Consider the following 57,671-nt stretch of genomic DNA (forward strand, 5'->3'; position numbering starts at 1 on the left):
GGTAGCTCGCAACGACTGGCAGCGAGAACAAGATTGCGAAGTTTTAGAGCGTCTTGATCGTCAGGTTGAAGAGTGGAACGAAGAAAACGAATCTTTTGATCTGAACGATATTCCTCACGTTTTTGGTTTGGCTTCTAAAACCTCAACCTTAGATGGTATCAAAATTACTTACACCGAAGGCTTTAACTACGACGAATGCGACTCCGACTCTCTGTCTACAGGAACCGCGAGGGACAGGATGATGTTTGGTCTGTAGAAAGCGTTACGGTTGTTGATGAAGATGGTGACGAGCTGAATACACACGAATTGGCTGACTATCTGGATTCTGATTTCAGCAGCATTAATTACAGCGTACTTGAGATAGAGCAAATAATTGACGTAGACGAGGACTCTGACATGGAAACATTTACACTTGATATTGATAACGCGCCAAACGTTCGCTTTACTGGTGAACGGGTAGCAAATGCGGCTAGTTTTGATAATCAATCTATTGGCAGTAGTTATAACGGTCAAACTGGTCGTTGGACAGAGTTATCTCTTTACAAGACCAAAGGCGGAAAATTTATCTGTCATCAAGTTGGTCGCACTAGAAGGCAAGATGAGCGTGACCGTTTTAGCGGAAAGGTCAGTGAAACGCTGGAAGAGGTTAAAGAGTTTTTTGGCCACCGATGGCTATCCAAAGAGTTGTACGCTGAGGCTAGCATTGATGATGTAGTAGAAGTGGAGTGACCGCAAGGGGCTTCGGCTCCTTTCTTTTTGACTATGACAAATATTTTGAATTAGCCTGACTACAATGTTAGTCAGGTTCATGAATCTGAGTATGATTATCAGGTTTACGCTGAACTAAAATACCCGCCTTCATTTTGCATCCACTGCTACACATCTGATCTCGTTGGTTTTGGGAAAAGAACTGAAATTCTCATAGATATACCCATGCACGGCAAGCGTGTCGGCATCCACCTAAATCATAAACGTTTTAAGTGCCAAAGTTGTAATAAGACGTTCTATGAGCTTGTATCGCGCAAAGATGAAAAACGTAGGATGACTAAACAGCTTATTGAATACATCGAGCGAGAGAGCCAGAAACGTACATTTTTAAGTATTGCAGATGATATAGGTGTGGATGAAAAAACAATCCGTAACACATTTCAAGATTACTGCGAGCGTGAAGAAGAACGACTGAAATTCGAAATACCAAAATGGTTAGGAATTGATGAAATTTATATCATCAAGAAACCTCGATGCGTGTTAACCAATATTGAGCATCAAACAGTCATTGATATGCTTGACAACCGTAATAAATTAACTCTACTTCGCGACTTTACAAAACGCGAAGACAGAGAGCGTATTAAATTTGTCGCAATGAACATGTGGCATTCTTATAAGGACACGGAAGAAACCATGATACCGAATGCCACTATCGTCATAGATAAGTTCCACGTAGTCAAAATGGCTAACGAGTCGTTAGAACGTGCAAGAAAAGCAATACGTAGCCAACTTACGCCACAACAGCGCCGTGGACTACTAAAGGATAGGTTTGTACTGCTAAAGCGAAAGCACGAACTCTCAGATGCGGAATACTTACGTTATTCTGGCTGGATCCTACACGCCACCAGACATGTTTAGCACATGTCACCCGCAATTTATAACAAATATCGGAGTAAAGCGGTGGAGCTTTAACCTCTCATATTGGCAAATTTCTTGTTCTGCTCTGCCATGAGGTATTCCGAATTGAGCAAGGAAAATTACCGACATCGAGTGGCGGTGTCGAATATCTCGTCTTAAAAAAACCTTTTGGCTTGGCTACGAAAAGGCGAACAGGTCCCAACATTTCGGTATGCTGGAAGGTGTGCCTCTAGCTTGAAGCACGAACAGAGAATCTTAATTTTCCTTCATCATGAAGGCGTACTGTTAATCAATAATGAAGATGAGCGGTGTATTCGTGGCAGCGTATTCATACGGAAAATCTGCTTCGGTACCAGCTCCTCACCGAGGAGAACAGTTTCGTTTACGTGTTCTGTCCATGGTAGAAATCTGTAAGAAACGTGAGTTAGCTGCATTGGATGTCATTAGCGATGTAGTGTCATCAGTGATTCGCAAGCAATCCTATCCAGACGTGTTGAATTTCATAAACACCTAGTCAAGCTATTTCTTGTGAATACTTACATAAAGAAATGTCTTGCTCATAACATGAGTAAGGCTCTCCGAGATCTACCTCTTCAAGTTATTTTTGTATGTTCTTATATGATAACTAAAACTGTTTAAGGAAGCTATCAGTCAACGTGACTTATAAGACAGACAGCGTTCATTCAGGTACAATTATACCAACTTTGGGTTAAATGAGAGTATAAGATGAAGAAGTTTCTCATTGCACCATCGATCCTATCGGCGGATTTTGCACGTTTAGGTGAAGATGTCAAAAAAGTATTGGCAGCAGGTGCAGACATTATTCACTGTGACGTCATGGACAATCATTATGTACCTAACTTGACGTTTGGAACAGCTATCTGTAAAGCCCTTTGTGATTATGGTATCACAGCACCGATTGATGTGCATTTAATGATTAAACCAGTTGACCGAATTATTCCTGATTTTGCTAAGGCGGGTAGTAGCATAATCACTTTTCACGTGGAAGCGAGCGAACATGTTGATTATTCGTTGCAACTTATTAAAGATTGGGGATGTAAGGCTGGTCTCGTATTTAATCCAGCGACTCCACTTCACTATCTTGACCACGTCATGGATAAATTGGACGTAATCGTGTTGATGTCGGTGAACCCAGGTTTTGGTGGGCAACCCTTCATTCCAAAAACATTGACAAAGCTTCGTGCAGTGCGTCGTCGTATTGAAGAAAGTGGTCGCACTATCCGTCTTGAAATTGATGGCGGTGTAAATATTGACAACATACGTGTAATCGCAGAAGCTGGCGCGGACATGTTTGTCGCAGGTTCAGCGATTTTTAGCAAACCTGACTACAAAGCCGAGATTAATGCAATGCGTGAAGAATTAAGGAAAGTAGGAAAATAATTTGGATTATGTATTTATTTCAATCTAAATTGATACTCCCACTTAATGAAGATCCTGATTACCTTATCGTGCATTTCCACCGATTTTACCCTTACCTTCATTCCAGCCACTCATAGACCTTAGGCAGCATATCCTCCCAATGGCTAGTAACCAAAATAGTAATAGTAGATCTTCTTGAAAATTTTATCTGAAGTATATTCAATCAACCTTTCAAGCAACACTTCCAGTAGTACTGGTCAGCTTTTCCGTTTGTCCGGTACGATGGTTACGATAATCAAACGTCAATATGCCACTTTTTCTATAATCAACCTGCACTGCGCATAAGAAATGAACTAAATGCCTAAGTCAGGATATGATCCTTTGAAAAAACTATTGATAGCATAAAGACTTTGGCATGAATAACTTAGACCCTGTTTTCGTCGATATCGATGAAAATATTGGCTGAATTATTCATGATGAAGTCCCTTTAAGACTGATGGTTTGATCCAAACAATCAAATCTAGACCAGAGAGTCTAGTTCATTTCTTATGCGAAATTCAGGTTAAATTACCTAAAAGAATATTTTGATTAAGGTTAACAATACAAAATCTTAATCAAAAACATTCCTCTGATTTTCATCAAAAACTTTGTGTATCTTATCAAGACGGAACTTAAACCTACATTTTTACTCGCATTCAACATTATAGAGGATCAAGCTTGGCATAGTGTGTCACTAGCCATTTGATATCTTCACCCTTAAAGACTACCTGAACTCGGCTTTGTCGGCCACTGCCTTCAAAGTTAGAGATGATTCCCTCACCGAATTTCGGGTGTTGTACACGTTGACCCAATGCGAATCCGGTTTCGTTAAAATTGGACTGTTTTTGGGTTTGCGAGAAGCGACCATTCGTTACGACGGATCGCGTCACTTTCGTGCGCATGCGTACTTCCTCCAGACACTCTTCTGGCAATTCGCGAATAAAGCGTGAGGCTTTATGGAACGTATCTTTACCGTATACGCGTCGCATTTCCGCATAAGTAATGAACAGTTTCTTCATCGCTCGTGTCATACCTACATAACAAAGGCGACGTTCTTCTTCAAGGCGCCTTACTTCTTCAGAAGATATTTTATTGGGAAACATGCCTTCTTCTACACCCACCATAAATACTAATGGAAATTCGAGGCCTTTAGCACTATGCAGTGTCATCAACTGTACAGCGGAGTCAAACTCATTTGCTTGACTCTCCCCAGCTTCCAACGCAGCGTGGGATAAGAACGCAGACAATGGTGACATATCTTTTTGTAGCTCTTTTGGTACTTCAAAGTGACGGGTAGCCGTGACCAGTTCTTCCAAGTTTTCTATTCGAACCTGTGCTTTTTCGCCTTTTTCAGCTTCATACATGACACGAATTCCAGAGTGTTTGATCACGTAGTCCGTTTGCTGAAACAGCTCCATTTCACGGGTATTATCTTCCAGAGCATTCACTAGTACGATAAATCGGCGCAAAGCGTTTGAGGTACGACTTGCCAATACCTGCTCTTCCAGCAACTGATTACTCACTTCCCACATGGTGACACCTCGATCACGAGCGGCCAAGCGAAGTATTTCCAAGGTGTGCTCACCAATACCACGCGAAGGTCTATTTACCACCCGCTCAAAGGCTGCGTCGTCAAAGCGGTTTACCGACAAACGCAGGTAGGCTAGAGAATCTCTGATTTCCTGACGTTCGAAGAAACGCATCCCTCCGTATATACGATATGGAAGACCAACTTGAATAAGCCTTTCTTCTAGGACACGGGATTGAGCGTTATTACGATACAGAATTGCCGCATCAGTCAAAGAGCCACCTTTATCACGCCATGCTTCGATTTTTTCTACCACAAAACGAGCTTCATCCAATTCATTAAAGGCACTGTACATTGAAATTAGTTCGCCTTTCTTTCCGTCTGTCCATAGGCTCTTTCCCATACGTTCGGTGTTGTTAGCGATTAGGTGGTTAGACGCCTGAAGGATATTTCCTGTAGAACGGTAGTTTTGCTCCAGACGAATCATCTTTGCTGCGGTAAATTCATTCAAAAAACGTTTAATGTTTTCGATTTTCGCGCCACGCCAACCATAGATAGACTGGTCATCATCACACACGATCATCACGTTAGTTTGAGAGCCGGTTAACATACGGAGCCACGCATATTGAATATTGTTAGTATCTTGAAACTCATCCACCAGAATGTGCTGAAACCGTGATTGATAACGTTCGCGAATATCAATTTTATCGCGAAGCAATTCATGACACCGTAGCAATAGTTCAGAGAAGTCCACCAAACCTGAACGGTCACAAGCCTCTTGATAAGCCGAATACACCCTCAACCACGTTGTTTCAACTGGATCGTATTGGGCATCAATGTATTCTGGACGCAATCCATCATCTTTCTTGGAATTTATATACCACAGCCCTTGCCGCACTGTCCAATGTGTTTCATCAAGGTTTTGCGCTTTGATCACACGACGTAATAAGCGTTGCTGGTCATCCGAGTCAAGGATCTGAAAATCCTGAGGCAGGTTAGCATCAACATGATGCGCACGCAAAATACGATGACACAAACCGTGGAAAGTTCCACACCACAGACCAGATAAAGTATCATGCATTAAAAGTTCGATACGACACCGCATTTCCGCTGCCGATTTGTTAGTAAAGGTCACCGCCAACAACGAGAACGGGGAGGCATGTTTTACTTCCATCAACCAAGCGATCCGATGAACCAGTACTCGTGTTTTACCACTTCCTGCACCGGCCAGAACTAAATAATTACCGAGATCTGCCACTACGGCTTCACGTTGTTTATCGTTAAGATCTTTTATGAAATGGGATACATCCATCGTTCATTCACTGACCAATTATATACTGATTAGACATTATATACTCAAGCTAAGTAAAATTTATCTCTTCATAAACAAATTTCTGACAGAAAAAACCAGTATTACCGCCGATGTAGAAATAACCCACTAGCACCGATTGGAAAGCAGCCAACCTGAGATAAAATATTCGTTCATTCAACAGATAAACGACGGATTTGGATTAATCAATAGTGACTAGTTGAAATTCAATCCTTACACCATCAAGCATACAATTTTCATCATAGTACCAAAGAGCTTGGTATATCAAGAAATACGATGAAGGTATTATCTACGAACACAAGTGGCTTAATATAAAGTGAACCTGTTCGAACGGATCAAAGCTATAAGGTCATATTGGAACCCAGCAATAGTGCTGTCACGACAAATCAACCTTCTTGGTTGTAAATATGGCATTTTGATGTTAGGATCGCGTATTAAGCAATATTAAACAGACGTCTAAATCATGATTCTGTCCTTCATTTTCAAAACTGAACTAAGCCAGCAAATATAAAGTAATTTTACCCCCATCACTCACTATGACAAGCGTGTAAAAGCGTTCGTCACCAAACTTGGTGATATAGTAAAACACCTTCGTTAGCCTAAAAAGCACTCGGCGAGGAAAAGGCACGCTTATATAGATCTGAGATTAAATAGTCTTTATGTATCGCAGTTCATTATTTTTTAGAGGGTTAACGAGCAAGTGGTGCTGTTGCTTGTTTTAACCACTCCGCATCACTAGGTTGCAGTGATGGGCTGATATCTTGCCATACGCTTAAATGGTAATCGTTCCACCACGTGATTTCTCTATCTATTAATAATGCCGTGTCAACTAGACGTCGGTCAATTGGTACACGTGTCAATGATTCAAAGCCCATCATAGTCATGTCTCCGGACGTTGGAACCTCCACTACTAATTCTAGGTTTTCAATGCGAATACCAAAAGCGTTTGCACGGTAATATCCAGGCTCATTGGATAGCACCATACCAGGTAGCAAAGCCACTGTGTTAGGTGCTTTTGTGATGCGTTGTGGTCCTTCATGTACACTTAGGAAGTGACCCACTCCGTGGCCAGTGCCATGGTCGTAGTCAAAGCCGTATGCCCAAAGATGTTGGCGTGCTAGTGAGTCCAGTTGACTGCCACAAGTCCCTCGTGGGAAACGTGCTGTGGACAGTGCAATGTGGCCTTTAAGTACCAGTGTGAAGGCAGTTTTCACTTCATTTGAACATTCACCAATTGCAATGGTTCTAGTGATATCCGTAGTACCATCACGGTACTGGCCACCAGAATCCACAAGATATACATTATTAAGTTCAAGTTTACTAGGATCTGGTTGATGTAGGTGGTTATAGTGACAGATTGCAGCATTCCCGCTGGCCGCAGAAATGGTATCAAAGCTTAGATCTGTGAAGGTTTCATCGAGTGTTCGGAAGAGATATAGCATATCTGAAAGCTCAGCTTCATTTGGCAGATTTCCATCTGTAACTTGTGTGTCCAACCATGCTAAAAAACGGCTGACAGCAATACCATCACGAATGTGACAGGCTTTAAACCCCGCTATTTCTGTAGCATTTTTAGTGGCTTTTGGCAACATGCAAGGGTCAGGGGCATGCACAATATTGGCACCAATTTGATGAAGAACTTGACTTACCCACGCATTGCTGGTCAGCGGGTCAACCAAGACGGTTTTACTAGACAGCGCCGCTAGAGACGATTCCAGTACCTCTGGTAAAAGAACGGTTACACCTGTACCCACATGTTCATCAAAGTTTTTTGGTATCCGCGCAGGGTCTAGGAATAAATTAACGTTACCTTCAGTATCAATCAAGGCATGGGAAAGCAATACAGGCAAGTGAGATACGTCACCACCACGAATGTTTAGTAACCAGCAAATGCTGTCCAGTTGGCTTAGATATGATACATCTGCATTTATAATGGATTTACCTATATTGACGCGTTTGTTTTTGCTGCTTTGACCAGCTACGTCTATGCCTATTAATATAGCATCAGTCACCAAAGGGGCTGGACGATTATTCCAAAGCATATCAATTGGATTATCATTGATGTAACGTAATAACAATTTGTCAGCAACGGCTTTCTCAGCGTCTGCCAACCAGTTGATGCTATGCAGTTTTGGGTCAATGGCGACCTTACTACTATCTGGTAAAGTGTCAAGCAACCACTGTAGTATAGGATCTTCAATCAGATGGCGATATTCAAACATCTCAGCAGGCACTTGTTTACGTACCTGTACTGTGTAACGGCCATCAACAAAAATAACAGCATTTTCACGGGTGATTACAGCAATTCCGTCTGAACCCGTGAATCCTGTCACCCAGTGAAGTCGTTTGTTGTGAGTAGGAGTGTATTCCCCAAGGAATTCATCGGCGTGTGGGATGATCAGTGCGTCCATTGCCATATTATTCATCCAATTTCTCAATGCGTGGATGCGATCGGCATAATTATCGTGCATTTTCTATCCTATTTTCAATAGTTTGGCATGATCGTAATATTTAAGAAATAGATGATACCTGAACTTACCTATTATCCTCATTGAGGATAATTTATATTGTATGGTAACGTCGAAAATTATCAGTGTACTTAATCAATAATGACTATAGTCACGTAGCTAACTTTGATGAAAGTACAAGGTATACTCTATTAAGGGGTAATTGTTTTTATAATAGCAAGCGCATAATGTCGAGTTATTTGGTGACATGAGGATAAAAAAATGGAGGTTGCAGTAAATACCCAATCAGTAAGGTATACAAACTGGCAATACTGTTAAATTAAGTATATGGTTAAATAACCTGAAGATGTTAGATTCCAGAGATCTCGAGGTTGTTCAGTGTGAGGCAAATTATCATAGGAATAATCAATCTATTTCACGAGATTTGACGACGAAAGGGGCGAAAGAATACCCTCAAGTAGGCGAGTTTACTCAATGCCATACGCGGTGTTATCAATTTCTGATAGAACTCATTACAGCTCTTTGACCACCTCATTATGAGGACTGGATAAGACCTGCATCTTTAAGTTATTTTGGTCTATATTGTGATATGCTAAAAGCAGGTTGAGTCAGATGAAATTTGCAACTAAATAACCAGTTATTAAGGCTAGGATCACGCCATCTGAAATACACAGGTATTATATCTTAAGCCGCCATCAAATACTCTAAAAAACATCGTTAGGAGAGCGATAGCCAAGACACGCTCTACCACGTGTATTGTGGATGTATTTTATCTTGGTAATTTGCTCATTACTAACCTAGTTAAAGTAAATTTTTTGGTTAAAAATTGCCTTATTAGACCGTTAGTATGCTCATTCATCCCTCGATCACTGGATCTATGAAGGTTTAGCAAAATAGAAATCAGCGTCTGTGATTTCAGCAACCTATTCATGACCTGCGAACTCTATACCACTGTCTGACATAATGGTTTTGAAATCATGGAAGGTGGAATTTACAAGATCCATAAACGCCACTCCACCCATCTGCTTATTGGTTATCTTTCTGATGTAGCAGAGTCTATGGGCTTATCCACCACGGTAAGCAGAGAAGATTTGTGCTCAGTCCCAACGACTGTGTCAATTTCTAAATGACCAAATTCCGTCTTTTCATCTGTAATATCATCGCGTTGTTCTATGCCAACACCGTTCTTTATCTTTACCTTCTCGTCGCTACTCATCTTTATTTTATAGAGTTTTCCATGCTGAGGAAGATCCTTGTATAACACCCCTCATTACCCCGATCATACATATATACTGATCAATCGAACTTTCACTGAGCATCACATCGTGCTTTAGAGCCCGTTCACCTCCGATGACATCTGCGTGCGGAGACGCTCATGAATTAATGCCTTTAGTTCTCTCTGAGAGACAACCAAAAGCTAGCCCGTTCGTTGCGTTAGAGCATGGCCTGTTTTAATTCAAGCTGATGAGAGCATACACCGTGAAAATCATCTAGGATATAGTGCTTTATTTCTCGACTGATATTGGAGTGAGTACAACCAATCTTTGCTCACAATAAAATTGATCATTGTCATTTAACTGTTTATGAATCATGCACATCTCCAAGCCAGAAGAGGATGCAGGAGTGTACTTTAGTCTAGTTAACTCTCCACTAGATTGTGCATTTTACCTGACGGTGGGTGGAATAATCACGTTCAAAGAATGTCCCGATCACTTTATCGTACATTGCCGTTAATTGTGAGTATCTAATTATTTTATAATCAACTCATTTCAAGCATGTACAGAGGGTTAAAATTTCCCTCTCAATACATTTCGTGTAGATCTTGCCAACAATGTGTTTATTTTCGGGGAAGAGATCGTACACAGTGAAACCGTCCGTGGACTAAAATAAAATTTTGAATATTTATAATCGACTGAAAACTAGAGTGAATATCTTTATTTCATGACAACTAAATATATCAGCAATGATTTTCTTCAATCTAGACTCCCAAACCTACCAAAACTAGCGCTGATTATTTTTATGACCGACAAAACCATCGCTTATCTACTTCGTAGATAAGCACCTCTTCCTGTACATCAAGAGAGAATTTAATTACACAGGGAGGTGTAAGTTTCTTAAAACTCAGACAACCACATTAATAATGCTATGTAGCACTCGAGAGGAGTCAAGTATACCCTTATTATTCATGGAACATTCAACAATTTGCTCTTTTATCCCTGCCTGACAAGCCAAGGATGTATATCTAAATTAGAAAGTTCATCAACAAACGATATGGTATCTACCACGGCCAATACTATTCTTTTTAACCATTTTTGTATGTGGGTAAAGACGTATTTAACGACAACAGTATCCATAATGATCAGCAACTGGAAACAATATAATCCAAGTATTAGTAAACCGTGGTTCAGTCACTTTTGGGATACCGCACTTAATGGAAAGCTATCACTATCGTCATCACCTCTCTATCATCACCTCTCTAACTGAGAGGTGAGAAGGCTTGTTTTTTGTTTGATACCAGAAGAAATTAGGTGTATTTCCCCATGCAGGGAGGAAAATCTTGCAGAAGTCGTCGACATCGACGAAAATAGCATTTAGGTTATTCATGCCTAAATCCTTGTGCAGTTAATAGTTTATTTCAAACGGTCAGATCGCAACTTGGGCATTTAGTTCATTTCTTATGCGCATCTCAGATTGATTATTATCCATGCGGTGTATTCCTTGTTGGTTGTTGATCTGGCGAGAATAATCAACATGTTACACCGCATTATTTCCTACCCATACACCAGAAATCACTATAGTTCGCTCAAATTGGTAAATCGCTGGCCAATGTGAAAGAGATGAACAAGGTTATCAGGCTCGATATGCCTATTCAACAAAAGACAAGTGTAAGACTGTAAAAAGGATTGAGATCAGTCCGTCAAAGGAGTGATTTAATCAACAACACCATCTGGATTTAGAACAAATTAACAAATTAGAAGCTACGTCAACATGCTTGGAAATACGGTAGTTCTGGTATTCATATAAATGTAAATACCACGCATTTTTAATGACAGTTGTCACCATGAATAAATAAAATATTGTACTTACGAGTTCAATTTACTGTTTATACGATAATATATTTTATGCAGGTATTTTTGTTGCTAATTGATGAAATGAGGTATATTTAATATGCAACTCTTTCCTTTCTTCCTCAAATAATAAAACAGGCAGTTACAATCTATGTCAATGTCGACGATTGAATTAGCTCGTCATCTAGAGATGCTTGACGAATCTCCAGAGAAAATGATGTTTGGTAAACTCCTCACTGAATTAAGTGGGATGAGTGAAGAACGTGTTCAGAGTGCAGCTCGTCAGGTTCCAATCAGTGGTCTTTGTGAACTCATCTACCAGTTCAATAAAGTAATAAAAGATCTCCGTGGTGAACGTGTTCTAGAATTAGCGCAAGAAATAGCGGATGAAGGTATCTCCTCTGAAGAACTGCGCGAATATTTAGTACAACGAAACGGATAAGTTTTCACGCTTTATTTTTTGTAGTTGCACCTAAAAAAATAGTAATAATTATTACAGATTGAGTAATGGATCAATGAGTGGATTTATTCACCTATAATTTAGTTATGTATTCAATACGTAACCACAGAACTGTACACGGATGAATATATTTCCTTCACTCAAATAAGGCTCAATCATCAACCTAAGAAATGTTTGCGATTAAGCAGCCTGTCGTTATTTTTAAAGACATGGTATTAACTGCTTGATTGGGAAGTACCTCACTTCCGACTTGGTTTAGTTCTGTTACAGAAAACGGCGTTGTTGATCCAATCAGGCCTGTCTGCAGTAGTAAACAACTTAATTACAAGGCATACTAACGAACCTTTCAACTTATAAAATACATAACTATTTTTGATCGGGTCAAGCCCCTCTAACCATCGTATAATTTCCACCATTCATTACTTTTCCCGTTGCATTAACGGAGTAGTAACGATTGCAAATGGGTTGGGTGGCTTATATCCTACATCTGAGCTAACTGTTGTTCTGATATGTTTGATCATTGTGTCATCTATTAGCATCTAGGGGGAGGACACCTCCTATAACTCAGGGTTTTTAATGAAGTGTGCTACTGCACTTCGCTTAATCTAAAAATGAATTGAATAAAAAAGTTGCTATCAAAGGACTCCTTGATTAGAATTTTTCTTCTAATTTTCCGTTAACAACGTGTTTTGCTCAGCCACAACATTTAATTGGTAGAGCGGCACAGACTTTGAACTGAGGTTATCCCTATGAAAGCTGGTATCCATCCAGAATACCGCGTAGCCACAGCTAAGTGTTCTTGTAGTAATATATTTGAGTTCAACACTACTCTAGCTAAAGACTACATTAACTTGGACGTATGTGATAAATGCCACCCATTTTATACGGGTAAGCAACGTGTTACAGACATCGGTGGCCGAGTTGACCGTTTCAATAAGCGTTTTGGTATACTGGGTAGCAAGTAACATTTAATACAATTTAATCTAACAAAGCGTACCAGAAACACTTTCAATCTTTAATAGAGATTAAACCTTATTACATAAATCACAGCAGGTACTGCTTTTATCGTGAGCTTGAATTATTAGACCCATATTCTAATATCCACAATGTATTCATATCCTACTATAATTAGTCTATGGGGGTAGTTCTGCAAACTCTGCGCTTATTGATGCTTGATCTTACCCTATGCTACAAAAATGCAATCATATATCCAATAAACTTGGAGGCTCATTGACACAATTGGCAATGTGGTTGCGGTGGTGTCCCTCATTAACAGGATGTTATGTTTTTTAACAGCACTTATCACCATGAAGAAAATAGGGGCATGTATTCGATAAGTTGGTTTTCGTCTAGAAAATTAATTTTTCCGTGCTGACAAATCCCGTCGGGATATACGATATATCTAGTAGTAAACAACTTGGTTACAAGTCATACTGACAAACCATTCAGTTTATAGCATATATAACCAGTTTAAGGGGCTCTGCAGTAAATAGTTTTTTATTCTTCATCCCACCAGTTTGAGCAGCGTGTGAGATCGTTTAACAAGCAAAAGCCACTAAATAAAAGGTCATCACCTTCTTACGAACTATGGTTAATTCCTGTTGTCAAGAAGGGATAGTAAACGATTACCGATATTAGTGGGTGTGTTGATTAAATCAAACCTATAACGCACTGATCCCAATATTTGTTACAGTCTTAATTTGTCTGCTGGCGCACAGGCATACCAAGTCGTAAAACTTTGTTTATCACTTTCACATTTGCCAGCGCTTCACTAACTTGAACATTGTAATCATAAAGAGTGAGTTTAAGGCTGAGCTCCACATAAGAAATGAATTAAATGCCAAAGTCGCAATCTGATCGTTTAAGAAAAACTATTGACTGCAGAAGAACTTGAGTATAAATAACTTAGTCGCTGTTTTCGTCGATGTTGACGAGGTATGCCAGATTTTCCTCCCTGCATGGGAAAACACCTAATTTCTTCCGGTATAAAACAACGAAATAAACCTTCTCGCCTCTCCTTATAGCGAAGTGATAACGAGAATGATAGCTTTCCCTCAATCTGGTATCGAAACTTCAAAATCTATCATATCTACTTTGTTTGCCGCTACCTTACTAACGAATTTCCTGAATTAGTCAGCTACACGAAAATATTCAAACTTATAAAATGTGCTCTGGTTCCGCTTTGCCTTTACCTTAATTATCGTCAGGCAAGGACCACAGGGGTTGCCTTTGTTGATTGGTCCAAGCTACAGGATTATTACAACCTACGAATTCTCAGATATCAGGTTTCTAAAGGTACCGCGAAGCGAGAAAAAGAAACGAGGAGGTGGTTTTACGGCTTTAAATTAAACATCAATGACTAAGGTGGTATTATCTCAGTCAAAGTGACAACGGTTAATGTGGATGATAGAAAGCTTGTGCCGGAAATGGCTGATGAGCTTTGGGGGTGTTTACACGGAGATAAAGGTTATCTCTATAAATTAGTCCCAAAGATTATCGGCTATATCAGGCACAGATTTTCTGGTATCAATATTGGTTGTTGTTACCTTTACCGAAATGATACCACCTTGGTCGTTGATGAATAAGGTAAAGTTTAAAACCATAGAACTTTTTCCATCGTCCCCTTACCTCGTTTAACCACTCCCTCAAACAGGCGATGCCGTGGAATACGTAAATTGTAATAAACCTGTAGCTTGGTAGAATTAACGAACGCGATACCAGTAAGTTTAACCTAGTGGGGAATCAGATAAAAATAAACCCAGATCCGCATTTTCTATAAAAGATTTTATCTGGCAACAAAATGGTAACTGGAAGATATTTATTGTAAGTTGAGGGAATAGCTTCTGGGCAGAAAAACCTGTGCCAGTTGCAACTGGCATAATGAACCAGCACATATTACACAAAACAGTCAACCAAATATAAAACGAACGCAACATTTCCTCATTGATGGCGTTATTTTTATACTTATGTTGTTAAGGATTAACAGGCACAGGGCATAGATATGCATAAAAAGTATATCCACATAGATATGGATTGTTTTTTTGCTGCTGTTGAGATGCGTGATAATCCCAAACTGGCTAATATCCCTTTGGCTATAGGGGGAACTGTATCTGAACGGGGAGTCATATCAACTGCTAATTACCCAGCACGGTGTTTTGGTATTTATAGTGCCATGGCAACAGCAAGTGCCCTTAGGTTATGTGAAAATTTGGTTGTGCTACCAAGCCGAATGTCCGTATACAAAGAAGTATCGCAGCAGTTACATGAAATTTTTTGCGTTACACTCATCTGATCGAACCAGTCTCATTGGATGAAGCTTATTTAGATGTGTCAAACTCATCCTGTTGTAATGGTTCTGCAACTTTCATTGCGAATGATATCCATAAGATTATATTTAACGAAACTAATTTAACAGTATCAGCAGGGATTGCACCTCTAAAATTCTTAGCAAAAATAGCATCCGATATAAATAAACCAAATGTGATTTATGTAATAAAACCATGAGAAGTTATTGGTTTTATTAAAAACTTGCAGATAAGAAAGATTCCTGGAGTTGGTCCAAAAACAGAGGAAAGGCTTTTGTCAATGGGATTAAAAACATGTGCAGATGTTCAATGTTATGATTTTTCTTCGTTCATTAAAGAGTTTGGTAAATTCGGTTTTTCAATTTGGCAACGGTATCACCGTATAGATGATGGTCCTCTGTGTATAGATCCACCTATAAAATCGGTAGGCGTTGAATTTACACTCCCTAACGATATATATAGCTGGGATAAATGCTGTTCAATCATAGATGAGTTTATACCCTGAGCTAGAGAGTAGGCTAATAATTTACAGTCCCCATAAAAATATATCAGGTCATGGAATTAAATTTAAGTTTGATAATTTTAAATTAACAACCCATGACCATGCATACCCTATTCTGGATCTGACTAATTTATTATTGATTGCTAAAAATACTTGGGATATTAGGAGGGAGGGAAGAGGAGTAAGACTAATAGGTCTTCATGCATATTTGCCGGATCAGTTAAAAATGAAGCAACTTCAATTAAATTATGACTGAAATTTTTCAAATTGGCTATTAACCAATATTGAGCATCAAACAGTCATTGATATGCTCGACAACCGTAATAAATCAACTCTACTCCGCTACTTTACAAAACGCGAAGACAGAGAGCGTATTGAATTTGTCGCAATGGACATGTGGCGTCCTTATAAGGACACGGTAGAAACCATGATACCGAATGCCATTATCGTCATAGATAAGTTCCACGTAGTCAAAATGGCTAACGAGTTGTTAGAGTGTGCAAGAAAAGCAATACGAAGCCAACTTACGCCACAACAGCGCCCGTGGACTACTAAAGGATAGGTTTGTACTGCTAAAGCGAAAGCACGAACTCTCAGATGCGGAATACTTACGTTATTCTGGCTGGATACTTAACTATCCAGAAATGGGAGAAGCTTACGAACTTAAAGAGTCTTTCTTCAACAGGAGTTAAACAGCTGCGCCGTCGATCTGGTGGGTTGTCTCTGGGGGGATGCCTTTCCTGTCTAATCACTATTCATCACCCAGATTTAGTTCGTTCATTGACGTTGATCAGCACGGCACCGAGCTTCGGCGAAGATGTGTTCAGCAATACGCTGGACCTGCATGATGAACTGGAGGCGCATCGCGACATTCTGGAGTCGTGTTTGACGGCACGGAAAACATTGTCGCCAGTCTGTACGCCGGCGCGCCGATGAGCGTGTTTCGTTATTACTACGACACACTGACACGCTTTGACGTCAATGCACGCCTTGGTGGGATCGCTATGCCAGTGTTGTTGATTCACGGACAAAATGATTGTGTTATTGATGAAGCCACATTCGATCAGTTACGCCATATTCTTTCAGCCGCCGAAATGGTTGTGAAGGGGCACGGACACTTTATCCCACCGACTTCTAGCCGGCTTTTTAATGAGCAATTGCTCCGCTTTCTCAATGGGAAGCTTATCGATTAAATTGATCGTATTTATCCGATTCTCCGGTGTCATTCCTTTTTCTTCCCCCTGCTGCACAAGCTAAAATCAGTTGGGGAGCTAAGACGAAGACGTTTCGGTGAAGTTTCCAATAAAGCCTCAAATCAAAAGGCAATTAATAGTAAACATAAAGGACGTCCTTGTAGGGAGATCCAGTAAGAGAGGTTTTATGACAAACATAAGGATGTTGAGTTTAATCGGTATTTACCTTGTTATCTTTATTGATAATCTTAGCGCTAGCCTGATTATTCCCATGCTAACGCCCATCACCCACGATACCGCGGCTGGGCTAATCGGCGAAGGAACTGAAGGTTTCCGTAATAGCTTTTACGGCGTGGCTTTGGGCGCGTTCTCTATCGCCATGTTTTTCGACGCGCCGCTGTTGGATGCATTGTCTGATGGTTGAGGACGGAAGAATATGCTGCTGTTGTCCCTGACTGGTCTGGCGATGAGTTATGTCTTTCTGGCGCTCGCCCTGGCATTCAAGAGTCTGTGGCTGTTCATGGCGGGGCGCCTTATCGGCGGTTTCTTTTCCGGGAGTCTTCCCGTTGCACAGGCCTCCATTATCGATGTCACCGAGGAAACACAGCGGGCCAAGTATATTGGCTATATTATGTTCTTTGTTTCCTTGGGCTATGTCGTCGGCCCATTGATTGGCGGTTATCTTAGCGATCCTGCGCTAGTACCTTGGTTCAATCTGCAAACGCCTTTTATCTTTGTGGCGGCACTATCCGTGGTGAATTTTCTGATCCTACTGTTCCTATTTCAGGACCAAAAAGCGGACGTAGATAGTCTCGCTACGATGTTCCCCAACCCTATAACGAACCTGCTCGATGCAGTCAAAATCAGGGATATCCGCACTTACGCTTTGCTCCTGTTGTTGATGCTGATGGGCTGGAATACATTCTTCCAGTTTATCGGTCTGTATCTGACAGTCAGGCTCGGTTTTGGCCAGCAGGAAGTGAGCAGCTTCGTCTCCTGGGCCTGATTTGGACTAGCGTTGACTTTCCTGTTTCTGGTCGGCGTTGCTATGAAAATGCTGAAACCTGTTGGCATGGTTAGACTGGCGTTGGCACTGATGGCATTCTGTATAGGCGGAACTCTACTCAACACTCATCCATATGTGCTGTATCTACTAGCGGTATTGGGCGCGGTAGGCTTTGGCCTGTCATACAGCGGCTTAATGGCGCAATTATCCATTAGCGTTGATGCGAGCAAACAAGGCTCTATCATGGGAATGGCTGCCACTATCGCCGCTTTCAGCGCTGGCTTCTCCGGCTTCGCTTTCGGCTTTGTGGCCAACATCAACGCCCCTATCATGTCCGCATTATTTTATGTCGGCTTGGCGATTATTATCTGCTGCAAGAAACAATTCGGAAGATATATATAACAGGGGACTTTGTGATAGAAATTAATGCTCACACCTTAACTTATCGTTTCGACAACGGCGATACCCTGTTTTCCAACCTGAATTTTACTCTGGACGATAAAATAACAGGACTAGTTGGCAGAAACGGTGTAGGAAAGTCTATATTAGCATCGCTGCTGACAGGGGAAATAATGCCTTATTCCGGTTCTGTCACCACTTTCTGTCAAGTCGGGTGGCTGCGCCAGATTGGCGTGGAGGAAATACCTACTCTGTATGAGACTATCAGTGACTTTCTTGGAGTTCGGCACAGGTTGGAAGCCCTAACCCGAATTACTGCAGGAGGATGTGATTCTCATGACTTCGGTCTAATCGACGACAATTGGCAACTGCAGGAAAAGCTGGAGCAGCAACTACAGGTATTGGGATTACCTGTAGATCCATTTTTACCATGTAAAGACCAGAGCGGTGGTCACTTAACTCGGTTCGCGCTGCATCAGCTTTTCCAATCAAATTATGATTATCTCATCCTTGATGAACCAGGAAACCATCTGGATGAACAAGGAAAGAATTGGTTAATCGAACAGATGATGCACTTCGATGGCGGTATACTTATCATTAGTCATGATCGCGAGATTTTGCACAATGTAGATGATATCTTGGAGCTGAATACTCTCGGCATGCATCATTACGGTGGCGCCTATGAGGTTTACGCGAAACATCGCGCCAGTGAGCTGAATAGTTTGGAGCGAGACATCGACCATGCTAATTCAGAGATCAAGCTAATGCGTCAAACCATGCAAAAGAATCGAAAAAAGGCTCAACAACGAGCTAGTCAAGGTAAACAGGTTGCTCGTTCAGGTAGTCAGGCTGAAATTATCCTTAATACTTTAAAGCAGAGTGCTGAGCGTTCCAGCGGCTCTCGGGAAAGTAATCAGAACCGTCAATTGTTGCAGATGCAGGACCAGCTTAGCACTCTGAACAAGAAACAGGAGCTATTTAAGCAACAGAGCCTGTCCTTGGAAAAAGTATAGAAACGCGCCTTACGTATTTTGGATATCACCGAAGTGCGTCATGCCCTATATTCAACATGAAAACGATATCACATTTTCTGTTAATTTCGGAGAAAAAATCCACCTATCTGGCACAAACGGCAGTGGTAAGTCCACTTTATTGAAAGCCATAGCCGGGCACCTTTCTCCTGTTCACGGAAACATTCATGTGCGTACAGGCCTCTGCTATCTAGATCAGCATTTCACGTTGCTGGATAACACAAAGTCCACACTTGAAAACTTGGCCTTTTTTGCCCACATCTAACGGAAATGAACCAGCGAACGCTGCTGGCAGGTATTGGATTAAAACGAGAGAAAGCAACGCTTGATGTGGTAAACTTGAGCGGAGGCGAAAGGATGAAAGTCGCCATGTTAACCATCAGCCATCAATCTGACAACACCCTACTATTATTGGATGAGCCGAATAATCATCTAGATCTAGAATCTAGACTGATGCTGACTCAAGCTCTGAGTGACTTTAACGGCAGCGTGTTAGTCGTTAGCCACGACAAAGATTTTATTGACGATATAGGCGTAAGTAGGGTGATAAGTTTGGAAGACTCCAATGTAAAAACGCTTACTAATGCAAGTGTATGTAGGGGATTTCAGCGGGACATTTATTAACGTAAGAACCGAATCGAGAAAGCCTTCTAATCCATGAAGTGGGCGCTTAAAAATACCTTTCACCATCAGTGCCGTTTCAATCTAGGTAGGCGTGATTTAAGATATAACATTTGTTTATTTTAGAAAATGATATCAAAGAAATTTAAATGCATACTTTTACCCATTATGGGTTCAATGATGTATTTGGGTATGTATACACCTACAATATTGGCCGAAGAGCCAGTTGCTTTGAACAAAGGTGGTCAACAGTGGCTGATGCAACAATCACAACACTTTATCGTACACTTTCGTAGTGAATTGGTGCAATACGCTGCGCATTCTTTAGACATTGCAGAAAAAGTGCATCAAGATCTTGCCAGTCAGTTTTCACAGATGCCAACGGACAAAACTCATCTCACGCTGGTGGATGATTACGACCATTTCAATGGTTGGGCAACGCCGCTGTCTTCTGCTCAAATTCTTCTAAATTTACATTCTCCTAGCGATATAAATAATTCGGAAGGGAACGATGATGGGTTGCATACGCTGATCCGCCATGAATACACACACATTGTTCATATGGAGTTAAATGACCGTGCGGTAACTAGAGCACGTGATATTTTTGACCGCCAAATACTGTTTTTCTCGCATGCCCTGACTCCATCCAGGTTACTAGAAGGGGTGGCGATTTATGTGGAAAGTAAAAATGAACGAGACTATGGTCGCTTATACGATAGTCACTTTGCTATGCAAATGCGTATGTGAAGTGGCGAACGGTCAATTAGCTGACCTAAATCAAGTAGTGATGGAGAACCGTTTACCCATTGGTAGTGATTATCTCTACGGTGCGTATTTCATTGATTATTTAACCAAAACATATGCTGAAGAAGCGCTCCAGCACTTTTTAACCAATCACAGTGGCTATTTAATTCCGAGTTTTTTCTTAAACCGAAGCGCGCGACACGCTTTTAGTAAAGATTTTTTTACGCTTTAGGAAGAGTTTCGTGCCGATCTTATAACGCAGTTTTCAGATCAAATTGCGCAAAGTAAGGAACACTTTTCGGGTACTCAATCTCTAGATAGTCAGCCATTTAAATACTTATTGGCCAATGGAGCATCAGATCAACTGCTTGCTTGGCGTAATAATGGGGTTGATCATGAAAATTTAGCGATGTGGGATAGTGAGAAAAATTAATGGCATCGCTTATTGACAATAGAAAACTTAACCAGCCGGGATACTCATCCACAACAAGGTATTGTCGTCTCACAAATAAACCTAGATCAGGAAGAACAACAGTTCAATGACCTTTATCGCTATGTTAATGGGCAGTGGCAGAGTTTAACTGAGCAGCAGCGCTTTACCCAAGTGCGTTGGAGCTTAGATGGGCAAAGCGTTTTTGCAACGCGCCATAAGCAAAGTTTACCTGAATTGTGGAATGTGACACTTGATGGACAGCAAACTCGCCTATGGCAAGGTTCGTATGGCTGGATAATTGGTGATATGGCGCTATTCCCAACAGGTGAAATTTATTCATCCATTAAGGTATCATGGCTAACACCGCAATCAGAATACCGACCTACCGAGTATCTACAGCAATGGGTTCGATTTTGGTTTGATGATGCACTACGACTCGAAGCCGCAAAACAACTCCAACAAGAAAGGATCCGTCAAGTCAAAAAGCATTGGCTAAAAGCCAGTAAGCACGACGCGTTTCCTGTTTGTGTAAACCAGCTCAACGCCGCACTTTCTCGCTTTACGGATAAAATTGAAACCTGCACCACCACTCAAGACCTGTTGTCTCTTGAAGCAACAACCACCAAAACGCTCTACCGCCTAGCTTGCTACGCAAGCCAATATGGCGACTTCACTCGATCTGAACGCGGATACTCAAACGATATCGTCAATCGGTTCTTGGATCAGGGCAACTATCTTGCGTATGGCCTTGCCGCTACAGCCTAGGTGATTCCCCAAGCTTTTATTGCGGCTATGGAAGGTGACGACGAACAAGAGTTTCGACAACGCTGCTTAGTCAAGGTAATGAACAAAGTTATAAGACTCGGTATTCCTGTTCGCCAGCAGACTAATTAAGACTGTTAAAGAAAATTTAGATCAGTACATTATAGGCATGATTCAATCAATAATACCTCTACATGCTGTTATCAGGTTCCGCAGATAAGGATGCTTATTCTTTTCCACTTACCATCCCGCCCGAGCAAAAAAATTGAGATTCCTTACGTTGGACAGTTCGCATCAATTACGTAGTTTGTTTGATCAAATTGCTGCCATGCTCCAGATAGACCATCAACAACAAAAATGGAAACAATACCAAAATCAAGGAAAACCCCCAATAAAGTAGTTGGATCAAAAGATTTAGTCGCAAGTATAGTCACTGATTTACACTTGTCATTAGAACCCTGAACCGTTATGTTGTAATTATTTTTTTCTAAAAGTCGTAATGATATCCCCTTCACCTTTATAAGCTCCATTTATGAAAATTTTCGCCTTTGGATCGTGGCTTCTAACCGTTACTTCTTGTCAAGAACCATTGGACATTACGGCACAACCATTAAGAAATAGCACTAAAAGTAGCGATATAATTGATCTCAATTTAAACATTATATTAAATCCTTATCCCTGATTTCAGGTAATAATTGCAATATTTATGATCTAGCGTAGAAAAGAGGAAGCATCTCTCGCGTTATTGACAGAAAACTCAGGGACTACGCAGTGCGAAGTGATCTGTTAGCCCCGCCAGCATTGGGCGAGGATTTACCTCTATTGCTAGAGGTAAACCTGTTCAAAAACAGTCTTACCGTTCAATAACTTCCGCTCTCCAAACTGACCCCACTTATTTGTTTTTAATCGCTTCAAATAAAAGGCGGTTTTGTTCGTTCACGTCCATATTTCTGAAACCACTCAATAGAGCTTTAAGAATAATAGTTTTACTCACATTGTTTTCTGTGGCTAATTGTGTGAGTTCATCATCAGTTACCAAAGGCAAGTATAGGGTTACCCTTTTACCTTTTTCGGTAGCAGGCTTCTTATTTGCCTCTCGAATAAACTCCGCAGGGCTAGGTATTGGTGTGTTTGTGTCTTTTTTTGGCAGTGCCATTCTCTAAACTCCGATTTCCTGTGAAATTAACTCTATTTGTGCTTTTGCTGTCGCTGTGTTGCTCATTTCGTGAACACCCATCCCCTGTTCCGTTGATTTTTCAAAAGCAGTTAAAAAGGTCACGTAATTTTTTAACGGTTGAATCCAATCGCTATCAGCGGCCAGGTAGTTATATAGTTATATAGTTCCATTCTTTCTTTGTGATGATTTGGTTTGCAACGATAGAATAACACTCTTGCTTCCAGCTTAGGATTAAGTACCTGAGCTTGCTTTATGATGCTGTTAACTTCTGTCGCTGCTAAGGGTCTTACGGGACTGATTAATAAGTCTGCACACTGTAATGCACTCCTTAATTCAGGGCTATCATAGCCCGCCGTGTCAACAATCACGATATCAGATCGTTTGTTAAGTAGAATTATTTTATCTTTGACTTTTCCGAAACTCTCAACTAACGGAAATAAAGGCAATTTGCGTTGTTTCCTTTCTTCGTACCAGTCTGAAATACTGTTGTTATTATCAGTTTTTACTACCGTAACTGTTTTACCTTTTTTCATCAGAAAAAAGGCTAAATTTACTGTTAATGTGGTTTTCCCATGCCGCCTTTATCCCCGCCAATGACTATGATCATGCTCTCACTCCCCTGTATGTTTTTTGCTACCACGTTAGTGGTATAACCTAGTCAATACCTATACAATATCTATATGTATTAACCTAGTTACTACTTCTACAATACTTTTATAAAATGGGTATGCGGATTTAGTGATTGATTTACACAGGATGTATTAATTGGTTGAAATCGGATTTAATGATTGGCATCATAAACTAAATACACTAGTATTAAGATCGTGGAGACATCCACAGCCGAACTCAGCGGCGACTCTGAGAAGACAAGGATTTAACCATGAAAACTATCTCTAATTGCTAAATTCTAAACTCTGGTAGCTTGCAACGACTAGCAACGAGAACAAGATTGCGAAGTTTTAGAGCGTCTTGATCGTCAAGTTGAAGAGTGGAACGAAGAAAACGAATCTTTCTGATCTGAACGATATTCCTCACGTTTTTGGTTTGGCTTCTAAAACCTCAACCTTAGATGGTATCAAAATTACTTACACCGAAGGCTTTAACTACGACAAATGCGACTCCGACTCTCTGTCTACAGGGAACCGAGGGACAGGATGATGTTTGGTCTGTAGAAAGCGTTACGGTTGTTGATGAAGATGGTAACGAGCTGAATGCACACGAATTGGCTGACTATCTGGATTCTGATTTCAGCAGCATTAATTACAGCGTACTTGAGATAGAGCAAATAATTGACGTGGACGTAGACGAGGAGTCTGAAATGGAAACATTTACACTTGATATCGATAACGCGCCAAACATTCGCTTTACTGGTGAACTGGTAGCAAATGTGGTTAGTTCTGATAATCAAGCTATGGGCAGTAGGCATAGCGCCCAAACTGGTCGTTGGACAGAGTTATTTCTTTACAAGACCAAAGGCAGAAAATTCATCTGTCATCAAGTTGGTCGCACTAGTTGGCAAAGTGAGCATGACCGTTTTAGCGGCAAGGTCTGTGAAACGCGGGAAGAGGTTAAAGAGTTTTTTGGCCACCGCTGGCTATCCAAAGCATTGTACGCTGAAGCTAGCATTGATGATGCAGTAGAAGTGGAGTGACAGCAAGGGGCTACGGCTCCTTTCTTTTTGACTATGAAAAATATTTTAAATTGGCCTGACTACAATGTTACTCAGATTCATGAATCTGAGTATGATTATCAAGTTTACGCTAAACTAAAATACCCGCCTTCATTTTGCATCCACTGCTACACATCTGATCTTGTTGGTTTTGGGAAAAGAACCGAAATTCTCATGGATATACCCAGGCACGGCAAGCGTGTCGGCATCCACCTAAATCGTAAACGTTTTAAGTGCCAAAGTTGTAATAAGACGTTCTACGAGCTTGTATCGCGCAAAGATGAAAAACGTAGGATGACTAAACGGCTTATTGAATACATCGAGCGAGAGAGCCAGAAACGTACATTTTTAAGTATTGCAGATGATATAGGTGTAGATGAAAAAACAATCCGTAACATATTTCAAGATTACTGCGAGCGTGAAGAAGAACGACTGAAATGCGAAATGCCAAAATGGTTAGGAATTGATGAAATTCATATCATCAAGAAACCTCGATGCGTGTTAACCAATATTGAGCATCAAACAGTCATTGATATGCTCGACAACCGTAATAAATCAACTCTACTTCGCTACTTTACAAAACGCAAAGACAGAGAGCGTATTGAATTTGTCGCAATGGACATGTGGCATCCTTATAAGGACACGGTAGAAACCATTATACCGAATGCCACTATCGTCATAGATAAGTTCCACGTAGTCAAAATGGCCAACGAGTCGTTAGAGCGTGCAAGAAAAGCAATACGTAGCCAACTTACGCCACAACAGCGCCGTGGACTACTAAAGGATAGGTTTGTACTGCTAAAGCGAAAGCACGAACTCTCAGATGCGGAATACTTACGTTATTCTAGCTGGATACTTAACCATCCCGAAATGGGAGAAGCTTACGAACTTAAAGAGTCTTTCTTTGGCATTTGGAACAGTCAGACGCGTGATGAAGCTCAGCAAGCTTACTACGCTTGGCTACGACTGGTTTCACCTAAAATGACGCGGTATTTCGATCCGCTAATCAAAGCTATGGGTAACTGGCACAATGAAGTTTTTGCGTACTTTGATCATCCAATAACGAATGCTTATACGGAAAGTCTCAACAACCTCATTCGAGTTATGAACCGTACTGGTCGAGGTTATAGCTTTGAAGCTCTTAGAGCTAAAATGCTATTTACTGAAGGATTCCAAAAAGTGAAACATCCACTATATCAACGAGATCCAATTCATGATGATGCCATTAGCTTGTTTGATATGGCTGCGGAACCGCAAATAGCAACGAACTATGGTTCGAGCATATCAACTTTGATCAAAGAAGTTGAAAGGGATTAAAAAAGTCCCATTTCACTCACTAAATCCGCATACCACAATTTCATTCATGGCGTTAGTCAACTTCACGTAGTCCTCAACAAACCGACCACTGACTTGAGCTAGCGCTTGACCCATCTCATTCATCACTCGGTTAATTTCCTGCTGCATCGCAGCATCAATGAGTTTTAGCTGTGAATCAACGGCTTCCCCTGTTAATCCAATCTTCTGCTTAACTTGCTCTTCCATCGCACCAAATGTTCGTTTAGCTTAGTTAATTTGCTGTGTTGCAGCGTCATCAATCACTTCATCAAGTTTTTATTATAGCTTTTCAGCTGACTTCACTACAATATCTCGCATTTGCTCTGTATCCCTGACTAAATCCTTGTTTGCTTTTTTCATGGTCGCGGTCATATCTTTGGCATCAGTTACTAGCTTTTCAGTCATATCTCGGATAGTGCTGTTGAGATCGCTTCCCGCATCTTGTAAGTGTTGCTTAATCACTTCGGTTTGAGATTGCAGCACATCAGAGCTTGTTTGCAAGCTCTGGTTAGTTTTAGCAGCATTATTCGTGAATTCCTTTGCTGCTATATCAATGCTTTTACTGATAAGATCTGAGCTTCCCGTTAAACGAGTACCGACGCTAGTGATCCCTTTCTTTGTTTCACTGGCAAACTTTTCAAGTAGCTCGTTTGAGATCTTCACATGCTCTTTAATGTAGTCATCTGACTCTGAAATGAGCAATTTATAATGCTCGCTTACTGTGCTCACAGCAGCAGAAATGTCATTAGTTGTATTCTGCACTTGCTGTCTGATCTCTAGCACTGCTTTAATGGCTTCATCACGCATTAACTTGAACGCTTCTAGATGACGCTCAAGTTCAGTAAGTTGATGCTGATTCAATTGCAGATATAACATCTACACCTTGAGCATATTGTTGCTGCATTTGTTCTAGCTGAAGCTTATAGTTTTTTTACCTATCTACCAGTTTATGGTCGGCCTCATTTAACTGTTTAAAGTTTTCACTGAACTGTTCAGTTAAGTTGTGGTTAAAGTCTAAAATGACTTGCTTAAGTGCTTCAATTACCTGTTCGGTTGCCGATTCTGACAAGGTATCAGCAAAATCTTATAGATTAAGCCATAGTTTCTTAGAAAAAGTATCAAAGCTTTTTTGTTGCTTAACAGCTTGCTCTTGTGCATCTTTTACTGATAGTTTTGCATTATCATTCATGTCACTACGTAGTGATCCTTAACTGGCCAAATAATGTCGACTCTTCGTTACCTACCAATGCATCTTTTAGAAGTTTTATTTCCACAACCTGCGCTTGAATTACACCAAGAATAGCTTCTGGTGTTGTACGATAAATAATATCTAGAACTTGTTTAGGCTTTAAATATGAAAATGTTGACAAGGTTTTAAATATTAATGATGAAAAGATACCAGCCAAGCTGGTAATGAATGCTGTTTTCAACCCATTCAGCAAAGGTGGTATACTTGCCTCAATATCAAGCTGATTAAATTCTAACAATCCCAATACAATGCCTAAAAACGTGCCGAATATACCCATAGTCGTTAACAAAGTAGGTACGTATTCCACGAATTCGACTTGTTGTGCTTTTTTAAACCAAAGACCTTGTACGAAGATACTAGCCATCGTAATTAATATGGCACTGTTAACAATATCCGTATTGAACTCGCGCAATAAACTTTTTAATATTTCCATATCCACTCTATCTTCTTTGATTAATATGCCTATATATTCTAATTCAGGGTTATGTATTCAATAAGTTGAATAGTTCGTTGGTATGACAGGAAACAAAGTTATCGATTACTACAAATATCATGTGTATTAACAAGGCGTTGTAATGCATGAAAGAATTAATTTTCTATACGAAATTTAACTTATTGAAGACACAACCATAATTCAGTACAAATGTACCAGTGCGGTAATTACTAAGATTATTAATAGTCTATTATGGATCACTAGTTCCATTTTTCTTCGATTGAACCTATAACAAAGCTCACTGAGGTATTCTTGCAGGTACTTTCCCTAAACGCTATGACATATTTATATAAAAATGCTTTCAAATTACCTATTTCCCGTAATTATTCAAGAGGTTTTATTGACTAAATCAGTGTCAACTACTCAGCAATGCCGTGATCTGATCAGTAACGATAGTGTTTTGTAGCCTATTAGATGAGTAAAGTCATTTACTGAATCACCAGTAAGCTTGAGTATAATCAAGATCTAGTTAAACAAACCTACTTAATCTTTATTATTAGCACTGAAACCCCATCAATTAAATTTAGCAATGGCATGCAGGTAACCAATTGACCTAAAATACATTTTATGTTTAAATCAAGTGGTTTATTGTCATGCGTTTATCATTAATGGGGTTATGTTAACTAAACGAGTTATTCATTACCATCAGGAAAGTCAGACTTAGAAAGTGTCCTTCATAACCTGATTTTTTCTGATAAAATCAAAACCATCAGTAGAATGTTCAAAATTTCATATCAAAACTCCGTACTTTTTCTTTGCGGAAACAACACCTTATGTATTACCAACAAAAACCCTGTTATTTACAGTTTCAATGAGTTTTAATTCTATATACACTTTTGGCCTAGCCATTATGTTCACCTTATGTAACTTTTGTTATTGATTGGTTTGTTAAGTTATTTATATATCCATCTAATCTTATTAGCTCTAGCGTATTTTCCCTGCATCAATGGTTATTATCTATAGTCTTTTTCGTGTATTTATGGTTATTAGGTTCTATCGCATAAATCCTTTGCAAGGCTTGATCTTTAAGCGGATATGGCAATTTGAGCAACTGGTTTACTACCGTGTTGATGAAATCCATTACTTTGCTTTGATAACCCAACTCAGTGCTGTTTAAAGCCATGAATATATTGGTAACAAACTTTGTTAGGTGTGCAAGAACTTCATCTTTAAATGAGCGGATAATAGCCAATATAATTTATTTTCTGGCTCGTAGCTTAACCAGTTGTTCACTCAGAATCTGGTTATTTCATTTTAACTAGTTTCTATTTTCTTCTAGTAACAATAACTCACCTTTAGTGATATTGAGTTGATTATTGGCAGAGTTGAGTTCTTCTTTCACATTATTAACTTCTATGTTTAAGGCGTTTAATTTCTCTAATTGCCTTTCTATCATTCGATTATGGTAATTGTACTCGCGATCTAACTTAGGTAGTTTGCCCTCTCTATTCATTTCTTTCGTTGCTCAGAGCATCCCTCTGTTTCAGGAGCAAGAACTGCAACTAACCCCGTGCGTTTAAACAGATGATCGTTACCATATTCAAAATCCATTTTCTGCAAAATCTCTCCAAAGAACCTCTTTTCCTCTTTTGATAAATGGCTTCTTAGTGGTAATCACTTATCTCTCAATCCTTGTTTAATAATATTATCATTGACTACAGATCGCTGTGTTTGCAGTAAAACAAATCTGCCAGTCTCTGAGTTTTACCTGACAAAAATAGTGGGTATATCCACTTGTTTTTTCATCTTTATCACGCTCATCACCATGACCAAAAATCGCTTTTATCGGATATTGATAAAAGTGATGATTTCAAAACTTCGCTGTAAACAACACGTACTCATTAATTGATATTAATTCGTTGCTAATCTGCCATTGTCTCAGAATCTTCAATAGCCCTTCTTGTTGTGATCACGGATCGAAAGCTCAGGCGCAATCTGGTAAAGCATCAGTATTTTTTCTTCATCTGGAAATGCATTTAAGGGTAGAATTTCTCCATTACGCCAGAGCACATTTAGCTGCTGAAATTCTGCTGCCCCCTCAAGTTTTTTCGGGGGCTTCTCTTTGGTCACAATACGAAGTGAATGCGCCAATGATCTTTCACAACATGCACGATTTTTCTGGCTAAATGTAAAGTTTTATCGACGATGGGAAAATCTGACTTCGTTCATTTTCGACCTCCTTGAGGTAGAGTTAGAGAATCAAGAGAAACATATCTTGCCTGCATCTTTTGCGAAGCAAACGCGCAGCGAGTTGCTTTACCATCACATTTTTCAAATGCACGCATGCTAAATTGGTTTCAAGAATCATAAAGTTCATCATACATCCTCCACCATGGTTTAAAGGAACTCGAATAACTGAGGCTTTTTTGTAATATTCTCAATAGAGTTGTAGCAGAATCAGGCACAGCAGGTAACCAGATTGTTCTTTTTAGTCTCGGTAAGCCAAACGCATCTTGAAAATGTTGTGATGCTAGCAAAGCGCCGTTAGGCACATCTTCACGGAGCAATTTTCCATAATGCATATCCGATTATGTTAGTGCCCGTGTGATCCATTTGATTGGATATCCACTCTTTACTAATACCCACTGTTAAGCACTCTGCAGCGAAGGTATGTCGAAATTGGTCAGCCCCTCGATGTGCTATACCAATCTTTTCTAAAAATGGATTAAAAAAGGATTTGCCAAATTGTCTGGCGTTAAGAAAAGGCTCGCGTGTGCTGCTATTGAGAAATAAAAAGTCTATAGACTCTTTACGAAAACTTTTGTGGTCTCGCTGTAAAATATTAACAGTTTTTCTGCGACGCTCACCTGTGAACGTTGACTGATTTTTCAAAAATCTTAACACTAGCTGGTTAAGTTAAACCATACTGTAAAGAGCTAAGTGTTTTGGGGAATTTATAATAATTAAGCACTCGTGCATGGCGAACATAAAGAGTGCTTATCTGCCAGTCTATATTATCCCAAGAAAGCGCAATCAGTTCGCCAATGCGAAGGCCTGTTAATATATTAAGAAGCACCGCATTTTTGCCATGCTAGCACACATCCTTGCATTCATGCATAAATGCAATTTCTGCTTTGTTGAACGGGTACGGTTCGTTTAGTTTGTTCTTTAAGTTTTCGATTCCTTCCATTGGGTTTTTATCAATAAGCCCATCACTCATTGCTCTATAAAGAATTGCACGCAAGATCGTTAAATAACCATTTATCGATTTGTTGAAAAGTGCCTATGCCATCGCATGCTGAGTTGAAGAATATCACTATGTATTACTAAGTCAATAACTCGTTTACCGATCATTCTTTATGTTTTCTTCCTTGCTTGATTTTGAAATTAACGTAAATGGTGCCACACTAGAACGTCGTTCATTCAAGTAATTTTCTAGATATTCATTTATCGTTTGTATTTCTATAATTTTTTATTTTGGCAGCTCGGAATTTTTGCTTTTTCATGACCGGATTACGACCATTCACCAATGTCATAAAACTTAAATACTCCTTTAGAAACAACACGTAACCATTACTTTCTCTTTGATAGATATATAGTTAGAACGAAACGTGATTAAATTTATGTATATTTATCAACTAAGTTGGATAACGGTTTTTAGCCATATAAGTCAGGTTTAAGACGTAAAGATAGGAGTTTAATTTTTCGACCGAAAGTCACAGCAGCAAAGACTTAAAAGTATATGAGCCAGCCAAGGATGTGGAGTGGATGTCACCACAAACCTAAATGTATACTGCTAAAGTGAATGGAAATCGCGTAAACATGGTAAGAAAAATCGGCGTATCTGGCACAAACTGTATCTTGCCGTTGATGTGTCTACTCATGAGTATATCGCTGTAGAAATTGCCCTAGTGATGTTAAATGTTCTGTTGCACTTGCTGCTGATACGAAAAAAGAGTGACTTCAAGTAAGTGATCGAGCATGGGAGTAAAATTCATGGCTATGAAAACACCCCTTAATTTGGAGGTAATATAGTAAAACAATTTCAGAAAGAAATTCCTCACTAATAAGGCTATGGTGCCTGCTGGTCATGTCTTCAGTAGGTTGATTATGGTTTAAAGGTAATACTCCCGTTCAATGAATATACCGATCACTTTGTCGTGTATTTCCGTTAATCTGGAGTATCTAATTATTTTTCGGTTGAGTCGTTTTAAGCGTGTACGGAAGGTTAAAAATTCCCTCTCAATTCATTGAGTATAAAGCTTGTCAACAATATGCTTATTTTCGGGAAGGATATCGTACATATTGAAACCGTCCGTGCACCAACATGACACATCGAATATTGATAACCGATTGAAAAGTAAATTGAATATCTTTCTTTTACAACACACAAATTCGTAAGCAATAATTTTCTTCAATTGTAGTTCCCTAGTAGACCATAGCCAGCGAGGGATCTTTTTGTCACCAACTAAAGACCATTTCGCATCTATTTTACAGATAAGCACCACTTTCTGTACATCAAGAAGGAATATAGTTACACAGCCTAGTGTAAGTTTTTTAAAACTCTGACAACTGCATTAATGTTGATGTGTAGCACTCGAGAGGAGTCAAGAATACCAGAATTATTCATAGTGAGTTCAATAATTTGCTCTTTTATCCCCGCCTGACAAGCCCTGTATGTATATTCAAGCTAGAAGGTTCAGCAACAAACTTGGTAACGATAGAGTTGATGTCCACCAAGACCCATACCCTGCTTTTTAACCGTTTTTGTTTGCGGGAGAAAATAACATTTAACATCAATAGTAACTATAAGGATCACCCTGAAAAAACAGGGTTTTTACACGAAGAAAAATCTGTTAAATACATGACCTTTAAGAAGCGCACAACTATTAGTGATCGGATTCATAAATGAGTTGTCATATTATTTTCAATAAAATGATGAAATCCTATGGTATAGGAGATTAAAAACTAAGAGGTATATCACGTTCTCCATCAAGTGAAATACACAAACTAGTGGAGAGTCAACCAACATAAACTATACTATCTGCATCCAGTTTTCGTTATGAAATAAGTTTAATCTTTTATTATGATAATTCAATGATTGACATATGAAGTTTCATGTCGTGAAATACCTTTCTGTTAATATCTATATTTAATCCACTTGCAATTCATAAAAATTAATCTAAACATTAATTCTATTATTTAGGCACTTCATTATTTAAATAACTTCACTACCAATATTAAATTCTTTAACTTCTTTTCGGAAAACCAATAATATTCCAGTTACAATGTCGAACAAAATATCGAAACAATATTACTTTATTTCTTTATCGGTTTCGGCTACACACGCATTGTGAATAATAAGTGACATAAATCATCGCTATAATAGAAAAATATGTCATTTAATTTCTCTAGCCAACTTAGATATTAATTTATTAATACCTTCCTTTGCCTCAATGATATTTCTTGCAAGCATGTAAGCAGGAGTTGTAACTATATGATTATCATTATCACAAACTATATTAACCACCTCACACTCAACATGAGTGCCTCCATTTCGTTCGATAAATAGAGAAGTATCTTTACAATGACCTATTGTGCAAATTGGCTTTTTATAAATAAAAGGAAGAACTATAGGAGCTATACACATAAGACCAACCCATTTCTTTCTTTTCTTAAAGTTACAAAGTATTTCTTTAAAAGAAGGTAATATCTCAAAATCTAAACCTTTTGCGAAGTTGGACAGATTTTTAGCCACCCCAAAACCACCAACAACAACAAGTGATTGAAAATCATCAACATTAAGTGATTCAAGGGGAGATATATGACCTCGCGTTAACCTAGCCGATTCAACTAGAACATTTCTTACGTCTCCCTCGGTATTGTCAATATGATTTACCGAATTAAAATCCATTGAAGGTGCAAAACAATTATATGACAAGCCTTGCTCTTCTAGGCTAAGAAGAGTTAAAATAGCTTCGTTAACTTCTGAACCATCAAAAACTCCACACCCACTTAAAATAACTGCTACTTTTTTCATTTTAGTTCCTAATTTTAGTTAAAAATTAAACCGTTTTGTCATTCTGATATGCTTCCCTAACATCAATAATAATATTTATTATTTCATCAACACTCTTATTTAAAAAACACTATACAATATCCTCGATAAACCCATTCAAATTGAAAACATCTACATAAGTACCTCCTAAAGAAACTTTTGGAACATTTATTCTATGAAATTCTATTATATACACGGATGTTCTATGGAGCAATATATTATGCATTCGTCTTTTTACTACTGATTCATTGTCAATTTTATCATGGGTTCAATAAGTTTATTTCCATCTAGAAAATGGATTTTCCATGGTTATAAGTCCTGTTAGGAAACAGGATATTTGCAGTAATAGATAACTAGTCAATAAGTCATAATAAACGAATAATTTAACTTATTGAATACATAAGCATCAAATTTAACTTTCGACAAAATCATCCTTAGTTCAGTAAACTTCCTTCGAGAGGGATACCACATAGTTTTTTTGACATGCTTTATTTCCCCAATATCTGAACTAATCGCAATTTCTACGATCAGATCTTAATGGAATTAAACGGGAAGTTATCTTGGGCAAGGCCCTGCACAAGATCATCAACTGGAAACAATATAATCAAGCATTAATAAACCGTAGTTCAGTCATTTTTTGGATACCGCGATTGAAACGGCACTGATGATGAAAGGTATGTTCAAGCTCCCACTTCGTGGATTAAAAAGCTTTCTTAATTCGGTTCCTCTGTTGATGAATATCCCGCTGAAATCCCCTACATACACTTGTATTATTAAGCGTTTAAAAATCGTAGAATTTAAGTACTATTTACCGAATCAGGGAGCTGTCGCCCACGTCGTGATCGCTGCAGCAGTTAGCATAGTTCCTGTTGGTGACAATGCGGTTTTACCTACATTGCTTAACCCATTAAGACGAAAGATACAACAGGTCAGTACTTATGGAACCTATGACATAAAAGCGTGTCACCACGTACTGAAAAATAAAGGAATAACACTCAGTATTTACCTCGAAACAATGTAGGGTACTGGGAAGAATAGCATCCTAGAAATGAAGCTGTAAAGACGTTGAAATGATGACAAACTGTCGGAGTGAAAAAGAACCTCTAGATTCTTGAATTAAAAAAGCATGTTAAAAAAATCAGATTGAGATAATTAGAGTTCTTTGAACTCTAATTATTCTTCCCCTGATAAATCTAGAGATTTGCCGCACCTAATGATCAAGCTAATAAAAACAAAAGAATTAAATAACATAAGAACAAATAAACAGAATGGCAGGCATACCCATGCTCCGTGCTGGTTGATCTATGCTTACATGTAGAGACAGTGAGGAGCCGATAAGCGGAGCGTCATCAGTTGCTTTCTCCACGGTTAACTAGATCGATCTAGTTACTTTTTCGTTACCTTCCACAAAGTGGAATATTGAGTGTAGCGAGAATTCGACTCTATACTAAGAGGTAGTTAAATTTTTGATTTAAATCTAATTGGAGTTCAATGGGTTCTTTTGTTTGTTATACATATCAAAAGTGGTTATAACAACCCAATATTACACAAAAGAGAGGAATGGTGAAAAGAAGAGAGTTAATTAACCTCAGATCCGCATAAGCGCTTGCTTATCAAACCTAGTCATCTTAATGATCGGCTTTTTGGGTTGAAATGAATACGCAATAAGCAACGCCAGCAAGTTGACCATAAAGCTGATTCAACTACGGTGCCGAGAATGCTCCATCTGGGATATATTTTTAGTTCGTCAAAAACAATTTTAATAAAAATTATTACGGAGCATCAGGTGGTTCCAAAGTTTTATCACTTTGGGTTTCATGTTTTTTTACACCCATTATCAATGTCACTCCCTTGTCTGCCAGTTCCCGCTCCAATGGACCATTGGTATAACCTTTATCTCCGGATAAACACCCCAAAATCTCATCAACTATTTCCAATACAGGCTTTCTATCATCCACGTTAGCCGTCGTCACTTTGACTGAGATAATGCCACTTTAGTCAATTGATAATAAAGGTGTAATTTGAAACCTTAGAACCACCCTATCATTCCTTTTCCTCGCTTCGCGATACTTTGAAAAATCTGATATCTGAGAATGCGTAGGTTGTGATAAGCTTGTAGCTTTGACGGATCAACGAAAGTAATCCCTATCGGCCTTATCTAAGACGGTGAGTGAGGTAAAAGCAAAGCGGAGCAAAAACACTCTGCATGAGCTTAAGTATTCGCGTATAGCTGATTAATGCAGGAAATTTGTTGGTGCGGTAGCGGCAAACAAGGTGGGTGTAATAAGTTTTAAAGTCTCGATATCCTGATTGATGGAAGGATATCACTATCATCATCACTTCGCTAACTAAGAGGCAAGAAGGTTTGTTTCTTTATTTGAAACCAAAAAAATTAGGTGTTTTTCCCATGCAGGGAGGAAAGTCTGGCAGAAGTTGATAAAAACGGCATCTAACTTGTTCATGCATAAAGTCTTTGTGCAGTCAATATTTTATTTCAAACGATCAAATCACGATTTGGATATTTAGTTCATTTCTTATGCGCAGTTCAGGTTAATTAAAGAGGTAGAGGTAGCAGGTTTAGAGTTGATCAGAGTCAAAGCAAGTCATCACCAATTCAGACACACAGACCAAAAACTACCGCTCACAATGCCTCCTCCAAAGAAGGATTGAGGAATAGGACTTATGAAAGCAATTAGAAAACAGGCGAAGCTATAAGCCTCCTGATTCTATGGTTCACTCAGGAGAGAGCAATCCGATTGCAATTGAAACAGGCGACGACAACACCGAGTTTGGCGTTGTATTCCCTGACGCTGCGGATTATTTTGAGGATAACGACAGCTACGAAAATGCCTTAATTAAGGCAAAAGAAGCTCTAGAGTTTTACTTTTAAACGCTTGCCGATGTTAGCGAAGTCCCCCCATTAGCAAGTAGTGTTAATGATCACTTCGATAAAGAAGAGTTCAAAGGTTGGGTGTTGGCGCTGATAGATCTTGATATTGAGTCGTTCCTAGGGAAATCAAAGAAATATAACGTGTCACTGCCTACGTTCCTACGTAAAAAATTAATGATGCCGTCAATGAACACAAACATTACGGCGGCTTTTCTCAGTTCGTTCAAGAGGCCGTTGTTAAAGAGCTATCGCGCTGTGAACTACTCGGCACTAAAGTACCTAGCTTCCACGATAATAGCGTTATTACTGATCGTCCTTAATCGGGCGATATTTCTTATTTCGCTTGCTGCAACTCGAGAGTATCGAGTTTTAAGCACTTTCCATAAGCAGGAACTGCTATCTATCTTCTTTTAATTCCAGCAAGCCTTTATTGCAGACTTCTTAACCCAACGAAGTTGGGGTGGTTTACTTAAAATCAAGCGGTTATTTGTTAATTATTCATCTTTATCTGGACGGGTTTAAACATGTTTTGACGTATCGGAGGTCAATTTACGCTCACCCTCCTAGAGGGTTGAGCCGGATAACATCACCCAAATAATCAGGCGAAAAATCAGCGTATAGTAGCATGGGATTTATATCGCCATGGCCAAAGATCTTCTGCAGTACCAATATGTTTCCACCATTCATCATGAAGTAACTTAAAACAGTATGCGCAGAACGTGACTCGCTTACCCCTTTGTGGGGTTCAATTCAAGATTTTTAACAATACTATACAAATCAACATAATAACTATTAAATAAGTGACCAGATCCTTTTTGTTTAAGCTGCGCATTAAGCTTGTATCCAACAGGGATAGGTTTATTTTTATTGTTCTTGGTATCCAAAAACGTAACCAGACCATGAGTCAGCTGCTCCCCTCGCAAATCATTCGCCTCACTCCATCTCTCTCCCGTACTTAGGCATAGTTTTGCAATTATTGCAGAGTCACCTTGTAGGCGATGGAGTAGTTAGTTGATCTAATAGTGAGATCGGAACCCCATTTGAAATACCTTCTCCCTAAGCTTTATTATCCATTTAAAGGGGTGCGCATGGTGATACTCGCCAGTATCAATGAGCGCGGTAAAAACGCTGCCTAGGGCGTTATGCTCTCGATTAAGCGATAATGCCTGAATGCCTACGTCCATTCGTGACGCCCTACAAGCATATAAAGAACAGCTTGGTTATCTGGTAGGCTCTGTGGTGCCCCATGATCTTGTCAATTTTTAGCAGCCGTTGTTGCTCGCACTTTCCTCTCTTTAGTGTTTGCCCGTAAAGCTTGTACCAAAGCGTGATGACCTCAGATAGCACTCTCTTATTATCCGGCCTGTCTTGTCAGTCCGTGTCATCAAAGTTGGTAAGGACAAATTTTTTATAATGAGTCGCCTCGGTTTTACAATCATACTTTTTACGATACCGTTTTCCTTTCATACCAGCAGGTCTGACATCCACCGATGTATTAGCCACTATCGAGCTTCTGAATAAACATATTCAATCCCCTAGAATAAGTCATCATTGGTTACTCCACTACATAAACCGGAGTCTAACCAAAGGTTTAGCCAGTTATCTTGTCTGATTGATCTTGTTTTGTTTCGTATTACCAAAAGTGTGCGAGAGCCAGACTGATTTATCCGGATTTTGGCTCAATTTAATCAAATATAAACCACATTGTGTATTTTTAACATCTTGAATGTCCTAGAAATTTTTGTATAACGTTGAGTCCCATTACGGCTCTGTCTAACTCGTAGTCTGTAAGCGAATTATATGAAATTCCAGTCAAATCACAAACCGCATTTCGGCTTATCTATTCGCTTTCGCGCATGATGCTCAATTTTTCATACGTATTTATTGACATGATTGATTATCTCCAATATTCCTGTGTCATTCCATAAATTACATGTTGTGTGAATATACTCAGACAGGTCTGGATATATAACCCTAAAGGTTATCACAGATGGAAAATGAACTAACCATACCCCCTCGTACATAACCCCTCTGGGACTATCTAGACTTTATGGCCTATCGGAAGGCTCAGTGAAAGAGATATGTCATCGCGGGTAGTTACCTTGTAAAAAACGCCTGAACCGATTTAATAGGTGCAGAGTCAGTAATCGAACAAACCAACTTATTTGGTTGCTGAATTAATACAACATTTTTGTTAGTAAACAATGAAAGTTAATTAACATCAATTATTTAAAAGCATTTTCCGCGCTAAACGGCTATTTCGAAGTAGAATGCTTAGCTATAACTTATATGGCAGATATTCCTTGAAAATTTAAAGTCTGTGAAAGTATTAACAACGATATATTAAAGCGCTGTTATCTCTACACTAGCGTTGCATTTATCGACCGAGAAAGACCAAATAAACTTATTGAAAATAGCAGTGGCGCAAACTTGTTAACTTTGAAGTGATTACCATTTAAAATATGACTAAGAATGCGCTTAGCTTATACTTGGTTAAGTATTAAAATAACAATTAAAGCTGGTTTTCTGGAGGTTTGAAATGTCTACCATACAACATTCTGTTGTAATATTAGGAGGGCAAACCGCATTAACCAAGCTATTAGGTATTAGGCAATCCCACGTATGGAACTGGATCAATCGTAAACAACAAACCCCCGCTAGGTACATTCGTGCAATATCGGAAGCTACAGGTGGCAAAGTATCAATTAAAGATTTATTAACTGATCATGAAAAGAATATGAAATTAGAAATCAATTGATCGATTTAAATAATCACCTATTCACTCAAATGGAACGTTTGTCTAATGAAAGTCTTTCTGATAAGGACCTATAGAAAGAAATCAAGCGTATAAAAGCCGTGCCCTTGATATCGAAACAAATTGTTGATAACGCTTCTTTGGTGCTTTCTGATCAGAAATTTCGTACTGAATATACGGGCAAAGTTAAACTTCTATTAATGATTGAGGATAATACTTATACCTAAAGTAGGATACCGTTTATACAGTGATAAAGAAAAAACTTTTTAAAAAATAACTGTGCCTTACCTAGAAAGGAGCAAATTGATCTTTTTAATCAATAGTATGCTGCTCAGGTACAGATCTCCGCGATCACGGCATTTTGTAAACATCATGATTGGATGACAGTGTGTGATGGCCGATTTGAGATAGGTAATCAACCGTGGATCACGGAAACTAGGGGTGGTGGCAGCGGATTACCAACCTAGTGATACTTTGTCACCCAGAACCAATCAGTTACAACCTATAAAAATAAACAAAATATGTGACTGAAATTGAACGTTGTTTCAAGCGTGTGTGGTTTGAGTTTCTAACGAAGAAATCTAAGAAAAATTCTTTATCGAAATTCAAGAGGTTGGCTCAGGCGAAAAGTGAGCCAGTGGATGAATTTACAAACATGCTCTGTCAGGACATCAGAACTCGAATGGTTAACCAACAATTCGGATTTGACAAATTACACCTTAAGACGTAAGTGTTAACCAGAGGTGGCTTAACTAGATGTTTATGAGATTAAAAACGTCGGGATAAAATTGTTTTCAGATTACCGATGACACTACATCGACAATGACATCCAATGCAGACAACCAAAGTTTCTTACAAGTTTCCACCTCAGACATAACACGTGAACAGAACTGTTCTCCGCGGTAAAAGCTAGTATCGAAGCAGATTTTTCGCATGATACCACTGAGGAGACAAACCCCTCTGGTAGCAGCTTCCCCATTTCGTTTGTGCGTTGTTTCATCTATATGAATAACAACAGATTATTTTACATGGTGATGCAACGCCTGATACAATGGCAAGGTGGTTAAGTAGATGAGAGACCTAACTGACCTGATTGGGCGTTATCGGGCACATTGGTTAGAACGAGAGGGTTACAGTGCTGGCACCGACCATAGAATAACTGATATTCCGTAATATCCAATGAAGCTTTGGATAACACAAAGACTTCATGACGATGAGTAGATTCCGTGTTCTGAGCAACCTTCCCACTGCATTGGGTGCAGCAGGTATCTAGCTGACAATACACGATGGAATCGCTTTCTTTGAGTTCGCTTACTGATTTCTTTGTGTCCCTCATGGCCAAGTTGAGCGCCAACCTGATTTCGGCAGCTAGGGTGTTGCGATTTTTTCGCTAGTCCCTTGCTGCGAAGGAGTTTGACGACGGAGAGCATGATGAGTTCCGTGAACTAGCAGACAACCAATCTTCGTACTCACGAAGATTGTCCCATAATTTACGGATGAGTTCGTTGGCTTGCTCGGAGTCCAATTCTTCCACCGGGGGTGGTTTATTTTCAAAATTCTTCTTTATTCATGAAGCCCGTTTGGCAGGCTGCATAACTCAATAGGCAATTGGGAGATAATCATCTCTTATTTATTTTCAAGGGGGGACTGGTAAAAGATTACCCTTACATGCAATTTAGAACCATTTAATCGCTGTATCACACGATGTGTATCCACTGATGTGGATATTATTCTCGATTCCAGCTCTGATGGCGTTCTGTGTCACCTTTCATCTCGAGATCAAAAAGTTCTTCAAGTTCTAATCGGGCTTCTTTGGTTCGTGATGTTGCTGATACATCCTCACTGTGTTGAGGATGCATTTCATGGAGACGCATTTCATCAAGCTTTCTGAAAAACGCTGCTGCACGCTTTGCTTTGTACGGATGCATGCCCAACGTAATCAGTGCCTGCTTGCCTAAATCCAAAGCACTTAAAAAAGTCTCTCGCGAAAACCCTTTGACTTTGTGCCCCAGCAATTGATTGGCTTCTACACGGCTGCGTGCCCGTGCCAGTATTTTTAAGTTAGGGAAGTGTCGCTGGCAAAGTTCAACAATTTCAATAACTTCTTCCGGTGAATCTTCACATATGAGAATCGCTTCGGCCGATTCAGCTCCTGCAGCACGTAATAAATTAAGTTGTGTTGCATCGCCATAATATACCTCGTAACCAAATTTCCGCAATAGCGCTATCTGTGATGGATCACGTTCTAGAATAGTTAGTTTGATCTTATTAGCAAATAACAGCCTACCAACAACTTGGCCAAAACGCCCAAATCCCGTAATAATGACACGATTTACTTCGCTTTTGAACCGCTCATTTTCAGGTTCGATAACATCTAAATTAATGGTCCGAGAAAACCATTTCTTCTGCAACATTAGAAGAATAGGCGTGGTCATCATTGATAAACTCACTACCACCAGCAGGAAAGCATTAAGTGAAGGGTTAAGCAGTCCTTCCCTTTGTGCAGCAGTAAACAACACGAAAGCAAACTCACCTCCTTGACTTAGTAATAATACCACCTGACTACGTGATTGCCTATTAACGGAAAATATTCGCACTAAGCCACAGATAATGATAGCTTTCACCCCTATCAACGCAACTACTGCACTTAGAATTTCTAAAGGATGTTCAAGCAACAGACCCAAGTCAACAGCCATACCTACAGCAATAAAAAACAAGCCAAGTAAAAGTCCTTTGAAAGGTTCAATGGCTATTTCAAGCTCATGCCGATATTCACTTTCAGAAAGCAGCACTCCCGCTAAAAAGGTCCCTAGCGCCATCGACAATCCGAGGGCTTGCATTCCCAAGGCAATTCCTATCACCAAAAGCAAGGCTGTGACGGTGAACATTTCCTTGACTCGACTCATTACAACCCAACGCAGTAAAGGCCGCAATAGATAATGACCCCCTACAAGTAACCCTACCACAGCACCAAGCATGATAGCTACAGTTAACCAGCTATTACCCTTACCGCCAGCAAGTGCGGGTAAAATAGCAAGCATGGGGATTACCGCAATATCTTGGAATAACAACACAGCAAAAACAGATTGACCTACCTCGCTTCGCATCAATCGCTGCTCTTCAATAATCCGCAGAGCAATCGCGGTAGACGACAGCGCTAATCCCATCCCCACCACTAACGCATCAATACGGTTTGTATCCAACATCAGGAAAGACAAACCGATAACCACCGTACTCAGCAGCACTTGGCTACCTCCAAGCCCGAAAATAGGCAGGCGCATTTGCTGTAGTTTTTTTGAGTTAAGTTCAAGACCGATTAGAAACAATAAGAGCACTACTCCTAGTTCGGCGAAATGTAGGATTGCTTCAACATCATTGATAAGACCAAGTCCCCACGGACCAATTACAATCCCTGAAAAGAGATATCCCAACACCGAGCCAATACCTAAACGCTGAGCAATAGGGACGGCAACCGCGGCAGAAACTAAAAATATTAGAGTATCAAGAAGGTAATTATGCTCCATCAAACAACCTCCGGCACAGGCTTACAAAGCCAATTAACATAACATTCTGCATGTCTGTTGCGATCTTCATCCGTCACACGTCGTGCCCAGTGCAATACTAATGGTTCCACCCATCGCATTTTGCATAGTAGTACTGTTAATTCAAATGGTTGCAGCAATTCATCCATACTATATTTATTATATCCATTTTGGCTGAACGCTTCCGACACACCTCCAGTCGTTATCACAAATCGACATAATTTCCCCGATAACGCATTGCCCCCACCGTGGGCAAAACCTTTACCCAATACCACGTCTATCCATTCTTTGAGCAGTGAAGGGCAAGAATACATTTGCAGAGGATGTTGGAACACAATTACATCATGTTCAATCAACAGCTCACGTTCATAGTGCACATCAATAATAAAATCTGGGTAAGACGCGTAGAGATCGTGGACGGTAACATTGTCTAGCTGACATGCAGATTTAATCATGCATTTATTCGCCACAGATTCATGTGGATCTGGGTGGGCAAAAACCACCAACACTTTAGATCGAAAGAGTGTTGTCATCTTATTTTCCATCTAGCAGTAAAATCCTTTTTCCCAGTAACGGATGCTACACGTATCTCTCCACCATAACGGTAATTAACTTAAGCTGCGTCTAAAAAATAAGCTAAACAGCCAAGTCATAATCTGATAGTTTTGAATTCTGAAATATTCTCATTAATAACATAAATACTTTAGTATGAGTAAGTTAGACTCTATTCTCGCAGATGTCGATGCTTTTTATCCAGTTGATACCATACTTGAGAAAAACACATGATTTACAGACCTGAATTCAAGTCTGAAGTGTGACACTTCTCAATTAAACTGTTAATGTCATTTCTTTAAAAGAAACAGCAGGCTGCTTGAATCCTAAACATTTCTTAGGTCGATAATTGATCCCTTATTCATGTACTGTCTCAAAAGCTCATTAGCATTCTCATTTATCCCTCGTTCCCATGAAGAATAAAGGTGGTAAAATAAATTTTAATATCTAAAACTTTTGCTATATCCATTAAGGATAAACAAACTCTCGACCATTATTTACCCTAATCGTATACATATTCTTTTTGCATGGTACTGCCGTTGTTTCCAAAATATCTGAACTAGTCGAAATTTCTACAATCAGATCATCATGTAGTTAAGCGGGAAGTGATGATGGGAAAAACCAAGCACAAGATCAGTAACTGGAAACAATATAATCAAGCACTAGTAAACTGTGGCTTAGTCACTTTTTGGATACCACGATTGAAACGGCACTGATGGTGAAAGGTATTTTTAAACTCCCACTTCGTGGAATTAAAAGGCTTTCTCAATTTGGTTGTTACATTGATGAATATTCTGCTGGAATCTCCTACATACACCTACATTAGTAAGTGTTTGAAGATCGTAAAAGTTTAAGTAGAGTTTGCCGAGTTGAGGAGCTATTGCCTACATCGTTATTTATACCACAGGCCGTAAAAGTATACAGAGAAAGTGAATGTAAAACACGTAAACACGGGAAGGAGAATCGGCATATCTGGTGTAAACTTCATCTTGCCGTTGATGTGTATACTCATGAGGTTATTGCTGTAGGAGTTAGCCTAGTGTTAGTGGATGATAATGAGTTTTTACCTACATTTCTTAACCCATTTAATACAAAAGATACAGCAAGTCAGTGCTAATGGAGCCTATGATACAAGAGCATGTCACCACGTATTAAAAAACAAAGGAATAACCCCCAATATTTCACCTCGAAGCAACGCGGGATACTGGAAGAAAGGGCATCATCAACATGAAGCTGTTAAGGCGTTGAGATATGACAAACAGGCAAAGTATAAACAGGACATGGGTTATTATAAACGCTCATTAGCAGAGACAGTAATGTTTCGCTATAAACAGTTGCCTGCTCTAAACTCACTCTTCGTAATTACACTGCTCAAGTTGATGAAGCGCTGGCAAATATAAAAACGATTAAACAAAGTTATAAAACTCAGTATGCCTGTGCAGCGGCAGACAAATTAAGACTGTAAAAAAGATTAAGACCAGTGCGTTACAGGCCTGATTTAATCAACAACACCATTACTAGATCTTAAAGAATTTGTAGAAATAGTAATTTTAATCGGTAAATTAACCTAAGTTGCGCATAAGAAATGAACTAAATGCTAAAATCGCGATCTGATCGTTTAAAAAACTATCGCCTGCATAAGGATTTGGGCATGAATAACTTAGACGCTATTTTCATCGATGTCGACGACTTCTGCCAGATTTTACTCCCTACATGGGAAAATACCTAATTTCTTCCGGTGTCAAACAAAGAAACAAGCCTTTTTGCCTCTCCGTTAGCGAAGTGATGACTATAGTGATAGTTTTCCATCAATTGGGTTCTCGAGACTTCAAAACCTATTACATCCACTTTGTTTGTCGCTACCTCACTCACCATCAGGTAAGGCAGATAGGGATTGCCTTCGTTGATTCGTCCAAGCTACAGGTTTATCACAACTTACGCATTCTCAGACATCAGATTTTTAAAGGCACCTCGAAGCGAGACAAAGGAATGATGGGCTTTGGGGGTGTTTATACGGAGATAAAGGTTATATCTCTGGTCCATTTGAGCAAGAACTTACAGACAAGGGAGTGATACTGATAACGGGTGTGAAAAAAAATATGAAACCCAACGTGATGAAATTTTGCGACCGTCTGATACTCTGGATACGATTTATTATTGAAACCGTTTTTGACCAACTAAAAAACATATCCCAAATCGAACATTCTCGGCACCTTAGTTGTATCAGCTTTATGCTTAACTTGCTGGCTGGGATTATCGCGTATTCATTTCAACCAAAGAAGCCTAGCATAAAGATGGCTAGGCTTGATAGGCAAGCACTTATGCAGATCTGAAGTTAAATTATATATCAAATTAGTGTAAATTTAAGGTTAATACTTATTATTAAGCGTACCTCCGATATGGTTGGTGGCTGTCAAACAGCTACCATTAGCTTGAAATATGAATGAGAGTGATAATGAACCAGAATTTAGTACTACTTCCCCCTGACGAGAAACAGAAAATTGAAATTGATAAGCAAGCTTCTTTTGCTGTGTGGCAAGTAAAGAAGGGAACAGAAAATAGACAGTTTCTCTTTAATCAAACACAAGCGCAAACTGTTGGGGAAATGCGTGCATATTTCCAGCAGTGCGTTGAGAAATATTCACAAATAATGGGAATTTAATTGCCCCATATATTATTAGCTATCCTCAGATCTGTGTAAATTTATCTTTGTTAAGACAAGTGGTTCTCAGACTCGCTCTTTTTGATTGGAACACATAAGGAACAAGTCCAGAAAGCAGATTGACTATTAAATCTCATACCACTTTTATGCCTTATACTCGATTTGGAATGTGTTTTTTAGTTGGTCAAATACTATCTCGATGGTTCTGTGTTCAATAAGTTGGTTTCCGTCTAAAAATAATTCTTTCAGTGATTATAAATCATACTGACGAACCATCCAACTTATTGAATACATAACTGTCGATAGCATATAGAGGCGATCACTGACCAAATAACATCTACTTGACCTTGTCTCAACACCCTGATAATTGTTTGACATCTTTATTAAAATTATTAGGATACGTTATGTTTGCAAAACATCCCATAATTGCAGTCACTGATTCATCTGGCGTAAGTACAACAACAACGTCAGACGCTTTCCGGAAAATGTTTAATATAATGAACATTAATTCAGCATGGATTGAAGGTGACAGTTTCCACCGTTTTACCCGTTTGGAAGTGGACAGTGAGATTCAAAAGGCACGCGATCAGGGTCATTACTCAGCTATTTTGGCTCTCACGCAAATGATTTTACGACCCTAGAGGCCTTCTTTCAAGAGTACGGTGAGCACGGTATAGGTAAGTTTCGCTACTATCTCCACTCTTTTGATAAAAGCAGTGCCTTACAATCAGATTCCGAGTACCTTCACAGGATGGCAGGATTTAGCGGAAAATACGAACACGATGTTCTATGAAGAACTCCATGGTGGATTGATCGATGGTGACATAAATGTCACCAAGCATGTAGATCTCTTGATTGGGATGGTTCCCATCATTAACCTAGAATAGATTCAAAAGTTCGTTAGGAATACCCGTAACCGTGGATATTCCAGAGAAGCTGTGGTGGATTCTATCGTTTGCTCTCCTATGGAAGATTACCTCAATTACATTACACCACAGTTTAGCCAAACCCATATTAATTTCCAACGAGTACCCACTCGTCGATACCTCTAAAATCCGCTCAATGACAAAGCTATACCAAGCTTGGACGAAAGATTTTTAGTAATCCGTTTACGATGAGTCAAAAACGTTGACTTCCCGTATTTGCTTTCTATGGTTCATAGGCTCCTTCATTTTTCGCCACAATACCCTTATAGTTCCTAGTAGGAAGATGAGTTGAGTCATAGAACTGATCATTCGTCCACTCATTCATCAATTGATTGATACTGGAAAAATAAGCTAACCCTCCACTTTCGTATCATTAGACGCGTATCATTAGATAAAACCGATGTTATCCTCTTAAATTGTAAAAGTAACAAAATAACCAAAGGAGGCCAAAGACCTTAAAGAAAGCTCATGAATCCTTCTTATCTAATTTATAGAATATACCAAAATAACTAGAAGATGCAGGTTTCAACAACCTTTACCGATGTCATAATTAAGACATCATTTTGTAAAGATTCAGTTCCATCAAAAAGAGATAACACCGAGCACACCGCTGGTGAACTCACCCTCCGTAAGAGGGTGAGTTCGCACATTTCATCGTTAAATTTCTGTGAAATAGACTGATTATTCCTATGAAAATTTGCTTAGAACTGAACGCATTAGTAACCTCTTAAATGGAACCTTTTCAAGTTATTTAGGTATAGTTCGACTTCCTGATCATCCTGAATCTGAGGGTCTTATACCCCTATTTTTGAGGAGAAACCATAAGTATTACAGCAACAAAATAGCATTTTAGTGTGATTCGAGATTGATGCAAAAGCTCAAAAGTAGATTATCTATTCCACGCGGTGATTACCTGCACCACGGGTTGAACAGATATCTGTGAGGATATCCTCAGTTATTACCGATTAATTTCTTAAATAAAAGTTATTTAAGAAGTTTAAGAACTGAACTCTTATCAAAGATACCTTTGCTTGAGATAGGGTAATATTTTCACCGGTAACCATTCTTACAATCAGTCCTTTTCTTTGCATACTGTTTTAAAAAACCATTACAAATTTTACTGGCATTGTTGATTAAATCTGCCCTAAACTCACTCTTTGTAATTAACCTCAGATCTGCATAAGCGATTACTTATCAAGCTGAATAATCTTAATAATCGGCTTCTATAAGTTAAAATGAATACACGAAGAACCCCGTCAGCAAAGTAATCATAGAGCTGATACAACTAAGGTGCTAAGAATGCTAGATTTGGGATATGTTTTTTAGTAGGTCAAAAACGGTTTCAATAATAAATCGTATCCGGAGTATCAGACGGTCGCAAAATTTCATCACTTTGGGTTTCATATTTATTTTCACACCCGTTATCAGTATCACTCCCTTGTCTACAAGTTTTTGCTTAAATGAACCTGAGATATAACCTTTATCTCCGTATAAACACCCCAAAGCTCTTCAGCCATTTCTGACAGAGGCTTTTTATCATCCACGTTAACCGTCGTCACTTTGACTGAGATAATGCTACTTTGGTTATTGATAATGAGGTGTAAATTGAAATAGTAAAACTGCCTCATCGTTCCTTTTCCTCGCTTCTCGGTACCTTTAAAAACCTGATGTCTGAGAATGCGTAAGTTGTGATAAACCTGTAGCTTGGACGAATCAACGAAGGCAATCCCTATCTGCCTTACCTGACGGTGAGTGAGGTCGCGGCAAACAAAGTGGATGTAATAGGTTTTGAAGTCTCGATAACCCGATTGATGGAAAGCTATCACTATAGTCATCACTTCGCTAACAGAGAGGCAAGAAAGGTTGTTTCTTTGTTTGAAACCGAAAGAAATGAGGTGTTTTCCCATGCAGGGAGAAAAATCTGACAGTAGTCGTCGACATCGATGAAAATAGCGTCTAAGTTATTTATGCTCACATCCTTATGCAGGAGATAGTTTTTTAAACGATCAGATCGTAACTTTGGCATTTAGTTCATTTCTTATGCATAGCTTAGGTTAGTTATAGCCATCATAGACACCATTTTAATAGTGCTAGGTACATCCTTCATACCTCCAATTCCCATCCATGACAAGATGGTGGGCTTAAGTGACGATCCTCAGGAAATCTTTTTCTCGTTTCATTCAATGATTGCTGATATTTTATTCATCTACTTACTTGCAGTATTGTGATCTTAGCCACGATTTATTCTTTAATTGGTAGAGAAGTCCATATCAAAATCAAGAAATCGTACAGGAAAAAGGATAAACTCCATGACTCAAACAGGGAGCTTGTAGCCTGAGTATTGAAACTTTATTCTGTCCTAAAAACGTGTACCGCAAGCGGTGGTATAAATATTACTCACTAGGTAACAACTGCAGAGGAAATGAGATATATGGTTCCAGGAAAACCTCAAACAGACCCTACATTGGAATGGTTCCTTTCACACTGCCATATCCACAGATACCCGTCTAAAAGCACCCTCATCCACGCGGGGGAAAAAGCTGAAACACTGTATTACATAGTTAAAGGGTCTGTGGCTGTACTAATTAAAGATGAAGAAGGCAAAGAGATGATTCTTTCCTACCTCAATCAAGGTGACTTCATTGGTGAATTGGGTCTTTTCGAGGAAGATCAGGAGCGTACAGCTTGGGTTCGTGCTAAATCACCATGTGAAGTCGCTGAAATCTCATTCAAGAAATTCCGACAGCTGATCCAAGTTAACCCAGATATCCTGATGCGCCTATCTTCACAAATGGCTCTTCGATTGCAGGTAACCAGCCAGAAAGTTGGTGACTTGGCGTTCCTAGATGTTACTGGGCGTATCGCACAGACCCTATTAAATCTAGCAAAACAACCGGATGCAATGACCCACCCGGACGGTATGCAAATCAAGATCACACGTCAAGAAATTGGACAAATTGTAGGTTGTTCCCGCGAAACAGTTGGGCGAATCCTGAAGATGCTAGAAGAGCAGAACTTAATTTCTGCCCACGGTAAAACCATTGTGGTATATGGTACTCGCTAATCCCTACCTAGTCATACTAAAGCCACTTTATGCAGTGGCTTTAGTCGCCTTTTCTCTTCATTCGCCCTAAGCAACATTGAGTTCTTAACCTATACCAAACTTAGAACAAAGAAGGATCGTGCTAACTAGATTTAATGAGCCAAATCACTGGCCTTTTCAGCGGATGCAAGAAGAAGATGGTAACAATCAGCATACACCAACGCTATGTGAGTAGCTTACAGCTTAACAAGCACATGACTTGGCCGTCGTATCTTTTGACCATTTATTTGTCCATACAGACTACATATCTTCACTCTCAAATATCTTGTCAGCTTGAGCTTCGATAAGCCCTTGGGAAAATGTACTATCCGCCAAGGGTCAATGCGTCTCCAACACCAAGACTTACCACACCCTTATCCGTAAAGGTAGATAATTGCTCAATATACACTTTTTGGTTAGCCTGTACCTCCCCATGAATGCACTGATAGAGAATACGGATTAGTGCAGAAACTCATTGACCTGTTTCATTTCATCTAGGATACAGGATTGATACACGTTTAGGAATTGTTTCCCAAATATTTGAACTAATCACAATTCCTATAATCAGATCACCATGAAATTAAGCGGGAAGTGATGAAGGGAAAGGCTAAGCCTAATATCAAAAACTGGAAACAATATAATCAACCTCAGATCTGCATAAGTGCTTACTTATCAAACCTAGTCATCTTGATATTCGATATTCGGCTTTTTTGGTTAAAATGCATACGTGATAAGCCCCACCAACAAGTTGGCCATAAAGTTGATACAACGGCGATGCCGAGAATGCTCTATTTGGGATATGTTTTTTAGTTGGTCAAAAACAGGTTTAATAATAAATCGATTCCGAAGTATCAGGCTGTCCCACAGTTGCATTACTTTTGGTTGCATATTCTTTCTCACACCCATTATTAGTATGACTCCCTTCTCCGCAAGCTCCCGCTCCAATGGACCAGAGATATAACCTTTATTTCCCTATAAACACCCCCAAAGCTCCTCAGCCATTTCCAACACAGGATTTTTATCATCCACGTTAGCCGTCGTCACTTTGACTGAGATAATGCACCTTGGTCATTGATAATAAGGTGTAATTTGAAGTCGTAGAACCACCACATTGTTCCTTTTCCGCGGTTCGCGCTACCTTTAAAAACCTGATGTCTGAGAATTTGTAGGTTGTGGTAAACCTGTATCTTAAACGAATCAACGAAGGCAATCCCTATCTGCCTTACCTGACGGTGAGTGAGGTAAAAGCAAAGCGGAGCCAAAACACTCTGCATGAGCTTAAGTATTCGTGTGTAGCTGATTAATGCAGGAAATTCGTTGGTGCAGTAGCGGCAAACAAGGTGGGTGTAATAAGTTTTAAAGTCTCGATACCCAGATTGATGGAAAGCTATTACTATCATCATCACTTCGCTAACTGAGAAGCGAGAAGGTTCGTTTCTTTGTTTGAAACCGGAAAAATCAGGTGTTTTGCCCATGCAGGGAGGAAATTCTGGCAGAAGTCATCAACATCGACGAAAATAGCGTCTAAACTATTCATGCCAAAGTCCTTATGCAGTAAATGGACTGTTATAAGCTTGCTCCGTGGTGAGGCTCTGTCGACACATCTCCTAGCGACCCATATAATAATAACGTTCTTTATCCTGTATTTCTCATGCCTGCTGCAATACCTGCTATGGTTACCATGAGCGCATCATCTAACTGTTTATGCACACCTTTCACGGAACGAGTTCGGTACAGAAGCTCCGCTTGAAGCATGTTCAAGGGTTCTACGTAGATGTTACGTAAACTGATGGCTTCTGCTCCCCAAGGATTCTGCTCCATTAGGTGAGCGCTATTTTCCACCATAAGTACAGTTTTGATATCTTGTACCAAACGTGATCTGAGTTGCTCGCCCAACGGCCATAGCTTTTGGTCAACCAGTTTTTTATCGTAGTATTTTGAAACCGATACACTAGTTTTTGTGTAAACCATTTCAAGCATACCTAAACGTGTTGAAAAGAAAGGCCATTCCCTGCACATATCCTCTAGATGTTTCAAATAACCGTGGTCAATTGAATATTGAATCGCTTGACCTGCACCAAGCCATGCTGGCAACAGTAAGCGGTTCTGGCTCCATGCGAATATCCAAGGTATCGCACGTAAGCTTTCAACGCCACCGTCCGGATTACGTTTAGACGGGCGTGACCCCAATGGAAGTTTATCTAGTTCCAACTCAGGTGTTGCCGAGCGAAAATATGAGACAAAGTCTTTGTGGCCACGAACCACATCACGATACGCTTCACAGGAGACGTCACTCAGTATTTCCATTAAATCTCGCCACTCTTGTTTTGGATCTGGTGGTGGTAATAAATTGGCCTCTAAAATAGCACTCGCATAAAGATTTAAGCTGTTGGTTGCCACATCAGGAAGTCCTAATTTAAAGCGAATCATTTCACCCTGCTCGGTGACTCTCAGGCCACTTTTCAAACTTTTAGGTGGTTGAGATAGGAGCGCTGCATGCGCAGGCGCACCACCACGGCCAATAGAACCACCACGACCATGGAACAGAACTAGGTCAACACCTGCACTTTCACATACGGATACCAGTGCTTCCATGGCTTTGTATTGTGCCCATCCTGCTGCCATCACACCTGCATCCTTAGCAGAGTCTGAGTAACCAATCATGACCATTTGAAAGTTTTGGATAAAGCCACGATAGCAATCGGTAATAAGTAGTTGACTGATTACAGACCTAGCATTATTCAAGTCCTTTACGGTTTCAAATAGTGGGCACACGTCCATTCGGAACGGACAACCTGTTTCTTTAAGTAGTAGGTGAACGACAAGCACATCTGAAGCGCTACGTGTCATTGATATAACATATGCACCGAATGCTTCACGTGGCTGCTGCGCAATAATACGGCAAGTATCTAGCACTTCTTGTACTGCGTGAGAAGGCACCCAGTCCCGCGGTAGTAAAGGACGCTTAGAACTAAGTTCACGAATAAGGAAGGTTTGTTTGTCTTGCTCGCTCCATTGCCCGTAATCACCCATACCAAGACAATGTGTGATTTCTGATAATACTTCGGTATGACGTGAACTTTCTTGGCGGATATCTAGCTTGATAAGGTTAATACCGAAACATTGGACTCGATGGATGGTATCCAGCAACAAACCATCAGCAATTATGCTCATGCCACACTCATTCAGTGACTGATAGCATGCATGAAGCTTGGTCCACAGCTGATCCACATTTGTTAAAATATCTTTTTCGTCGACACGTTGACCTTTCATTTGTGCATCAAAGTAATTAATGGTATTAATGAGAGTTTTACGTAATGATTTGAGGAGTGCACGATAAGGTTCATGTGCATCACCCACTAAGGTGCGTACGAAGTCATTACAACGTGTCATTGATAATTCGTTGATTAGTTCTTGGATGTCGATCAGATACAGATCGGCCGCTTTCCAGCGTGATAACAGCAGTACCTGTCGGGTTACTGTGGAAGTCACAAATGGATTGCCGTCGCGGTCTCCGCCCATCCAGCTAGATATCTGGATGGGGGAAACATCAATTGGCAGAAACTGACCAAAGTGCTTGTTCAGTTTCTGATCAAATTGACGTAAGAATTCAGGAACCGCTTGCCACAGGCTATTTTCAATAACAGCATAACCCCATTTTGCTTCATCCAGAGGTGTCGGACGTTTCTGCCGTATGACATCAGAATGCCAAGCTTGTGCAATCAGTTGTTCAAGACGTAGCTCAGATTTTTTACGCTCACTGAGCGATAAATCACCCAGTTCCAACTTAGATAGGCACTGATTGATTTGGATTAGTTTATGAATGGTAGTACGACGTGCAATTTCGGTAGGATGAGCAGTGAGGACTAGTTCAATTTTTAGATCGGTGATGGCTTTTTCTATCTCTACTCGAGAGATATCGCTGCTCTTTAATCGTTGGAAAAGACTGTCTAGCGCATCTGGGCTACGAACCAGTTCTCCACAATGACGTGAAACAGTGTGGTATTGCTCGGCTATGTTGGTCAGATTCAAGAATTGACTAAACGCATGTGCCACAGGTAATAGCTGATCATTTGGTAAACTTTGAAGGACCTCAATTAGATTATCATGATCGTCAGCATTTCCAGCTGATGCAGATTTAGAGAGTTTACGGATCTCTTCTACCTTGGCCAGCAATTCGTCACCGTGGGCATTTCTGATAGTATTTCCAAGTAGGCGGCCAAGCATGTTAACGTTACTCTTTAGAACATCGTTCTTGTCATTCATAAGTCATCCATTTCGTAACTTCATTACATCTAAATTGGATTTGCAAATGAGTCACTCTAGCCAATGTGAGTCCCTCTGGTCAATGTTCATAGCATTGAATATCAATTCTGATTTATTGAGGTGGTGAACTCTGAAATACACATGTATGTGATAAAATTACAACAATTAACGGATAAAAGCGCATCATTTGCGCTTGCTCCTACCTTCGTATTATAGTTGTATACAACAGTTGACTGTGATCGATTTGTATGTGTCAAAAAATATCACAGATGTTTATAGCTCAATTAGTGTTTTCTATAGCTAGTTAAAAGATTTAATTTATCTTCCTCTGTTACCTGTCGTTAATATTCTTACCATTGAGGAGAATTCAGATGTAGTTCCCTAGCTAATTCAGGAAATTAGTTGGTGAGGTAGCGACACACAAAGTGGATGTAATAAGTTTTGAAGTCTCAATAACCAGATTGATGGAAAGCTATCACTATCATCATAACTTTGCTAACTGAGAGGCGAGAAAGTTTGTTTCTTTGTTTGATACCGTAAGAAATTAGGTATTTTTCCCATGCAGGAACAAAAGTCTAGCAGAAGCCATCGACATCACCGAAAATAACATCAAAGTTATTCATAGCCACGTCTAGATGCAGTCCATAGTTTATTTGAAACGATAAGATCGCGACTTGGGTATTTAGTTCATTTCTTATGCGCAGTTCAGGTTAATTACCATTAAAAATCGAATATTTTGTACGAAAAGCGACTTATTGAAAATATGACTCTACGCTAAACGATAAGTATCGTAGTTATTATCTGAATTCAGATGTTTATCTGTTACATTAAGTTATGCTATAATTCGGAAACCATAGCTCCATTATGGAGCAGGTCTATATCGTGTAGAATTAATAATTTTTATGCTTAATATATGGAAATAAAGTTTATTTTTACACTAATGTGCAATTTTCTAATGGAATATATGGTATGAAAAAAATAGTGTTCTTTCTCTTAAGTCTTCCTTTTATCACTCAGGGACATGGACAACACAACAGTTCAATAAAGGACTGCTCTGAACTTTTATCCAGCGGTATTTATAATATAAACATTGAAGTTGAGGTTGACGACTTTAAGGAATCAGGAAAGAATGATATTAAATTTTCGGTTTCAGAGGTAAACAAGAAAATGAACGAAGAAGAAAGAAATTCGATAAACGAGACAATATCGCCGTTTGTTCAATGTATTAGTCCATTAATTTCTGAGGAAATTACAGCCATGGACAACGGCACACAAACCCTGAAATAATGCTTAAAATGGTCGGAATTATACCTCCAATTTCCGCACTAACTTATTTCCGACCATGTCCTTTAATAAGTTAGTGTTTATATAAAATATTCCAGTAAGCATTGAAGATGATTCTTTTTTAATAAAAATAGAATCAAGCTATGCGCTGTGCTATGAAAGTAACTTTAATCAAGAAATAAAAACAAACACTCGACGCCGATGATACCAGACATGAGAGTCAAGATCGAGACTGCATATAAAGGAGTACTGCTTGCGGAGGACACTACACCGAGTTATCCAGCTCTGCGCATCTAAGAAACAACCATGGACAGAGTTATGTATTCAATATGTTTATTATAGTTTCAAGGGAACACATACGTTCAATGAATATACCAATCACTTTGTCGTACATTTCCGTTGATTTTGAGTATCCAATCGCTTTCCGGTTGAGTCGTTTCAAGCGTGTTACGGAGGGTTAAATTTTCTCTCTTACATGCGTTGTGTATAAAGCTTGCCAACAATGTGTTTATTGTCGGGAAGAGATATCGTACACATTGAAATCTTCCATGCACCAAACTAAAACATTGAATATAAATAACTGATTGAAAAGAAAATTGAATATCTCTCTATCTGCGACACCAAAATGCGTAAGCAAAAATTTTTTCAATTAAGCTACCAAGCATACCAAAGCCAGCGATGGGTATGTTTGTTACCTGTGAAAGACCATTGCTCATCTACTTTGCAGATAAGCACTACTTCCATCAGATCTTGATCTTTGAGGGAAGGGTTAAATGAAGTAAGGAGACAATGGGATTATTTTCATATGGAATACTTATTTTTGCTTAGTGATCATACATAACTCACGTTAAATGTTATACGTACTCGCACACAAGTACGGTTAAAAACCATAGTATCAGCCGTGGTGAACACCAACACTATCATTGCCTGTCATTTTGCCGAACCTTCCAGCTTTGATATACATTAACAGCTTATCAGTCGGATAACTTATTGAAGTTTAGATGAATCATGAGAGGATCCGTGATCCTCTCAAGTACTACACATTAACATTAATTCAGTTGTCAGGGTCTTTAAATACCCTCCGTTTACAAATAGATTAAAAAAGGTTATATACCACCTAAGAAGCTTTCACCATTATCGTGGTGTATTTGAAATAGATTCAAATTCTCAAAATGGATACATATATGATCGCGACTGACTTGACCACGTTAACATCAGGAATCGCTGATAAGCTATCTGTTCTGCATAGGGTCTTTGGCTATCATAGCTATCGTGACGGTCAAAAAGAGATCATTGATGCCGTGATGGCAGGATTAGATTGTATGGTAATAATGCCTACAGGTGGTGGTAAAAGCCTATGCTACCAAATGCCAGCGTTGATGCTGAATGGGGTATCGATCGTCATTTCACCACTTATCTCTTTGATGAAAGATCAAGTAGATCAACTGCTAGATAAGGGTGTGCAAGCCGCCTACCTTAACTCAACTATGACATATGACCAGAAGAACAACATCTGGAAACAGCTACGTCAAGGCAACCTAAAATTACTATATATATCACCAGAACGTATGTTGACACACGATTTCATAAAGCGTCTACAGTCCATAACTCTGGGATTGATTGCAGTAGATGAAGCCCACTGCGTATCTCAGTGGGGACATGATTTCCGACCTGAATATGCACAACTTGGCAACATGAAACTGTATTTTCCTAATGTGCCTGTAATGGCGTTGACAGCAACCGCCGATGATACGACACGACAAGACATTTGCCATCGATTGGCTCTCGACATGCCAAATACCTACCTTGGTAGGTTCGATCGCCCAAACATTCGTTACTCTTTGCTGGTTAAACACAAACCGTTAATACAAATTACTCAATTCCTTGCTAACCAAT

51 protein-coding genes and 20 pseudogenes (1 of these 71 running past the window's edge) are annotated in these 57,671 nt (G+C 39.5%); 35 read left to right on the top strand and 36 right to left on the bottom strand.

Going from position 1 to position 57,671, the window contains the following annotated elements:
- From BTN49_RS15025 to rpe, 5 genes are all read left to right on the top strand, one after another.
- Positions 1–256: hypothetical protein (locus BTN49_RS15025; RefSeq protein ID WP_199399337.1), on the top strand; the 256-nt coding region annotated here is incomplete at its 5' end.
- Entirely contained in the window at positions 196–729 is a 534-nt protein-coding gene (locus BTN49_RS04135; protein WP_199399338.1) for a hypothetical protein, read from the top strand. The genes BTN49_RS15025 and BTN49_RS04135, both read left to right, overlap by 61 nt.
- A gap of 138 nt (positions 730–867) precedes the next feature.
- Positions 868–1,626, top strand: a complete 759-nt coding sequence (locus BTN49_RS04140; RefSeq protein ID WP_097356142.1) for a transposase — start codon at positions 868–870, stop codon at positions 1,624–1,626.
- Positions 1,627–1,921: 295 nt separating this feature from the next.
- Positions 1,922–2,140 carry a hypothetical protein gene (locus BTN49_RS13835; protein ID WP_097356143.1) on the top strand — a complete coding sequence of 73 codons (219 nt, stop codon included), beginning with the start codon at positions 1,922–1,924 and terminating at the stop codon, positions 2,138–2,140.
- Positions 2,141–2,352: 212 nt separating this feature from the next.
- Positions 2,353–3,027 carry a ribulose-phosphate 3-epimerase gene (gene rpe / locus BTN49_RS04150; RefSeq protein WP_097356144.1) on the top strand — a complete coding sequence of 225 codons (675 nt, stop codon included), beginning with the start codon at positions 2,353–2,355 and terminating at the stop codon, positions 3,025–3,027.
- A gap of 680 nt (positions 3,028–3,707) precedes the next feature.
- On the opposite strand, the gene uvrD is transcribed toward rpe, so the two are convergent.
- The 5 genes and pseudogenes from uvrD to BTN49_RS13840 all read right to left on the bottom strand — a co-directional run.
- Complete coding sequence (gene uvrD, locus BTN49_RS04155) at positions 3,708–5,885, bottom strand: DNA helicase II (protein ID WP_097356145.1); 2,178 nt, start codon at positions 5,883–5,885, stop codon at positions 3,708–3,710.
- A 707-nt stretch (positions 5,886–6,592) separates the two neighbouring features.
- Positions 6,593–8,374, bottom strand: coding sequence for an aminopeptidase P family protein (locus BTN49_RS04160; protein ID WP_097356146.1), 1,782 nt, complete (start codon positions 8,372–8,374; stop codon positions 6,593–6,595).
- Between the two features lie 1,030 nt (positions 8,375–9,404).
- Complete coding sequence (locus BTN49_RS04165) at positions 9,405–9,587, bottom strand: hypothetical protein (protein WP_190319315.1); 183 nt, start codon at positions 9,585–9,587, stop codon at positions 9,405–9,407.
- 905 nt (positions 9,588–10,492) lie between these two features.
- Positions 10,493–10,603, bottom strand: coding sequence for an IS1-like element transposase (locus tag BTN49_RS20320; protein WP_146679100.1), 111 nt, complete (start codon positions 10,601–10,603; stop codon positions 10,493–10,495).
- Positions 10,604–10,837: 234 nt separating this feature from the next.
- A pseudogene (locus tag BTN49_RS13840) lies at positions 10,838–10,975 on the bottom strand (IS982 family transposase); the annotation flags it as partial.
- A gap of 615 nt (positions 10,976–11,590) precedes the next feature.
- Between BTN49_RS13840 and tsrA the strand changes: the two are divergent.
- The gene (tsrA, locus tag BTN49_RS04170; protein WP_097356147.1) at positions 11,591–11,881 is read left to right on the top strand and encodes an H-NS-like global regulator TsrA; all 291 of its coding nucleotides are present in this window, start codon (positions 11,591–11,593) and stop codon (positions 11,879–11,881) included.
- A gap of 767 nt (positions 11,882–12,648) precedes the next feature.
- Positions 12,649–12,864 carry a 50S ribosomal protein L31 gene (rpmE, locus tag BTN49_RS04175; protein ID WP_097356148.1) on the top strand — a complete coding sequence of 72 codons (216 nt, stop codon included), beginning with the start codon at positions 12,649–12,651 and terminating at the stop codon, positions 12,862–12,864.
- 730 nt (positions 12,865–13,594) lie between these two features.
- Here the strand turns inward: rpmE and BTN49_RS12790 are convergent.
- Positions 13,595–13,705, bottom strand: a pseudogene (locus BTN49_RS12790) (IS5/IS1182 family transposase); the annotation flags it as partial.
- A gap of 365 nt (positions 13,706–14,070) precedes the next feature.
- Between BTN49_RS12790 and BTN49_RS17305 the strand changes: the two are divergent.
- A complete protein-coding gene (locus BTN49_RS17305) occupies positions 14,071–14,262 on the top strand; it encodes a transposase (protein WP_369073693.1) in 192 nt (63 codons plus the stop codon).
- Between the two features lie 123 nt (positions 14,263–14,385).
- On the opposite strand, the pseudogene BTN49_RS21910 reads toward BTN49_RS17305, so the two are convergent.
- Positions 14,386–14,627 (bottom strand): annotated as a pseudogene (locus BTN49_RS21910) (transposase); the annotation flags it as partial.
- Positions 14,628–14,900: 273 nt separating this feature from the next.
- On the opposite strand from BTN49_RS21910, the pseudogene dinB reads away from it, so the two are divergent.
- The 9 genes and pseudogenes from dinB to BTN49_RS20340 all read left to right on the top strand — a co-directional run bounded on the left by dinB (position 14,901) and on the right by BTN49_RS20340 (position 19,600).
- Positions 14,901–15,962: pseudogene (gene dinB / locus BTN49_RS04195) on the top strand (DNA polymerase IV).
- Positions 15,963–15,989: 27 nt separating this feature from the next.
- Entirely contained in the window at positions 15,990–16,268 is a 279-nt protein-coding gene (locus BTN49_RS15030) for a transposase (RefSeq protein ID WP_263363499.1), read from the top strand.
- A complete protein-coding gene (locus tag BTN49_RS20335; RefSeq protein ID WP_199399341.1) occupies positions 16,204–16,398 on the top strand; it encodes a transposase in 195 nt (64 codons plus the stop codon). The genes BTN49_RS15030 and BTN49_RS20335 overlap by 65 nt, the downstream gene beginning before the upstream one ends.
- A gap of 189 nt (positions 16,399–16,587) precedes the next feature.
- Positions 16,588–16,899 (top strand): alpha/beta fold hydrolase, encoded by a 312-nt coding sequence (locus BTN49_RS04205; RefSeq protein ID WP_097356150.1) that lies wholly within the window; start codon positions 16,588–16,590, stop codon positions 16,897–16,899.
- Positions 16,900–17,086: 187 nt separating this feature from the next.
- Positions 17,087–17,323, top strand: a complete 237-nt coding sequence (locus BTN49_RS15040) for a hypothetical protein (RefSeq protein WP_199399342.1) — start codon at positions 17,087–17,089, stop codon at positions 17,321–17,323.
- A 12-nt stretch (positions 17,324–17,335) separates the two neighbouring features.
- Positions 17,336–17,905 carry an MFS transporter gene (locus BTN49_RS15045; RefSeq protein ID WP_199399343.1) on the top strand — a complete coding sequence of 190 codons (570 nt, stop codon included), beginning with the start codon at positions 17,336–17,338 and terminating at the stop codon, positions 17,903–17,905.
- A 12-nt stretch (positions 17,906–17,917) separates the two neighbouring features.
- A complete protein-coding gene (locus tag BTN49_RS15050; protein ID WP_199399344.1) occupies positions 17,918–18,307 on the top strand; it encodes an MFS transporter in 390 nt (129 codons plus the stop codon).
- An 11-nt stretch (positions 18,308–18,318) separates the two neighbouring features.
- Positions 18,319–19,317: an ATP-binding cassette domain-containing protein gene (locus tag BTN49_RS04215; RefSeq protein WP_158523611.1), complete on the top strand. Its 999-nt coding sequence runs from the start codon at positions 18,319–18,321 to the stop codon at positions 19,315–19,317.
- 40 nt (positions 19,318–19,357) lie between these two features.
- Positions 19,358–19,600, top strand: a complete 243-nt coding sequence (locus BTN49_RS20340; protein WP_097356152.1) for an ATP-binding cassette domain-containing protein — start codon at positions 19,358–19,360, stop codon at positions 19,598–19,600.
- 308 nt (positions 19,601–19,908) lie between these two features.
- Here BTN49_RS20340 and BTN49_RS12795 read toward each other — a convergent pair.
- Positions 19,909–20,040: pseudogene (locus BTN49_RS12795) on the bottom strand (transposase); the annotation flags it as partial.
- An 84-nt stretch (positions 20,041–20,124) separates the two neighbouring features.
- On the opposite strand from BTN49_RS12795, the gene BTN49_RS15055 reads away from it, so the two are divergent.
- The 4 genes from BTN49_RS15055 to BTN49_RS18935 all read left to right on the top strand — a co-directional run bounded on the left by BTN49_RS15055 (position 20,125) and on the right by BTN49_RS18935 (position 22,027).
- Positions 20,125–20,703: a hypothetical protein gene (locus tag BTN49_RS15055; RefSeq protein ID WP_199399345.1), complete on the top strand. Its 579-nt coding sequence runs from the start codon at positions 20,125–20,127 to the stop codon at positions 20,701–20,703.
- Position 20,704: 1 nt separating this feature from the next.
- Positions 20,705–20,932: a hypothetical protein gene (locus BTN49_RS15060; RefSeq protein ID WP_199399346.1), complete on the top strand. Its 228-nt coding sequence runs from the start codon at positions 20,705–20,707 to the stop codon at positions 20,930–20,932.
- A gap of 213 nt (positions 20,933–21,145) precedes the next feature.
- The gene (gene cas1f, locus BTN49_RS15065; protein WP_199399347.1) at positions 21,146–21,898 is read left to right on the top strand and encodes a type I-F CRISPR-associated endonuclease Cas1f; all 753 of its coding nucleotides are present in this window, start codon (positions 21,146–21,148) and stop codon (positions 21,896–21,898) included.
- Entirely contained in the window at positions 21,899–22,027 is a 129-nt protein-coding gene (locus BTN49_RS18935; protein ID WP_263363498.1) for a hypothetical protein, read from the top strand.
- 143 nt (positions 22,028–22,170) lie between these two features.
- On the opposite strand, the gene BTN49_RS04235 is transcribed toward BTN49_RS18935, so the two are convergent.
- The 3 genes and pseudogenes from BTN49_RS04235 to BTN49_RS04245 form a co-directional block, all read right to left on the bottom strand.
- Positions 22,171–22,425 carry a hypothetical protein gene (locus BTN49_RS04235; RefSeq protein ID WP_223823662.1) on the bottom strand — a complete coding sequence of 85 codons (255 nt, stop codon included), beginning with the start codon at positions 22,423–22,425 and terminating at the stop codon, positions 22,171–22,173.
- A 362-nt stretch (positions 22,426–22,787) separates the two neighbouring features.
- Positions 22,788–23,051, bottom strand: a complete 264-nt coding sequence (locus tag BTN49_RS04240; protein WP_097356154.1) for a hypothetical protein — start codon at positions 23,049–23,051, stop codon at positions 22,788–22,790.
- 131 nt (positions 23,052–23,182) lie between these two features.
- Positions 23,183–23,632, bottom strand: a pseudogene (locus tag BTN49_RS04245) (hypothetical protein); the annotation flags it as partial.
- Between the two features lie 509 nt (positions 23,633–24,141).
- On the opposite strand from BTN49_RS04245, the gene BTN49_RS04250 reads away from it, so the two are divergent.
- The gene (locus BTN49_RS04250; protein WP_199399348.1) at positions 24,142–24,723 is read left to right on the top strand and encodes a hypothetical protein; all 582 of its coding nucleotides are present in this window, start codon (positions 24,142–24,144) and stop codon (positions 24,721–24,723) included.
- Between the two features lie 33 nt (positions 24,724–24,756).
- Complete coding sequence (locus BTN49_RS04255; protein ID WP_097356156.1) at positions 24,757–26,058, top strand: ISL3 family transposase; 1,302 nt, start codon at positions 24,757–24,759, stop codon at positions 26,056–26,058.
- A 12-nt stretch (positions 26,059–26,070) separates the two neighbouring features.
- Here BTN49_RS04255 and BTN49_RS17320 read toward each other — a convergent pair whose 3' ends face one another.
- From BTN49_RS17320 to BTN49_RS19635, 9 genes and pseudogenes are all read right to left on the bottom strand, one after another.
- Positions 26,071–26,283 carry a hypothetical protein gene (locus BTN49_RS17320; RefSeq protein ID WP_223823663.1) on the bottom strand — a complete coding sequence of 71 codons (213 nt, stop codon included), beginning with the start codon at positions 26,281–26,283 and terminating at the stop codon, positions 26,071–26,073.
- Between the two features lie 72 nt (positions 26,284–26,355).
- Positions 26,356–26,883 (bottom strand): hypothetical protein, encoded by a 528-nt coding sequence (locus BTN49_RS17325; RefSeq protein ID WP_223823664.1) that lies wholly within the window; start codon positions 26,881–26,883, stop codon positions 26,356–26,358.
- Between the two features lie 124 nt (positions 26,884–27,007).
- Positions 27,008–27,145 carry a hypothetical protein gene (locus tag BTN49_RS17330; protein WP_223823665.1) on the bottom strand — a complete coding sequence of 46 codons (138 nt, stop codon included), beginning with the start codon at positions 27,143–27,145 and terminating at the stop codon, positions 27,008–27,010.
- Between the two features lie 124 nt (positions 27,146–27,269).
- Positions 27,270–27,758: a MotA/TolQ/ExbB proton channel family protein gene (locus tag BTN49_RS17335; RefSeq protein ID WP_223823669.1), complete on the bottom strand. Its 489-nt coding sequence runs from the start codon at positions 27,756–27,758 to the stop codon at positions 27,270–27,272.
- Positions 27,759–27,959: 201 nt separating this feature from the next.
- Positions 27,960–28,132, bottom strand: a pseudogene (locus BTN49_RS17340) (IS1595 family transposase); the annotation flags it as partial.
- Between the two features lie 944 nt (positions 28,133–29,076).
- Positions 29,077–29,271 (bottom strand): hypothetical protein, encoded by a 195-nt coding sequence (locus BTN49_RS04270; protein ID WP_097356158.1) that lies wholly within the window; start codon positions 29,269–29,271, stop codon positions 29,077–29,079.
- A 434-nt stretch (positions 29,272–29,705) separates the two neighbouring features.
- Positions 29,706–29,909, bottom strand: a complete 204-nt coding sequence (locus BTN49_RS04275) for a hypothetical protein (protein WP_097356159.1) — start codon at positions 29,907–29,909, stop codon at positions 29,706–29,708.
- 405 nt (positions 29,910–30,314) lie between these two features.
- Positions 30,315–30,650 carry a site-specific integrase gene (locus BTN49_RS17345; RefSeq protein WP_223823666.1) on the bottom strand — a complete coding sequence of 112 codons (336 nt, stop codon included), beginning with the start codon at positions 30,648–30,650 and terminating at the stop codon, positions 30,315–30,317.
- Positions 30,651–30,669: 19 nt separating this feature from the next.
- Positions 30,670–30,834, bottom strand: coding sequence for a site-specific integrase (locus BTN49_RS19635; protein WP_338026456.1), 165 nt, complete (start codon positions 30,832–30,834; stop codon positions 30,670–30,672).
- A 727-nt stretch (positions 30,835–31,561) separates the two neighbouring features.
- Between BTN49_RS19635 and BTN49_RS17355 the strand changes: the two are divergent.
- Positions 31,562–31,669: pseudogene (locus tag BTN49_RS17355) on the top strand (IS5/IS1182 family transposase); the annotation flags it as partial.
- Between the two features lie 204 nt (positions 31,670–31,873).
- Here the strand turns inward: BTN49_RS17355 and BTN49_RS04285 are convergent.
- Positions 31,874–32,568 (bottom strand): annotated as a pseudogene (locus BTN49_RS04285) (IS1 family transposase).
- A gap of 588 nt (positions 32,569–33,156) precedes the next feature.
- A complete protein-coding gene (gene elbB / locus BTN49_RS04290) occupies positions 33,157–33,798 on the bottom strand; it encodes an isoprenoid biosynthesis glyoxalase ElbB (RefSeq protein WP_097356160.1) in 642 nt (213 codons plus the stop codon).
- A gap of 578 nt (positions 33,799–34,376) precedes the next feature.
- Here elbB and BTN49_RS04295 point away from each other — a divergent pair.
- Positions 34,377–34,851, top strand: a pseudogene (locus tag BTN49_RS04295) (transposase); the annotation flags it as partial.
- A 553-nt stretch (positions 34,852–35,404) separates the two neighbouring features.
- Here BTN49_RS04295 and BTN49_RS21915 read toward each other — a convergent pair.
- Positions 35,405–36,278 (bottom strand): annotated as a pseudogene (locus BTN49_RS21915) (IS982 family transposase).
- 91 nt (positions 36,279–36,369) lie between these two features.
- Here BTN49_RS21915 and BTN49_RS19640 point away from each other — a divergent pair.
- Together BTN49_RS19640 and BTN49_RS04315 are read left to right on the top strand one after the other, a co-directional pair.
- Positions 36,370–36,486 (top strand): type II toxin-antitoxin system HicA family toxin, encoded by a 117-nt coding sequence (locus BTN49_RS19640; RefSeq protein WP_338026457.1) that lies wholly within the window; start codon positions 36,370–36,372, stop codon positions 36,484–36,486.
- A 58-nt stretch (positions 36,487–36,544) separates the two neighbouring features.
- Positions 36,545–37,120: pseudogene (locus tag BTN49_RS04315) on the top strand (type II toxin-antitoxin system HicB family antitoxin).
- A 602-nt stretch (positions 37,121–37,722) separates the two neighbouring features.
- Here the strand turns inward: BTN49_RS04315 and BTN49_RS21920 are convergent.
- A pseudogene (locus BTN49_RS21920) lies at positions 37,723–37,899 on the bottom strand (phage integrase); the annotation flags it as partial.
- Between the two features lies 1 nt (position 37,900).
- On the bottom strand, positions 37,901–38,053 hold the full coding sequence (locus BTN49_RS21925; RefSeq protein WP_423248250.1) for a phage integrase: 153 nt from the start codon (positions 38,051–38,053) through the stop codon (positions 37,901–37,903).
- Between the two features lie 1,192 nt (positions 38,054–39,245).
- Between BTN49_RS21925 and BTN49_RS04325 the strand changes: the two genes are divergently transcribed.
- Positions 39,246–39,464 (top strand): YdaS family helix-turn-helix protein, encoded by a 219-nt coding sequence (locus tag BTN49_RS04325; protein ID WP_097356166.1) that lies wholly within the window; start codon positions 39,246–39,248, stop codon positions 39,462–39,464.
- A 791-nt stretch (positions 39,465–40,255) separates the two neighbouring features.
- Here BTN49_RS04325 and BTN49_RS20355 read toward each other — a convergent pair.
- From BTN49_RS20355 to kefG, 4 genes are all read right to left on the bottom strand, one after another.
- Positions 40,256–40,396, bottom strand: a complete 141-nt coding sequence (locus BTN49_RS20355) for a hypothetical protein (protein ID WP_394336635.1) — start codon at positions 40,394–40,396, stop codon at positions 40,256–40,258.
- A gap of 455 nt (positions 40,397–40,851) precedes the next feature.
- Positions 40,852–40,995, bottom strand: a complete 144-nt coding sequence (locus BTN49_RS20360; RefSeq protein WP_394336636.1) for a DUF6444 domain-containing protein — start codon at positions 40,993–40,995, stop codon at positions 40,852–40,854.
- Between the two features lie 193 nt (positions 40,996–41,188).
- Positions 41,189–42,985 carry a glutathione-regulated potassium-efflux system protein KefB gene (gene kefB / locus BTN49_RS04340; RefSeq protein WP_097356167.1) on the bottom strand — a complete coding sequence of 599 codons (1,797 nt, stop codon included), beginning with the start codon at positions 42,983–42,985 and terminating at the stop codon, positions 41,189–41,191.
- Positions 42,985–43,548 (bottom strand): glutathione-regulated potassium-efflux system ancillary protein KefG, encoded by a 564-nt coding sequence (kefG, locus tag BTN49_RS04345; protein WP_097356168.1) that lies wholly within the window; start codon positions 43,546–43,548, stop codon positions 42,985–42,987. The genes kefB and kefG overlap by 1 nt, the downstream gene beginning before the upstream one ends.
- A 618-nt stretch (positions 43,549–44,166) precedes the next feature.
- Here kefG and BTN49_RS04350 point away from each other — a divergent pair.
- The 4 genes and pseudogenes from BTN49_RS04350 (at position 44,167) to BTN49_RS04365 (ending at position 47,269) form a co-directional block, all read left to right on the top strand.
- Positions 44,167–45,012 (top strand): annotated as a pseudogene (locus BTN49_RS04350) (IS5 family transposase).
- Positions 45,013–45,206: 194 nt separating this feature from the next.
- Positions 45,207–45,888, top strand: a pseudogene (locus BTN49_RS21930) (transposase).
- A 122-nt stretch (positions 45,889–46,010) separates the two neighbouring features.
- Positions 46,011–46,217, top strand: coding sequence for a DUF3283 family protein (locus BTN49_RS04360; protein ID WP_097356169.1), 207 nt, complete (start codon positions 46,011–46,013; stop codon positions 46,215–46,217).
- Between the two features lie 404 nt (positions 46,218–46,621).
- Positions 46,622–47,269 (top strand): annotated as a pseudogene (locus BTN49_RS04365) (phosphoribulokinase).
- Positions 47,270–48,373: 1,104 nt separating this feature from the next.
- Here BTN49_RS04365 and BTN49_RS21935 read toward each other — a convergent pair.
- Both BTN49_RS21935 and BTN49_RS15095 read right to left on the bottom strand, forming a co-directional pair.
- Positions 48,374–48,903 (bottom strand): annotated as a pseudogene (locus BTN49_RS21935) (IS982 family transposase); the annotation flags it as partial.
- 3 nt (positions 48,904–48,906) lie between these two features.
- A pseudogene (locus tag BTN49_RS15095) lies at positions 48,907–49,112 on the bottom strand (IS982 family transposase); the annotation flags it as partial.
- Positions 49,113–49,574: 462 nt separating this feature from the next.
- On the opposite strand from BTN49_RS15095, the gene crp reads away from it, so the two are divergent.
- Entirely contained in the window at positions 49,575–50,207 is a 633-nt protein-coding gene (crp, locus tag BTN49_RS04375) for a cAMP-activated global transcriptional regulator CRP (protein ID WP_097356170.1), read from the top strand.
- Between the two features lie 732 nt (positions 50,208–50,939).
- Here crp and BTN49_RS21940 read toward each other — a convergent pair.
- The 3 genes and pseudogenes from BTN49_RS21940 to BTN49_RS21945 form a co-directional block, all read right to left on the bottom strand.
- Positions 50,940–51,762: pseudogene (locus BTN49_RS21940) on the bottom strand (IS982 family transposase).
- A gap of 98 nt (positions 51,763–51,860) precedes the next feature.
- Positions 51,861–54,491 carry a phosphoenolpyruvate carboxylase gene (ppc, locus tag BTN49_RS04385; protein ID WP_097356171.1) on the bottom strand — a complete coding sequence of 877 codons (2,631 nt, stop codon included), beginning with the start codon at positions 54,489–54,491 and terminating at the stop codon, positions 51,861–51,863.
- 452 nt (positions 54,492–54,943) lie between these two features.
- Positions 54,944–55,114 (bottom strand): annotated as a pseudogene (locus BTN49_RS21945) (IS982 family transposase); the annotation flags it as partial.
- 346 nt (positions 55,115–55,460) lie between these two features.
- Between BTN49_RS21945 and BTN49_RS04390 the strand changes: the two are divergent.
- Positions 55,461–55,778 (top strand): hypothetical protein, encoded by a 318-nt coding sequence (locus tag BTN49_RS04390; protein ID WP_097356172.1) that lies wholly within the window; start codon positions 55,461–55,463, stop codon positions 55,776–55,778.
- A 313-nt stretch (positions 55,779–56,091) separates the two neighbouring features.
- On the opposite strand, the gene BTN49_RS04395 is transcribed toward BTN49_RS04390, so the two are convergent.
- Positions 56,092–56,217, bottom strand: a complete 126-nt coding sequence (locus tag BTN49_RS04395) for an IS1 family transposase (RefSeq protein WP_097356173.1) — start codon at positions 56,215–56,217, stop codon at positions 56,092–56,094.
- 212 nt (positions 56,218–56,429) lie between these two features.
- Positions 56,430–56,519, bottom strand: a complete 90-nt coding sequence (locus tag BTN49_RS20380; protein WP_097356174.1) for an IS1 family transposase — start codon at positions 56,517–56,519, stop codon at positions 56,430–56,432.
- A gap of 440 nt (positions 56,520–56,959) precedes the next feature.
- Between BTN49_RS20380 and recQ the strand changes: the two genes are divergently transcribed.
- A protein-coding gene (gene recQ / locus BTN49_RS04405) for a DNA helicase RecQ (protein ID WP_097356175.1) crosses the window boundary here: on the top strand, positions 56,960–57,671 show its 5' portion. It continues 1,124 nt past the right edge of the window; 712 of the gene's 1,836 nt are visible here — the first part of the coding sequence; the start codon lies at positions 56,960–56,962; its stop codon lies off the right edge, out of view.

This window comes from Candidatus Enterovibrio escicola (assembly GCF_002464935.1).
Lineage (GTDB): Bacteria > Pseudomonadota > Gammaproteobacteria > Enterobacterales > Vibrionaceae > Enterovibrio > Enterovibrio escicola.

Bases quoted from the DNA above. Each gene is read 5' to 3' on its own strand.
- BTN49_RS04135 (WP_199399338.1), top strand. From the start codon at position 196: ATGCGACTCCGACTCTCTGTCTACAGGAACCGCGAGGGACAGGATGAT.
- BTN49_RS13835 (WP_097356143.1), top strand. From the start codon at position 1,922: ATGAAGATGAGCGGTGTATTCGTGGCAGCGTATTCATACGGAAAATCT.
- rpe (WP_097356144.1), top strand. From the start codon at position 2,353: ATGAAGAAGTTTCTCATTGCACCATCGATCCTATCGGCGGATTTTGCA.
- uvrD (WP_097356145.1), bottom strand. From the start codon at position 5,885: ATGGATGTATCCCATTTCATAAAAGATCTTAACGATAAACAACGTGAA.
- BTN49_RS04160 (WP_097356146.1), bottom strand. From the start codon at position 8,374: ATGCACGATAATTATGCCGATCGCATCCACGCATTGAGAAATTGGATG.
- BTN49_RS04165 (WP_190319315.1), bottom strand. From the start codon at position 9,587: ATGAGTAGCGACGAGAAGGTAAAGATAAAGAACGGTGTTGGCATAGAA.
- tsrA (WP_097356147.1), top strand. From the start codon at position 11,591: ATGTCAATGTCGACGATTGAATTAGCTCGTCATCTAGAGATGCTTGAC.
- rpmE (WP_097356148.1), top strand. From the start codon at position 12,649: ATGAAAGCTGGTATCCATCCAGAATACCGCGTAGCCACAGCTAAGTGT.
- BTN49_RS15040 (WP_199399342.1), top strand. From the start codon at position 17,087: ATGACAAACATAAGGATGTTGAGTTTAATCGGTATTTACCTTGTTATC.
- BTN49_RS15045 (WP_199399343.1), top strand. From the start codon at position 17,336: ATGCTGCTGTTGTCCCTGACTGGTCTGGCGATGAGTTATGTCTTTCTG.
- BTN49_RS20340 (WP_097356152.1), top strand. From the start codon at position 19,358: ATGCCCTATATTCAACATGAAAACGATATCACATTTTCTGTTAATTTC.
- BTN49_RS15055 (WP_199399345.1), top strand. From the start codon at position 20,125: ATGGGTTCAATGATGTATTTGGGTATGTATACACCTACAATATTGGCC.
- BTN49_RS04235 (WP_223823662.1), bottom strand. From the start codon at position 22,425: ATGGAGCTTATAAAGGTGAAGGGGATATCATTACGACTTTTAGAAAAA.
- BTN49_RS04240 (WP_097356154.1), bottom strand. From the start codon at position 23,051: ATGGCACTGCCAAAAAAAGACACAAACACACCAATACCTAGCCCTGCG.
- BTN49_RS04250 (WP_199399348.1), top strand. From the start codon at position 24,142: ATGGTATCAAAATTACTTACACCGAAGGCTTTAACTACGACAAATGCG.
- BTN49_RS04255 (WP_097356156.1), top strand. From the start codon at position 24,757: ATGAAAAATATTTTAAATTGGCCTGACTACAATGTTACTCAGATTCAT.
- BTN49_RS17320 (WP_223823663.1), bottom strand. From the start codon at position 26,283: ATGGAAGAGCAAGTTAAGCAGAAGATTGGATTAACAGGGGAAGCCGTT.
- BTN49_RS17325 (WP_223823664.1), bottom strand. From the start codon at position 26,883: ATGCGTGATGAAGCCATTAAAGCAGTGCTAGAGATCAGACAGCAAGTG.
- BTN49_RS17335 (WP_223823669.1), bottom strand. From the start codon at position 27,758: ATGGAAATATTAAAAAGTTTATTGCGCGAGTTCAATACGGATATTGTT.
- BTN49_RS04270 (WP_097356158.1), bottom strand. From the start codon at position 29,271: ATGAATAGAGAGGGCAAACTACCTAAGTTAGATCGCGAGTACAATTAC.
- elbB (WP_097356160.1), bottom strand. From the start codon at position 33,798: ATGAAAAAAGTAGCAGTTATTTTAAGTGGGTGTGGAGTTTTTGATGGT.
- BTN49_RS04325 (WP_097356166.1), top strand. From the start codon at position 39,246: ATGTCTACCATACAACATTCTGTTGTAATATTAGGAGGGCAAACCGCA.
- BTN49_RS20355 (WP_394336635.1), bottom strand. From the start codon at position 40,396: ATGCGAAAAATCTGCTTCGATACTAGCTTTTACCGCGGAGAACAGTTC.
- kefB (WP_097356167.1), bottom strand. From the start codon at position 42,985: ATGGAGCATAATTACCTTCTTGATACTCTAATATTTTTAGTTTCTGCC.
- kefG (WP_097356168.1), bottom strand. From the start codon at position 43,548: ATGGAAAATAAGATGACAACACTCTTTCGATCTAAAGTGTTGGTGGTT.
- BTN49_RS04360 (WP_097356169.1), top strand. From the start codon at position 46,011: ATGAACCAGAATTTAGTACTACTTCCCCCTGACGAGAAACAGAAAATT.
- crp (WP_097356170.1), top strand. From the start codon at position 49,575: ATGGTTCCAGGAAAACCTCAAACAGACCCTACATTGGAATGGTTCCTT.
- ppc (WP_097356171.1), bottom strand. From the start codon at position 54,491: ATGAATGACAAGAACGATGTTCTAAAGAGTAACGTTAACATGCTTGGC.
- BTN49_RS04390 (WP_097356172.1), top strand. From the start codon at position 55,461: ATGAAAAAAATAGTGTTCTTTCTCTTAAGTCTTCCTTTTATCACTCAG.
- BTN49_RS20380 (WP_097356174.1), bottom strand. From the start codon at position 56,519: ATGGAAGTAGTGCTTATCTGCAAAGTAGATGAGCAATGGTCTTTCACA.